Source organism: Mesorhizobium sp. M0088 (assembly GCF_040322895.1).
In the GTDB taxonomy this organism is placed as follows: Bacteria; Pseudomonadota; Alphaproteobacteria; order Rhizobiales; family Rhizobiaceae; genus Mesorhizobium.
In genome coordinates, this window is the sequence record NZ_JAMYUI010000036.1 from 1 (window position 1) to 54,649 (window position 54,649).

At 63.5% G+C, this 54,649-nt stretch carries 57 protein-coding genes and 1 other RNA gene (1 of these 58 cut by a window edge); 37 read left to right on the forward strand and 21 right to left on the reverse strand.

Annotated features, from left to right (window positions below):
• Positions 1-181: 181 nt before the first annotated feature.
• Together NKJ67_RS31765 and NKJ67_RS31770 are read left to right on the forward strand one after the other, a co-directional pair.
• Positions 182-979, forward strand: a complete 798-nt coding sequence (locus NKJ67_RS31765; protein WP_013530993.1) for an ATP-binding cassette domain-containing protein — start codon at positions 182-184, stop codon at positions 977-979.
• On the forward strand, positions 976-2,025 hold the full coding sequence (locus NKJ67_RS31770; protein ID WP_256747002.1) for an ABC transporter permease: 1,050 nt from the start codon (positions 976-978) through the stop codon (positions 2,023-2,025). The genes NKJ67_RS31765 and NKJ67_RS31770 overlap by 4 nt, the downstream gene beginning before the upstream one ends.
• Positions 2,026-2,295: 270 nt before the next feature.
• On the opposite strand, the gene NKJ67_RS31775 is transcribed toward NKJ67_RS31770, so the two are convergent.
• Positions 2,296-4,995, reverse strand: a complete 2,700-nt coding sequence (locus tag NKJ67_RS31775) for an ATP-dependent helicase (protein ID WP_352585265.1) — start codon at positions 4,993-4,995, stop codon at positions 2,296-2,298.
• A 251-nt stretch (positions 4,996-5,246) separates the two neighbouring features.
• Between NKJ67_RS31775 and NKJ67_RS31780 the strand changes: the two genes are divergently transcribed.
• Complete coding sequence (locus NKJ67_RS31780) at positions 5,247-7,562, forward strand: glucose/quinate/shikimate family membrane-bound PQQ-dependent dehydrogenase (protein WP_352585266.1); 2,316 nt, start codon at positions 5,247-5,249, stop codon at positions 7,560-7,562.
• 137 nt (positions 7,563-7,699) lie between these two features.
• Here NKJ67_RS31780 and NKJ67_RS31785 read toward each other — a convergent pair whose 3' ends face one another.
• Both NKJ67_RS31785 and NKJ67_RS31790 read right to left on the reverse strand, forming a co-directional pair.
• Positions 7,700-8,134, reverse strand: coding sequence for a hypothetical protein (locus NKJ67_RS31785; protein ID WP_352585268.1), 435 nt, complete (start codon positions 8,132-8,134; stop codon positions 7,700-7,702).
• An 8-nt stretch (positions 8,135-8,142) separates the two neighbouring features.
• A complete protein-coding gene (locus tag NKJ67_RS31790) occupies positions 8,143-8,298 on the reverse strand; it encodes a hypothetical protein (protein ID WP_292337795.1) in 156 nt (51 codons plus the stop codon).
• A 269-nt stretch (positions 8,299-8,567) separates the two neighbouring features.
• Here NKJ67_RS31790 and NKJ67_RS31795 point away from each other — a divergent pair, with 269 nt between their 5' ends.
• A complete protein-coding gene (locus NKJ67_RS31795; protein ID WP_352585270.1) occupies positions 8,568-9,455 on the forward strand; it encodes a dienelactone hydrolase family protein in 888 nt (295 codons plus the stop codon).
• Positions 9,456-9,465: 10 nt separating this feature from the next.
• On the opposite strand, the gene NKJ67_RS31800 is transcribed toward NKJ67_RS31795, so the two are convergent.
• On the reverse strand, positions 9,466-10,374 hold the full coding sequence (locus NKJ67_RS31800) for an EamA family transporter (protein ID WP_352585272.1): 909 nt from the start codon (positions 10,372-10,374) through the stop codon (positions 9,466-9,468).
• 89 nt (positions 10,375-10,463) lie between these two features.
• Here NKJ67_RS31800 and NKJ67_RS31805 point away from each other — a divergent pair, with 89 nt between their 5' ends.
• Entirely contained in the window at positions 10,464-10,943 is a 480-nt protein-coding gene (locus NKJ67_RS31805; protein WP_292656297.1) for an Lrp/AsnC family transcriptional regulator, read from the forward strand.
• 27 nt (positions 10,944-10,970) lie between these two features.
• Here NKJ67_RS31805 and NKJ67_RS31810 read toward each other — a convergent pair whose 3' ends face one another.
• Positions 10,971-11,168: a hypothetical protein gene (locus NKJ67_RS31810; RefSeq protein WP_013531006.1), complete on the reverse strand. Its 198-nt coding sequence runs from the start codon at positions 11,166-11,168 to the stop codon at positions 10,971-10,973.
• 236 nt (positions 11,169-11,404) lie between these two features.
• Complete coding sequence (locus tag NKJ67_RS31815; protein WP_292656300.1) at positions 11,405-11,884, reverse strand: thioesterase family protein; 480 nt, start codon at positions 11,882-11,884, stop codon at positions 11,405-11,407.
• A 102-nt stretch (positions 11,885-11,986) separates the two neighbouring features.
• On the opposite strand from NKJ67_RS31815, the gene NKJ67_RS31820 reads away from it, so the two are divergent.
• The 3 genes from NKJ67_RS31820 (at position 11,987) to NKJ67_RS31830 (ending at position 14,582) form a co-directional block, all read left to right on the forward strand.
• Positions 11,987-13,405, forward strand: a complete 1,419-nt coding sequence (locus tag NKJ67_RS31820) for an FAD-binding oxidoreductase (protein WP_256747008.1) — start codon at positions 11,987-11,989, stop codon at positions 13,403-13,405.
• Positions 13,406-13,960 (forward strand): hypothetical protein, encoded by a 555-nt coding sequence (locus tag NKJ67_RS31825; RefSeq protein ID WP_032900277.1) that lies wholly within the window; start codon positions 13,406-13,408, stop codon positions 13,958-13,960. It begins immediately after the preceding gene.
• 100 nt (positions 13,961-14,060) lie between these two features.
• Complete coding sequence (locus tag NKJ67_RS31830) at positions 14,061-14,582, forward strand: hypothetical protein (RefSeq protein WP_027034895.1); 522 nt, start codon at positions 14,061-14,063, stop codon at positions 14,580-14,582.
• Positions 14,583-14,647: 65 nt separating this feature from the next.
• Here NKJ67_RS31830 and NKJ67_RS31835 read toward each other — a convergent pair whose 3' ends face one another.
• Complete coding sequence (locus tag NKJ67_RS31835) at positions 14,648-15,610, reverse strand: Dyp-type peroxidase (RefSeq protein ID WP_352585276.1); 963 nt, start codon at positions 15,608-15,610, stop codon at positions 14,648-14,650.
• Between the two features lie 132 nt (positions 15,611-15,742).
• Here NKJ67_RS31835 and NKJ67_RS31840 point away from each other — a divergent pair, with 132 nt between their 5' ends.
• Complete coding sequence (locus NKJ67_RS31840) at positions 15,743-19,708, forward strand: AsmA family protein (RefSeq protein ID WP_352585278.1); 3,966 nt, start codon at positions 15,743-15,745, stop codon at positions 19,706-19,708.
• Positions 19,709-19,718: 10 nt separating this feature from the next.
• Here the strand turns inward: NKJ67_RS31840 and NKJ67_RS31845 are convergent, their stop codons facing one another.
• Complete coding sequence (locus NKJ67_RS31845; protein WP_352585280.1) at positions 19,719-20,156, reverse strand: MarR family winged helix-turn-helix transcriptional regulator; 438 nt, start codon at positions 20,154-20,156, stop codon at positions 19,719-19,721.
• Positions 20,157-20,313: 157 nt separating this feature from the next.
• Between NKJ67_RS31845 and NKJ67_RS31850 the strand changes: the two genes are divergently transcribed.
• Positions 20,314-22,116, forward strand: coding sequence for a chloride channel protein (locus NKJ67_RS31850; protein WP_352585282.1), 1,803 nt, complete (start codon positions 20,314-20,316; stop codon positions 22,114-22,116).
• On the opposite strand, the gene NKJ67_RS31855 is transcribed toward NKJ67_RS31850, so the two are convergent.
• The 4 genes from NKJ67_RS31855 to NKJ67_RS31870 form a co-directional block, all read right to left on the reverse strand.
• Positions 22,113-22,337 carry a ribbon-helix-helix domain-containing protein gene (locus tag NKJ67_RS31855; RefSeq protein WP_127328907.1) on the reverse strand — a complete coding sequence of 75 codons (225 nt, stop codon included), beginning with the start codon at positions 22,335-22,337 and terminating at the stop codon, positions 22,113-22,115. The two genes, NKJ67_RS31850 and NKJ67_RS31855, sit on opposite strands and share 4 nt — an antisense overlap.
• Positions 22,334-22,531, reverse strand: coding sequence for a DUF4169 family protein (locus NKJ67_RS31860; protein WP_352585284.1), 198 nt, complete (start codon positions 22,529-22,531; stop codon positions 22,334-22,336). The genes NKJ67_RS31855 and NKJ67_RS31860 overlap by 4 nt, the downstream gene beginning before the upstream one ends.
• Before the next feature lie 16 nt (positions 22,532-22,547).
• Complete coding sequence (locus NKJ67_RS31865) at positions 22,548-23,084, reverse strand: SspB family protein (protein WP_027160604.1); 537 nt, start codon at positions 23,082-23,084, stop codon at positions 22,548-22,550.
• 118 nt (positions 23,085-23,202) lie between these two features.
• Positions 23,203-23,895 carry a TetR/AcrR family transcriptional regulator gene (locus NKJ67_RS31870; RefSeq protein WP_352585286.1) on the reverse strand — a complete coding sequence of 231 codons (693 nt, stop codon included), beginning with the start codon at positions 23,893-23,895 and terminating at the stop codon, positions 23,203-23,205.
• 188 nt (positions 23,896-24,083) lie between these two features.
• Between NKJ67_RS31870 and NKJ67_RS31875 the strand changes: the two genes are divergently transcribed.
• On the forward strand, positions 24,084-25,289 hold the full coding sequence (locus NKJ67_RS31875) for a multidrug effflux MFS transporter (protein ID WP_127396237.1): 1,206 nt from the start codon (positions 24,084-24,086) through the stop codon (positions 25,287-25,289).
• 41 nt (positions 25,290-25,330) lie between these two features.
• Here NKJ67_RS31875 and NKJ67_RS31880 read toward each other — a convergent pair whose 3' ends face one another.
• The gene (locus NKJ67_RS31880; RefSeq protein WP_352585289.1) at positions 25,331-25,885 is read right to left on the reverse strand and encodes an AAA family ATPase; all 555 of its coding nucleotides are present in this window, start codon (positions 25,883-25,885) and stop codon (positions 25,331-25,333) included.
• Positions 25,886-25,999: 114 nt separating this feature from the next.
• Positions 26,000-26,359: a transfer-messenger RNA gene (gene ssrA, locus NKJ67_RS31885) on the reverse strand.
• Positions 26,360-26,529: 170 nt separating this feature from the next.
• Here ssrA and NKJ67_RS31890 point away from each other — a divergent pair.
• Both NKJ67_RS31890 and NKJ67_RS31895 read left to right on the forward strand, forming a co-directional pair.
• On the forward strand, positions 26,530-26,841 hold the full coding sequence (locus NKJ67_RS31890; protein ID WP_127271793.1) for a DUF2853 family protein: 312 nt from the start codon (positions 26,530-26,532) through the stop codon (positions 26,839-26,841).
• Between the two features lie 158 nt (positions 26,842-26,999).
• The gene (locus NKJ67_RS31895; protein WP_352585291.1) at positions 27,000-27,794 is read left to right on the forward strand and encodes a thymidylate synthase; all 795 of its coding nucleotides are present in this window, start codon (positions 27,000-27,002) and stop codon (positions 27,792-27,794) included.
• 11 nt (positions 27,795-27,805) lie between these two features.
• Here NKJ67_RS31895 and NKJ67_RS31900 read toward each other — a convergent pair whose 3' ends face one another.
• Positions 27,806-28,015 carry a TOBE domain-containing protein gene (locus tag NKJ67_RS31900; RefSeq protein WP_256747017.1) on the reverse strand — a complete coding sequence of 70 codons (210 nt, stop codon included), beginning with the start codon at positions 28,013-28,015 and terminating at the stop codon, positions 27,806-27,808.
• A gap of 161 nt (positions 28,016-28,176) precedes the next feature.
• Between NKJ67_RS31900 and modA the strand changes: the two genes are divergently transcribed.
• The 4 genes from modA (at position 28,177) to NKJ67_RS31920 (ending at position 31,222) form a co-directional block, all read left to right on the forward strand.
• The gene (modA, locus tag NKJ67_RS31905; protein WP_352585293.1) at positions 28,177-28,971 is read left to right on the forward strand and encodes a molybdate ABC transporter substrate-binding protein; all 795 of its coding nucleotides are present in this window, start codon (positions 28,177-28,179) and stop codon (positions 28,969-28,971) included.
• 15 nt (positions 28,972-28,986) lie between these two features.
• Positions 28,987-29,691: a molybdate ABC transporter permease subunit gene (gene modB / locus NKJ67_RS31910; protein WP_352585295.1), complete on the forward strand. Its 705-nt coding sequence runs from the start codon at positions 28,987-28,989 to the stop codon at positions 29,689-29,691.
• Positions 29,688-30,800, forward strand: coding sequence for a molybdenum ABC transporter ATP-binding protein (gene modC / locus NKJ67_RS31915; protein WP_127322543.1), 1,113 nt, complete (start codon positions 29,688-29,690; stop codon positions 30,798-30,800). Before modB ends, modC begins: the two co-directional genes overlap by 4 nt.
• Before the next feature lie 80 nt (positions 30,801-30,880).
• Positions 30,881-31,222, forward strand: a complete 342-nt coding sequence (locus tag NKJ67_RS31920) for a winged helix-turn-helix domain-containing protein (protein WP_127271788.1) — start codon at positions 30,881-30,883, stop codon at positions 31,220-31,222.
• A gap of 143 nt (positions 31,223-31,365) precedes the next feature.
• Here NKJ67_RS31920 and cobF read toward each other — a convergent pair whose 3' ends face one another.
• The gene (gene cobF / locus NKJ67_RS31925) at positions 31,366-32,142 is read right to left on the reverse strand and encodes a precorrin-6A synthase (deacetylating) (protein ID WP_352585298.1); all 777 of its coding nucleotides are present in this window, start codon (positions 32,140-32,142) and stop codon (positions 31,366-31,368) included.
• 161 nt (positions 32,143-32,303) lie between these two features.
• Between cobF and NKJ67_RS31930 the strand changes: the two genes are divergently transcribed.
• The 9 genes from NKJ67_RS31930 (at position 32,304) to NKJ67_RS31970 (ending at position 38,661) form a co-directional block, all read left to right on the forward strand.
• Positions 32,304-33,305, forward strand: coding sequence for a DUF4424 domain-containing protein (locus tag NKJ67_RS31930; RefSeq protein WP_127271786.1), 1,002 nt, complete (start codon positions 32,304-32,306; stop codon positions 33,303-33,305).
• Positions 33,305-33,823 carry a dihydrofolate reductase gene (locus NKJ67_RS31935; protein ID WP_127271784.1) on the forward strand — a complete coding sequence of 173 codons (519 nt, stop codon included), beginning with the start codon at positions 33,305-33,307 and terminating at the stop codon, positions 33,821-33,823. The genes NKJ67_RS31930 and NKJ67_RS31935 overlap by 1 nt, the downstream gene beginning before the upstream one ends.
• A 168-nt stretch (positions 33,824-33,991) precedes the next feature.
• Positions 33,992-35,116, forward strand: a complete 1,125-nt coding sequence (gene hflK / locus NKJ67_RS31940) for an FtsH protease activity modulator HflK (protein ID WP_023813074.1) — start codon at positions 33,992-33,994, stop codon at positions 35,114-35,116.
• Positions 35,116-36,084, forward strand: coding sequence for a protease modulator HflC (hflC, locus tag NKJ67_RS31945; protein ID WP_352585301.1), 969 nt, complete (start codon positions 35,116-35,118; stop codon positions 36,082-36,084). Before hflK ends, hflC begins: the two co-directional genes overlap by 1 nt.
• A gap of 6 nt (positions 36,085-36,090) precedes the next feature.
• Positions 36,091-36,279, forward strand: coding sequence for a DUF2065 domain-containing protein (locus NKJ67_RS31950; RefSeq protein WP_023813072.1), 189 nt, complete (start codon positions 36,091-36,093; stop codon positions 36,277-36,279).
• Positions 36,280-36,406: 127 nt separating this feature from the next.
• Positions 36,407-37,924 carry a DegQ family serine endoprotease gene (locus tag NKJ67_RS31955; RefSeq protein ID WP_127271780.1) on the forward strand — a complete coding sequence of 506 codons (1,518 nt, stop codon included), beginning with the start codon at positions 36,407-36,409 and terminating at the stop codon, positions 37,922-37,924.
• A gap of 56 nt (positions 37,925-37,980) precedes the next feature.
• A complete protein-coding gene (locus NKJ67_RS31960; RefSeq protein WP_281062043.1) occupies positions 37,981-38,250 on the forward strand; it encodes a PIN domain-containing protein in 270 nt (89 codons plus the stop codon).
• Positions 38,247-38,369 carry a PIN domain-containing protein gene (locus NKJ67_RS31965; protein ID WP_352585304.1) on the forward strand — a complete coding sequence of 41 codons (123 nt, stop codon included), beginning with the start codon at positions 38,247-38,249 and terminating at the stop codon, positions 38,367-38,369. Before NKJ67_RS31960 ends, NKJ67_RS31965 begins: the two co-directional genes overlap by 4 nt.
• 31 nt (positions 38,370-38,400) lie before the next feature.
• The gene (locus NKJ67_RS31970) at positions 38,401-38,661 is read left to right on the forward strand and encodes a pilus assembly protein HicB (protein WP_352585306.1); all 261 of its coding nucleotides are present in this window, start codon (positions 38,401-38,403) and stop codon (positions 38,659-38,661) included.
• Here the strand turns inward: NKJ67_RS31970 and NKJ67_RS31975 are convergent, their stop codons facing one another.
• Positions 38,662-39,225: a GNAT family N-acetyltransferase gene (locus tag NKJ67_RS31975; RefSeq protein ID WP_292562139.1), complete on the reverse strand. Its 564-nt coding sequence runs from the start codon at positions 39,223-39,225 to the stop codon at positions 38,662-38,664.
• Positions 39,222-40,109: a phosphoserine phosphatase SerB gene (gene serB / locus NKJ67_RS31980; RefSeq protein WP_128364485.1), complete on the reverse strand. Its 888-nt coding sequence runs from the start codon at positions 40,107-40,109 to the stop codon at positions 39,222-39,224. Before serB ends, NKJ67_RS31975 begins: the two co-directional genes overlap by 4 nt.
• Between serB and miaA the strand changes: the two genes are divergently transcribed.
• Together miaA and NKJ67_RS31990 are read left to right on the forward strand one after the other, a co-directional pair.
• Entirely contained in the window at positions 40,099-41,067 is a 969-nt protein-coding gene (gene miaA / locus NKJ67_RS31985) for a tRNA (adenosine(37)-N6)-dimethylallyltransferase MiaA (RefSeq protein ID WP_352585309.1), read from the forward strand. The genes serB and miaA overlap by 11 nt on opposite strands.
• Before the next feature lie 104 nt (positions 41,068-41,171).
• The gene (locus tag NKJ67_RS31990; RefSeq protein WP_127271965.1) at positions 41,172-41,963 is read left to right on the forward strand and encodes a GGDEF domain-containing protein; all 792 of its coding nucleotides are present in this window, start codon (positions 41,172-41,174) and stop codon (positions 41,961-41,963) included.
• A 218-nt stretch (positions 41,964-42,181) separates the two neighbouring features.
• On the opposite strand, the gene NKJ67_RS31995 is transcribed toward NKJ67_RS31990, so the two are convergent.
• Positions 42,182-44,011 (reverse strand): ATP-binding protein, encoded by a 1,830-nt coding sequence (locus NKJ67_RS31995; protein ID WP_127328926.1) that lies wholly within the window; start codon positions 44,009-44,011, stop codon positions 42,182-42,184.
• Positions 44,012-44,165: 154 nt separating this feature from the next.
• On the opposite strand from NKJ67_RS31995, the gene NKJ67_RS32000 reads away from it, so the two are divergent.
• Genes NKJ67_RS32000 through NKJ67_RS32010 form a run of 3 tightly spaced genes read left to right on the forward strand, consistent with a single transcriptional unit; the run spans position 44,166 to position 45,614 of the window.
• The gene (locus NKJ67_RS32000; protein WP_127322651.1) at positions 44,166-44,729 is read left to right on the forward strand and encodes an XRE family transcriptional regulator; all 564 of its coding nucleotides are present in this window, start codon (positions 44,166-44,168) and stop codon (positions 44,727-44,729) included.
• A gap of 4 nt (positions 44,730-44,733) precedes the next feature.
• Positions 44,734-45,042 carry a hypothetical protein gene (locus NKJ67_RS32005; protein WP_352585311.1) on the forward strand — a complete coding sequence of 103 codons (309 nt, stop codon included), beginning with the start codon at positions 44,734-44,736 and terminating at the stop codon, positions 45,040-45,042.
• Between the two features lie 44 nt (positions 45,043-45,086).
• Complete coding sequence (locus NKJ67_RS32010) at positions 45,087-45,614, forward strand: GNAT family N-acetyltransferase (protein WP_352585313.1); 528 nt, start codon at positions 45,087-45,089, stop codon at positions 45,612-45,614.
• Between the two features lie 4 nt (positions 45,615-45,618).
• On the opposite strand, the gene NKJ67_RS32015 is transcribed toward NKJ67_RS32010, so the two are convergent.
• Positions 45,619-46,497, reverse strand: coding sequence for a LysR family transcriptional regulator (locus NKJ67_RS32015; protein WP_352585315.1), 879 nt, complete (start codon positions 46,495-46,497; stop codon positions 45,619-45,621).
• A 122-nt stretch (positions 46,498-46,619) separates the two neighbouring features.
• Here NKJ67_RS32015 and tmpA point away from each other — a divergent pair, with 122 nt between their 5' ends.
• On the forward strand, positions 46,620-47,771 hold the full coding sequence (tmpA, locus tag NKJ67_RS32020) for a 2-trimethylaminoethylphosphonate dioxygenase (protein WP_352585317.1): 1,152 nt from the start codon (positions 46,620-46,622) through the stop codon (positions 47,769-47,771).
• Positions 47,768-48,358 (forward strand): (R)-1-hydroxy-2-trimethylaminoethylphosphonate oxygenase, encoded by a 591-nt coding sequence (tmpB, locus tag NKJ67_RS32025; protein WP_127395420.1) that lies wholly within the window; start codon positions 47,768-47,770, stop codon positions 48,356-48,358. Before tmpA ends, tmpB begins: the two co-directional genes overlap by 4 nt.
• A 72-nt stretch (positions 48,359-48,430) precedes the next feature.
• Here tmpB and NKJ67_RS32030 read toward each other — a convergent pair whose 3' ends face one another.
• Positions 48,431-50,251 carry an NAD(P)-binding domain-containing protein gene (locus tag NKJ67_RS32030; RefSeq protein ID WP_352585320.1) on the reverse strand — a complete coding sequence of 607 codons (1,821 nt, stop codon included), beginning with the start codon at positions 50,249-50,251 and terminating at the stop codon, positions 48,431-48,433.
• A 420-nt stretch (positions 50,252-50,671) separates the two neighbouring features.
• Between NKJ67_RS32030 and NKJ67_RS32035 the strand changes: the two genes are divergently transcribed.
• The 4 genes from NKJ67_RS32035 to NKJ67_RS32050 all read left to right on the forward strand — a co-directional run.
• Positions 50,672-51,847, forward strand: coding sequence for a DUF6600 domain-containing protein (locus NKJ67_RS32035; protein WP_292458427.1), 1,176 nt, complete (start codon positions 50,672-50,674; stop codon positions 51,845-51,847).
• A 257-nt stretch (positions 51,848-52,104) separates the two neighbouring features.
• The gene (locus NKJ67_RS32040; RefSeq protein ID WP_127272402.1) at positions 52,105-53,886 is read left to right on the forward strand and encodes an acetolactate synthase 3 large subunit; all 1,782 of its coding nucleotides are present in this window, start codon (positions 52,105-52,107) and stop codon (positions 53,884-53,886) included.
• 85 nt (positions 53,887-53,971) lie between these two features.
• Positions 53,972-54,544 carry an acetolactate synthase small subunit gene (gene ilvN / locus NKJ67_RS32045; RefSeq protein WP_352585323.1) on the forward strand — a complete coding sequence of 191 codons (573 nt, stop codon included), beginning with the start codon at positions 53,972-53,974 and terminating at the stop codon, positions 54,542-54,544.
• Positions 54,545-54,626: 82 nt separating this feature from the next.
• On the forward strand, positions 54,627-54,649 hold the 5' portion of the coding sequence (locus NKJ67_RS32050; RefSeq protein WP_352585325.1) for a LysE family translocator. The gene runs 574 nt beyond the window's last position; only the first 23 of its 597 coding nucleotides appear in the window; the start codon lies at positions 54,627-54,629; its stop codon lies off the right edge, out of view.

A 54,649-nucleotide genomic window follows, 5' to 3' on the forward strand; every position in this document is an offset into this window, starting at 1 on the left:
CCCCCTTTTCTACTTCTACTCTCGCCTCCCCCCCCCTCCGGGTTTGTTTCCTTCTCGGCGCGTGCGCCCGCGCCCCCCCCCGGGCGGGGGGGGGGGGGGGGGGCGGGGCGCCCCCCCCCCCCCCCCCCCCCCCGGGACCGCTGGCGACAAAGCCGGCAACAGACAATCAAGCGAGGATCCGATGGCAGAACGCCTCATCGAACTGCGCGACATCAGCAAGTCCTATGGCCAGGTCTATGCGCTGGGCGGGGTCAATCTCAGCGTCGACCGCGGCGAGGTCGTCGGCCTGCTCGGCGACAATGGCGCCGGCAAGTCGACGCTGATCAAGATCCTCTCCGGCGTGGTCAAGCCGACCAGCGGCGAAATCCTCGTGCGCGGCAAGCCGGTGACCGGGTGGAGTGCGGCGCGTTCGCGCGAGGCCGGCATCGAGACGGTGTTCCAGGACCGGGCGCTGGCCGTGCAGCAGACCATCGTTCGCAACATCTTCATGGGCCGCGAACTGACCGGCTTCATGGGCTTTCTCAGGGTCAACAAGGAGATCGAGGAAGCGAGCCGGCTGATGCGCGAGATCGGCTTCACCTCGAAAGTGTTCACGCCGCAGTCGATCGTCGGCCAGCTTTCGGGCGGCGAACGCCAGGGCGTGGCGATCGCCCGCGCCATCTACAAGCAGGCCGAGCTGATCGTCCTCGACGAGCCGACGACGGCGCTGTCGCTGACCGAAACCGCCAAGGTGTTCCATTTCGTGCGCCAGGTGCGGGCGAGCGGCCGCTCGATCCTGTTCATCGGCCACAACATCCATCATGTCTTCGACATCGCCGATCGCTTCGTCGTGCTGGATCGCGGCAAGGTCGCACTGACGACCGACCGCAGCGAGGTCAAGTCGGCCGAAGATCTCATCAACTTCATGGAAGAGGTCGCGCATCCCGGCGGATTGGCCGGACTGCACGATGCCGGCGACGCGGAGCAGAGAGCACGATGAGCAAGACCATGGAGCCAGATCTGCACGAGCCGTCCGCCGGCATTGCCCGCCCCAGTGCCCAGAAAGAGTGGAAACACCCTTCCGATCACTGGATGCGCGGCTTCATCCTCGACAACCGTGCCGCGCTCGGCACGCTCGCCGTGTTCATCGTCATGATGACGGTGTTCATGATCGCCAACCCGACCGTCTTCACCACCTGGTATCTCTACCGCTCGGTGCTGACCACGCTCCCCGTTGCGCTGTTCGTGGTGGTGCCGCTGGTCTTCGTCGTCACCTGCGGTGAGATCGACCTGTCGTTTCCGGCGACGATGGGTTTTGCCTCATGGGTCTTCGCGCTGGTCGTGCAGGCCGGCTACGATCCGTTCCTCGGCATCGCCGCGGCACTCGTCACCGGCATGCTGCTCGGCTTCCTGGTAGGCTCGCTGGTCGTCTATGGCGGGCTGTCGTCGCTGATCGCCACGCTCGGCATGAATTTCCTGCTGCGCGGCCTGATCCAGATCATCAACGAAGGCAAGTCGATGGCGCTGACCAGCCTCAGCGACAGCTGGGCCTACACGATCTTCTCAAGCCAGCTCCTCGGCATTCCGGTGCAGATATTCTGGGCCATCGGCTTCGTCGTGCTGTCGGCGATGCTCTACAACCGCCATCGCTTCGGCGCGCAGGTGAGGGTGGTGGGCGACAACCCCGACAGCGCCCAGCAGATGGGCATCGACGTCAAGCGCGTGCGGGTGAAAGTGTTCGTCTTCGTCGGCATCGGAGCGGCGCTCGCCGGCACCTTCTCGGTGATGATCAACTTCACCTGGTGGCCGACGGCCGGCGACGGCTATCTCCTCCCGGTGCTGGCCTCGGTATTCGTCGGCGGCACGCCGACCTGGGGCGGCATCGGCACCGTGGTCGGTGGAGCGATCGGCGCCGTCACCGTGTCCTTCATCCAGACCGGCGTCGTCGCGGCAGGCCTGAGCGGCTTCTACGTGCAGTTCTTCAACGGCCTGATCATCATCCTGTCGCTGCTGGGGCATAAGTGGAACCAGGCAAGGTATCGGTGAGGGTTTCGTTGGCGGATCGCATGCCTTGACGATTGGCGCCGGCGCTCATCGTTTTCGTCATCCACGGGCGAAGCAAGGAGCGTAGCGACGCAGCGCAGACCCGAGGATCCATGCCGCGACTTCAACGCGTCACTACGGTGCAGAATTCTGCTCCGCTGCACTCCACGGCCAAGGTCACGGCATGGATCCTCGGGTCTCCGCGACGTCGCTTCGCTCCTGCTCCGCCCGTGGATGACGAAGGTGGGAGCTGTCCGCGGGAAAACGCCATCTTCACACCGCCGCGACGAACCCGTCCAGCACGCGTTTTTGGCCGGCCTTGTCGAAGTCGATGGTCAGCTTGTTGCCCTCGATGGCTGATATGTTGCCGTTGCCGAATTTCTGGTGGAAGACGCGGTCGCCGACGTTGAAGGGCGATGGCTTGTCGGCGACGGATTTGGCGACCAGTTCGCCGTCGATGGTGCGGCCCTTGACCGAGGTGCGGCCGGCGCCGTAGCCGCTGTCCGTCTCGCCATAACCGATGCGCTCGACCTGGTGGCCGGAGCGCGAGCCCCAATTGCGGTCGGTCGCCTCGGTGCGGTTGGCCTGCGCGCGCTGCCAGCCCGGCGTTGCATAGGTGTTTGAGAAGGCGCCGGATTTTTCGCTCTCGGCGCCGACATTGTCGAAGCGCGAGGCGCCATAGGGGTTTTGCCGTCCCGCGCCCTGGCCGCCGCGACCGGAGGCAAAAGAACCGCCGCCATAGGAATTGCCGTAGCCGCCATAGGAGTTACCGGTTTCGGCGACCTCGACATGAGCTTCCGGCAATTCTTCGAGGAAACGCGACGGGATGGTCGACTGCCACAGGCCATGGATGCGGCGGTTGGAGACGAACCACAGATGCAGGTTCTTCTTGGCGCGGGTCAGGCCGACATAGGCGAGGCGGCGCTCTTCCTCCAGCCCGGAGCGGCCGCCTTCATCCAGCGCACGCTGGTGCGGGAACAGGCCTTCCTCCCAGCCGGGCAGGAAGACGGTCTCGAATTCGAGGCCCTTGGCCGAATGCAGCGTCATGATCGAGACGGCGTCGAGCCCGGCATTCTGCTCGGCGTCCATGACGAGTGCGACATGCTCAAGGAAGGAGCGCAGCGATTCGTACTCCTCCATCGAACGGATCAGCTCTTTCAAATTCTCCAGCCGGCCGGGGGCTTCGACCGAGCGGTCGTTTTTCCACATGTCGGTGTAGCCGCTCTCTTCCAAGATGGTCTCGGCGAGCTCGGTGTGCGGCGTGGTTTCCAGCGCCTTTTGCCAGCGCTCGAAATTGGCGGCCACTTCGCGCAAGGCCGCGCGCGGCTTCGGCTTCAACTCGTCGCTTTCGGCCAGCTTGGCGGCGGCCTCCAGCATCGGGATGCGCAGCGCACGCGCGGTGTCGTGGATCTGGCGGATGGTGGCTTCGCCCAGGCCGCGCTTGGGCACATTGACGATGCGCTCGAAAGCGAGGTCGTCGGCGCCTTGGGCGACGACGCGGAAGAAGGCCAACGCATCGCGGATTTCCATGCGTTCGTAGAAACGCGGGCCGCCGATGACGCGGTAGTTGAGACCGAGCGTGACGAAACGATCCTCGAATTCGCGCATCTGGAAGGACGCGCGGACCAGGATCGCCATGTCGTTGAGATTGTGCTTTTGCCGCTGGTAGGTCTCGATGGTCTCGCCGACGGCGCGCGCTTCTTCCTCGGAATCCCAGGCGGCGTGGACATGCACCTTGCCGTCTTCGGGATCGTTGCGGTCGGTGAACAGCGTCTTGCCGAAGCGGCCCTCATTGTGGGCGATGAGGTGGGAGGCAGCACCAAGGATGTGCGCAGTCGAGCGGTAGTTGCGCTCCAGCCGGATGATGGTGGCGCCGGGAAAATCCTTGTCGAAGCGCAGGATGTTGTCGATCTCGGCACCGCGCCAGCCATAGATCGACTGATCGTCGTCGCCGACGCAGCAGATGTTTACGGTGGCGCGGGTGTCAGTCGAAGAGCGCCCGATCTCCCCCCTAGAGGGGGAGATGTCGCCGGAGGCGACAGAGGGGGGCGCTGTCCCTCCAGCCTGTCGGCGCGAGGCGCCCCCCTCTGTCCTGCCGGACATCTCCCCCTCAAGGGGGGAGATCGGCTTGCCTTGCGGCCTTTGCGCCAGGAGGCGCAGCCACATATACTGGGCGGTGTTGGTGTCCTGGTACTCGTCGACGAGGATGTATTTGAAGCGCTTGTGGTATTCCTTGAGCACGTCCGGATTGGCGCGGAAGATGCGGATCGGGTGGCACAGCAGGTCGCCGAAATCGCAGGCGTTCAGCGTCTTCAGCCGCTCCTGATAGGCCTTGTAGAGTTCGCGGCCCTTGCCGTTGGCGAAGGCGCGGGCGTCGCCCTCGGCGATGTCGGACGGGCCTTGCCCCTTGTTCTTCCAGCCGTCGATCATCTGGGCGAACTGCTTGGCCGGCCAGCGCTTGTCGTCCAGACCTTCGGCCTGGATCAGCTGCTTGATCAGCCGCACGACGTCGTCGGTGTCGAGGATGGTGAAGTCGGAGCGCAAACCGGCGAGTTCGGCATGTCTGCGAAGCAGCTTCACGCCAATCGAGTGGAAGGTGCCGAGCCATGGCATGCCCTCGACATTGCCTTCGCCGATCAGCACGCCAATGCGGATCTTCATCTCGCGCGCGGCTTTGTTGGTGAAGGTCACCGCGAGGATCTGCGACGGGAACGCCTTGCCGGTGGCGAGGATGTGAGCGATGCGGGTGGTGAGCACGCGGGTCTTGCCGGTGCCGGCTCCGGCCAGCACCAGAACCGGGCCTTCGGTGGTTTCCACCGCTAGCCGCTGCTCCGGGTTGAGGCCCTTCAGGTAGTCGGGTGCGTTGTTGTGTCCGCTGCGGGCAGCCATGGCGCGCGCGGCGATGCCCGACGGGGCCGGGGGCCGCGCGTTGGGTTCGTCGAAAAAGGGCATGTCTTCGGAAAAGCCGGACATTGCCCCGAATGTAGTGATTCGGTGGGGAAAGACCAGAACTGTCTACGTTTTGTTCCGCTAAAGTGCCCGATTGCTGCCCACGCTCCCAGTGCGGTCGATGTTATCCCAATTGCGATGGACCATTACCGCCTGCGCTTGAGGCCCATGCTTGACAGGCGGGACCGTCGGGAGAAAGTTGTGCTTCGGGCAGCGACGCAATGCCGGGTTGCCATGGCAGCGCCGCGAAGTGCAACAGTCGAAGGAGTATCATCTTGGCTGTCACCATCACCTCCCTCATTCTTTTCCTCATCGGCCTGGCACTCGGCGGCGGCGGCATCCGCCTGGCGATGCTGGGCGGCAGCTGGTACTATGTCGTTGCCGGCCTTGCCTTCCTGATCGCCGCCTGGCTGCTTTACCGGCGCAGGTCGACTGCTTTGTGGCTCTACGCGGTGATCGTGCTCGGCACGTTGGCCTGGGCGGTCTGGGAAACCGGCTTCGACTGGTGGGAACTCGGGCCTCGCGGCGGCATCATCGTGCTTCTCGCTTTTTGGCTGCTGACGCCGTGGGCGAGGCGGGGTCTCGTCGGCCCTGACGGGCGCGCGCCGCTGATCCTTGCCGTGCTGGCATCATTAGCCGTCGCCGGTTATTCGATGACTTCGGATCCGAAGGATATTGCCGGCGAACTCGGCACCGACAAGGTGGTCGCCAACGCCAATCTCGGCAATGATGTGCCGGCCGGCGAATGGCACTATTACGGCCGCACGCAGTTCGGCCAGCGCTATTCGCCGCTCGACCAGATCACACCGGACAATGTCGCCAAGCTGCAGCCTGCCTGGACCTACCAGACCGGCGATGTGAAGGGTCCCGACGATGTCGGCGAGACCACCTACCAGGTGACGCCGCTTAAAATCGGCGACACGCTCTACATCTGCACGCCGCATAATTTCGCCATCGCCATCGATGCCGCGAGCGGCAAGGAGAAATGGCGCTTCGATCCCAAGGTCAAGCTCGACAAGGACCGCCAGCACCAGACCTGCCGCGGCGTGGCCTATTACGCCGATGCCGCCGGCGCCGCCGGGCAGCCCTGTGCGACCCGTGTCTATCTGCCGACCTCGGATGCGCGGCTGATCGCGCTCGATGCCGCCAACGGGCAGATCTGCCCGGCTTTCGCCGAGGGCGGCACGCTGAACCTTCTGACCAACATGCCCTATCCGAAGTCGGGCTATTATTACTCGACCTCGGCCCCGCTGATCTCAGGCGGCAAGATCATCGTCGGCGGCGCGGTCAACGACAATTATTCGACGCAGGAGCCGTCCGGCGTCATCCGCGCCTACGACGCTGCCACCGGCGCGCTGGTGTGGAACTGGGATTCCGGCAATCCGGACCAGACGACGCCGCTGCCGGCCGGCCAGACCTATACCGCCAACTCGCCCAACATGTGGTCGACGCCGAGCGCCGACGAGAAGCTCGGCCTGCTCTACGTGCCGCTCGGCAACCAGACGCCGGACCAGCTCGGCGCCGGGCGCAGCGCCAATGTCGAGAAGTTCTCGTCGTCGATCACCGCGCTCGACCTCAACACCGGGCAGGTGCGCTGGGTGCGGCAGACCGTGCACCACGATCTCTGGGACATGGACGTGCCGGCGCAGCCGAGCCTGATCGACATCACCAAACCCGACGGCACGGTGGTGCCGGCGCTGGTCGGGCCGACCAAGCAGGGCGACCTCTATGTGCTCGACCGCCGCACCGGCGAGCCGGTCATTGCGGTCAACGAAGTGCCGGCGCCCGGCGGCGCGATAGAAGGTGACCACACATCGCCAACGCAGCCGGTCTCCGATCTCACCTTCATGCCGAAGCCGCTCACCGGCGCCGACATGTGGGGCCTAACCATGTTCGACCAGTTGGCCTGCCGGATCGAATTCCAGGGCCTGCGCTATGAGGGTCGCTATACGCCGCCTTCCGTCCAGGGCTCGCTGATCTACCCCGGCAACTTCGGCACCTTCAACTGGGGTGGCGTCGCCGTCGACCCGGTCCGGCAGGTGCTGTTCGGCATGCCGACCTATCTGGCGTTCAAGTCGGAGCTCATTCCGCGCGATCAGGTGCCGCCACCGGACGAAGGGCGCGGCAGCGAGCAGGGGCTGAACCGCAACGAGGGCGCGCCCTATGCGGTGGTGATGGGACCGTTCCTGTCGCCGCTCGGCATTCCTTGCCAGGCGCCGCCCTGGGGCTATGTCGCCGGCGCCGATCTCAGGACCGGCAAGATCGCCTACATGCATCGCAACGGCACTGTCTACGATATGACGCCGCTGCCGCTGCCGCTGAAGGTCGGGGTGCCGGGCATTGGCGGGCCGATGATCACCGCTGGCGGCGTCGCCTTCCTGGGGGCGGCGGTCGACGACTATCTGCGCGCCTACGACCTGACATCGGGCAAGCAGCTGTGGCAGGCGCGGCTGCCGGCCGGCGGGCAATCGACGCCGATGACCTATACGGTGGCCGACGGCCGCCAGTTCGTGGTCATCGTCGCCGGCGGCCACGGTTCGGTCGGCACCAAGCCCGGGGACTATGTGATCGCCTACGCGCTGCCGAAGTAGGGGCGCAGGGGGCGCGATCTCTCAGAGGTCGCGCCGCCCATCATCTGTGCCGGTATCTTTTCCCCGTATATTGACGGGGAAAAGTGCCCGACTGGGCGATGAGGGGCGGCAAATCTTCCGATCGGCCCGATTGTCGATCAGCCAATCCCCAGATGGCCTTTCAGGCTGGGCACCGAGCCGAGCACCTTGTTGGTCAGGTCGGGGCCGGCGGCGGCTTCGGCCTGCTGGATCAGCGTCGCGCCGGCCTTCTGGACCTGCGCCATGTCGAGCCCGGATGCCTTGAGCGCGGCGACGCCGTTGATCAGCGCGCCGGCCTTCTCGCCGAGAACGCCGCCAAGCGCGCCCTGCAACGACGACAGAAAACCGCCACCGCCGGCCGGAGCGGCAGCCATGACGTCATATTGATGGGCGAGGTCGTCGGCGCCGGGGATCCTGGCGAAGAACGCCGAGGCGCTTGTGCCTTCCGCCTCGTGTTCGAGCACCGAGAAGATGGTGCCGACGACTTTCTCCGTCGTCGCCTGGTCGAGGCCCGCCTTCTGCGAAACGGTGTTGACGATGTCCTGGACGTTCATGGCGTCACTCAGCCCTGGGTTTTCGTGTTGCGGTTCCGCTCAGTGCGGACCCTGATCAACGATCGTCTGCCTGCGTTCAGAACCATCGAGCACAGGGCCAAAGCGGCGGTCGCCGAAAGGACGAGCGCGCTGGCGAGGATCGGGGAAGGCATGGTCATGGTCATCGCTTCCTTCTGGGTCTGACGTGTGGGCACACGGCCAGGATACTGGTCGATAGCCACCTTCCCTCACGATTGTGGCAGCGCCAGCAGGATTTATCGCCAATGACCAAAAAGTGATGACATGGCCGCGCATGGCGCTGGCTTTACTGCTCGGGCGCGGCCGGCGCCCTGCGCCTGAGGCAATCGGCGGCCGCCATGAGTGCTCGACTGGACCATGCCGGCTTGGTCCCTATGTAGCTGGGAACTAAAGCCCGAAGCAGAGGACCCCATCCATGACGAAACCCGACGCCAAGCCCGCCATCACCCAGGCGATGATCGACGCCTATGACGAATATACGCATCTGACGCTCGATCGCCGCCGGTTCATGGAGCAGTTGACCCGGCTTGCCGGATCAGGTGCGGCGGCGGCCGCGATCGCGCCGCTTCTGGCGGCAAATTCGGCGCAAGCGGCTGTTGTCGCCGACAACGATCCGCGGGTGAATGGCGAGGACATCAGCTATCCCGGCAGCAGCGGCGAGATGAAGGGCTACCTGGTCAAGCCCGCGGACAAGGCGGGCAAGCTTGGGACGGTGATCGTCGTGCATGAGAACAGGGGGCTCAACCCGCATATCCGCGATGTGACGCGACGCGTGGCGCTGGAGGGGTTCGTGGCGCTGGCGCCGGATTTCCTGTCGCCGCTCGGCGGAACGCCAACCGATGAAGACAAGGCGCGCGACATGTTCGCCAAGCTCGATCCGGCGCAGACCATCGCCAACGGTGTCGCGACCGTCGCTTTCCTCAAGAGCGACAAGGACGGCAACGGCAAGGTCGGCGCCATCGGCTTCTGCTGGGGTGGCGGCACGGTCAACATGCTGGCCATCAACGCGCCCGATCTCAGTGCCGGCGTTGCCTATTACGGCATGCAGCCGAAGGCCGCCGATGTATCCAGGATCAAGGCGGCCTTGCTGCTGCACTATGGCGGACTGGACGAGCGCATCAATGCCGGCATCGACGCCTTCAAGAAGGAACTCGACGCGGCGCATGTCGAATACACGGTCTATGTCTATGAAGGCGCCAACCACGCCTTCAACAATGACACGTCGGCAGCGCGCTACGACAAGAAGGCGGCGGACCTCGCCTGGGGCAGAACGATCGCCTTCCTCAAGCAGAAACTGGCATAGGGGCGTTCGTCTAATCCGTGTTCGCCGGCTTGTGGAAGGCGACGCCGGCGACCACCAGCGCAATGCCGAGGCAATCGGTAAAACTTGGCATCTGGCGCAGCACGACGACGCCGATCAGCGTCGCGGTGACGGGCAGCAGCGACAGCATCAGCGCGAAGCTGGCGCGTGGCAGCCGCGACATGGCGAGCTGGTCGCAGATGTAAGGAATGACAGAGGAGCAGATGCCGACGCCGATGGCGGCGAGCAGCAGCGGCAGTGAGAAAAAGGCTGGCAGCGCATCGGTGAAGCCGATCGGCAGCACGACCACGAAAGCGATCGCCATGGCGGCACCCAGGCCGGCGATGCCGCTGCCGGCGCCTGACGCGGCGACGCGGTGGCCGAGCACGATGTAGCCGACAAACAGCGCGCCGTTGAGGAAGGCCCAGAACAGCCCGATGGGATCGTCGGACCATCTGACGTCGATGAGCAGCAAGGTGCCGGCGACGGCGACGGCAAGGGCGGCAAGATTGCGCGGGCTTCTGAGGCCGATCGCCGCGACGCCGATGGTGCCGACGAATTCGATCGCCGCCACCAGCGAGATCGGCAGGCGGTCGAGCGCAAGGTAGAACGAACAGTTCATCACCGCCAGGCAGGCCCCGAAGGCCAGCAACAGCACCCGCGTCGAGCGATCGGCGCGGGCGAAGCTTCGCCATGGGCGGGTCAGCGGCGCGAAGATGAGTGCTGCCGTGGCGATGCGCAGCCATGCCATGCCGAGCACGCCGACATGCGGGAAAAGCAGCACGGCGAAGGCCGGCCCGAGATAGTGGAAGACGGCGCTGACGCCGAACCAGACATGCGGCGGCAATTTTTCCGTCAGCCTGCCCAGGGTGGGGTTGCCGAGGGCAGGGCTCGCCGCGAGAGCTTGCGTTTGATCATCCATTCGGATCAGTATCGCAGGCGGATATATCTGTTTATATGGATGATGATCAGCTTTTCGGCGGTCTTTCTCCCTGAAGCAAGGAATTTTTCATGAAACGCCTTCGAACTGAAAAAGCCGATCTCGATGCCGCTGACATGAAGATCCTGCGTCTGCTGGAAAAGGACGCGCGCACCAGCACGGCGGAACTGGCACGCTCGGTCGACCTGTCGGCGCCGAGCGTGGCAGAGCGCATCAAGCGGCTGCAGGAAAGCGGCGTCATCGAGGCCTATTCGGTCAGGATCAACCCGGCGACACTCGGCCTGCCGCTGTCGGCATGGCTGCGCATCCGGCCGGTGCCGGGGCAACTGGCCGTCGTGGCCGAGATCATCCGCGAACTGCCGGAGATCGTGCAATGCGACCGGGTGACCGGCGAGGACTGTTTCATCGCGCTGGCGCATGTCGGCTCGGTAGCCGAACTCGAGCGGGTGATCGACCGCATCATTCCTTATGCGATGACCAATACGGCGATCATCCAGTCGTCGCCGGTGGTGGCGCGCTCGGCGCTGGGAGCGTTGAGGCGCCAGGCTTGACCTAGGGGGATTGTTCCGTTCGAAGACCTATGCGTGGCCGCGCTTCATGCGCGCCTGCTTCAGAATGGCGCGCCAGCGGATCATGTCGAACGGGATCGGCTCGTTGTTGTTGGCGATGTGGAAGATCTCGTTGTTGACGTTCTTGAGCGAGCGCCAGAAATCGTAGTCGGTGATGCGCGGATCGGCAGCCAGCCTGTCCACCTCGACCTTGATGTCGGTTTTCATGCACTTTCCTCGAACCGGCGCCGCGCCGCCCGTGTCGCTACCTCGATGCGGATCGTTTTCGACCGACCCGCTGAGTCGCGCAACGGCTCAAATGGCTTGTTCCCGTTAAAACCTTGGTAAGGTTAACGAGGGCGCCGCGCCGCTTCAAGCACTGCTGCCGGCCGACGGCAGGGTTCTGCGATTTTAGATTGCGGGTGTGGCTTTGAAGCCGGGAACGAAAAGGTGTCGGCTTCGCCCTATTTGCGTTTGATGCCGATCGAACGGCCGGCCCGTTCCGGCATCGGCAGTGCCGAATGGGCGGCGCGCATGGCTTCGACCCTGGCCAGCACATCGGCGGGGAAGGGTGAGACCTTCGGCCCGGACATGTCGACATGCAGCGACAGCGATTCGGAAGTCGCGGCCAGCCAGCCGTCGACATGGCGGATTTCCTGATAGGCCCGCAGCCGCTTGTCGTCGTGGTCGATGAGCTGGAAGGAGACCGTGACCTGGTGCTCGAGGTGCAGTTCCTGCACGTAGCAGACATGGACTTCGGCCGTGTAGATGGTCAGGCGACGATCCCTGGCATAGTTCGGTCCCATGCCCATTGCCTCGAAGGCATCGTCCGAGCAGCGGTCGAACAGCACGTTGTAATAGGCCATGTTGAGATGGCCGTTATAGTCGATCCAGTCCTTCTCGATGTCCATGGGTTTTGAGACGAAGGGAGTGGGGATGGGCATCGAAACTTCCTTGTTCTGGCGCTGGACAGAGCGTGGCGGGTAAGACTACGCATCCATAGACGCATAACAAGCGTGGACGCTGGTCCATTCGCGGAGGAATTCATGGCTCTGAGCGACCTCAACCCGGTCGAACGCAACGAGGAAGGCATCGCGGCGGTGCTCGGCATCCTCAAGCAGCAGCTCGGCGAGCGATTCCAGACCGGCCAGGCGATCCGCTCGCAGCATGCGCACACCACCACCTATATTCCGACGCAGGCGCCTGACGGCGTCGCCTTTCCCGAGACGACGGCCGAGGTGCAGGAGATCGTGCGGGCCTGTGCCGCGCATCGTGTGCCGGTGATCGCCTTCGGCGTCGGCTCTTCGCTGGAAGGCCATACCAACGCGCCGGGCGGCGGCATATCCGTCGACACGTCGCGCATGAATCGTATCCTGGCGATCAATCCGCAAGATCTCGACTGCACGGTGGAACCCGGTGTCACCCGCGAGGATTTGAACCGGCACCTGCGCGACACCGGACTGTTCTTTCCGATCGACCCCGGCGCCAATGCCTCGCTGGGCGGCATGGCCGCGACGCGGGCCTCCGGCACCAACGCGGTGCGCTACGGCACGATGCGCGAGAACGTACTGTCGCTGACCGCCGTCATGGCTGACGGCGAAACCGTGACGACCGGCAAGCGGGCGAAAAAGAGCTCGGCCGGTTATGATCTGACGCGGCTGCTGGTCGGCTCGGAAGGCACGCTCGGCATCATCACTTCGCTGACCTTGAAGCTGCAAGGCATCCCGCAGGCGATTTCGGGCGGCGTCTGCCCGTTTCCGAGCGTCGAGGCGGCCTGCAACGCGGTTATCGCGACGATCCAGATGGGCATCCCGGTGGCGCGTATCGAACTGGTCAACGCGCTGCAGATGCGGGCGATGAAGAACTATTCGAAGCTCGACTATCCCGAAAGCCCGTGCCTGTTCGTCGAGTTTCACGGCAGCGATGCCGGGGTTGCCGAACAGGCCGAGACTTTTGGCATGATCGCCGAGGAGAATGGCGGCGGGCCGTTCCTGTGGACCAGCGTTGCCGAGGAGCGCACCAAACTGTGGAAGGCCAGGCATGACGCCTACTGGTCGTCGCTGACGCTGCGGCCTGGCGCCAAGGGCCTGTCGACCGATGTCTGCGTGCCGATCTCGCGCTTTGCCGAGTGCGTCATGGAAACCGAAGCCGATATCGCCGAGATGGGTCTGATCGCGCCGATCGTCGGCCACGCCGGCGACGGCAATTTCCACGTGCTGGTGCTGATGGACGTCGATGACCCCAAGGAGATCGCGCTGTCGGAAAAGTTCGTCGCGCGGCTCAACATGCGGGCGATCGCCATGGATGGCACCTGCACCGGCGAGCACGGCATCGGCCAGGGCAAGATCGGCTTCCTGCGCCACGAACTCGGCCACGGCGTCGACATCATGCGCACCATCAAGCAGGCGCTCGATCCGCTCGATATCATGAACCCGGGCAAGATATTGCCCGGCGAAGGCCATTAGATGTCGACTGACGAGAGGTTGCTGCCGATCGAGGTGCCACCGTCGTCCGCTGGCGCGCCACTTCCGCACGTGTTTGCGGATGGAGGCAAGTTGCTTATTGCCTATATCGTCAACACTCCGGATCCATCATTTGATGGCACGAATCCGCGCTCGATTTCGCCTACAACGGGCAATCAGTCAGTCGCGATCCTGACAGTAGACCCATATCTGGCACTTCAATTCGGCCCACCGAATGACGAAGCCATCAGCGGGCATCGGCTATATGGACTGGGTTTACAGCCCTATTCCTCATTCGAAGTTCTCAACTCGTTGTGGACCGCTTCCCTGGAACGAGCAAATCGGGTTCATTCGTCTCACACGCCGGACCTGTTTTCAGGCTATAGGCATTTCATCCTGACGTTCCACGATTCGACGCTGGAATTCATTGCCGAGAGTTTCTCGGCCAGCCTCCATGAGGGGGCGGTTTTAACCGTGTTGATGGAGACTGCCGGACACCGGGCGCTTGTGCGCGACGTCAAACCGGTTCGTTTTCTCGATAGGCTTTGGCGACGTTGATCATTCAGGGATTTCCCGTGCCTTGATCGCACCACCATTTGGTTCGAAGCTTCGGCAGCGAGCCTGGAACATTCAGGCGTGCCAGCGGAGGAGGAATGCCATGGCGATTTCACGCAAGGAAGCGGCGCGTGCGCTGAGCGCTGACGAACAGGAACTGGTGGAGAAGTCGCACCATCCGGCGGTGCAGGAGCTTTCCGACGGCGATCTTGCCGGTCTGGTCAAGCTGTTGCGGGAGCGGCGCGACAAGGCGCAGACCCAAGCACACCGCCGCCGGCGTGAAATACGCGGCAAGGGCGCGTCGAAAGGCGCTGCACCCTCAAAGTCCGATGGCGGTTCGCAGACAAAGCTTGCGGTGCTGGCCATGGCCATGCGGCGGCTGAATGGCGAGGCCGAGCGGCGCCGGCAACTGGCGGCCAGCGTTTCGCTGATCGAAAACGCGCGCAAGGCATTTGTCATGAAGCAAGGGGCGACGCCGGAAGGTCCTGCTTTCAATTCGCGCACCGCGCGCAAGGGGATGCGGTCGGTGGCAAACCAGAGGGCGCAAGACCTCGTTCGACCGATGGAGCTTGGCCGGCAGCGCAAGGCGGCCAAGGTGGCGCAAGCAAAGCGCGACGCACGCTGAGGGTTCTGACAATCGCCGGGTGAAATCGTGGGGGCGCCGGCCTGCCGTGCGGTCGCAGGCGTCTTCTATGCGCCCTCAACAAGGGTTTGCAGCATGGGGCGGGTTGGCGCGAAGAATGTCGTGCCGGTGTGCGGCGTGGAGAAATCGAGCAGCCGGTCGTAAGCACCCGGCGGCTCGCCGATATACATGCGCTGCAGCATCTTCTCGATCACCCAGAGATACCTGCTATAGCCGATGAAGTAGGTGCCGAATTCGTTCTGTCCGGGCCTGCCGAACGGCATGTTGTCGCGCAAAATGTCGTACTCGTTGCCATCGGCATCCTCGATGGTGGCCAGCGACTTGTGCGATTTGCGCGGCGCGTCGTCATCGTCGATTTCGATGTTGTCGATCTTGGTGCGGCCGATGATTTCTTCCTGGAGAGGCGTCGGCGTCCGCCCCCATGCCTGGAGATCGTGCAGGTACTTCTGGACGACGACATAGCTGCCGCCGGCGAAGTCGGCGTCTTCATCGCCGACGAGTGCCGACGCGGGCAAATCGAGGCCGGTCGGGTTGGCCGTGCCGTCGACAAAGCCGAGCAGGTCGCGCGCATCGAAGTACCGAAAGCCGGAAACCTCGTCGACGACGTTCACGGCATCACCGAGATTGTCGAGCAGGATGCGCTCGAACTCGAAGCACATGTCGGGGCGTTCGGAGCGGATGTGGAAGAGGAGATCGCCAGCGGTCGAAGGCGCCGAGTGAACGGCGCCCTTGATCGGCGCGAACGGTTTCAGTTCCAGCGGCCGCCGATCTGGAGAAAGACGATTCCAGAGATCGCGGCCGATGCCGGCAATGCACGAAAGCCGCCCGGAAAGATCGCGGAACCCGACGGTTTTGACGAGATCGTCGAGCCCGCCGAGCACGGAGGCAACCCTGGCGAGCGCGCTCTGCTCGCCGGCGACGGTGACGACAAGAAAGACCGCCGAAAGCGACAGCGGGGCGTCGACACTTTGCGCATCGATCGGCACGCGATCCCAGTTCTTGCCCGACATCCGAATTCTCCGCTTTTGCGAGGATTTGTTTCAGATCATCCGGGATCGCGCAACACTGGATGAATTGCCTCTTTATCGACACGCGGATGCGGGTAGAGTGCGGCAGAATTTCAATCAACCCATTCGGAGCTGATGCTCGCTCGCCTGTTCGTGATCTTCGGTGGCCTTTTTGTGCTGGTGCTGTGCGCGGCGCTGGTGGTGCCGTATTTTGTCGACTGGACCGGCTACCGCGCCCAATTCGAGCGCGAGGCCAGCGCCATTCTCGGCCGCAAGGTGACCGTGCAGGGCGACGCCACGGCAAGGCTGTTGCCGTTCCCCTCGGTGACCTTCTCGAACGTCGCCGTCGCCGGCGGCCCCAATGGCCAGCCGGCCATGACCGTCGAGACGTTTTCGATGGATGCCGAACTGGCGCCCTTCCTGCGCGGCGAGGTGCTGATCTTCGACATGCGGCTGGTGCGGCCGAAGGCGACCATCGACATCGCCGATGACGGCACCGTCGACTGGGCGATGCGGCCGTCCTCGCCCTTCGACCTCAACCAGATCTCGATCGAGAAGCTGACGGTGACGGAAGGGCAGATCGAACTGCGCCATGCCGCCGGCGGGCGCAGCCACCTGTTTTCCGAGATCAATTCGACCATCTCGGCCAAGTCCCTGGCCGGGCCATGGCGCATGGACGGCACGCTGCGGCTGGACGGACTGCGCACCGCGGTCACCGCGTCCACCGGCAAGGCCGAAGGCAACGGGCAGATGCGGCTGCGGCTGAAGGCCGATCCGGACGCCTATCCGCTGGTCATCGAAACTGACGGCAATGCCGGTATCGTCAATGGCGCTGCCGTCTATTCCGGCCAATTCAAAATCTCCGGGGCGGACAAGAACAGCGCCGAGTTGCGCGGCACCGATGGCGAGACGGTGAAGGTCTCAGCCGGCAAGCCCGATCCGGGCTTTCGGCTGAATGGCAAGTTTTCGCTCGACCACCAGAAGCTCGGCGTCGACGAATTCCGCTTCGAGACCGGGCCGCTCGACAACCCCTACACCGCCGATGGCAAGGCTTCTGTCGATCTCGGGCTGAAACCGAGTTTCGCCATCGAGGCCAATGGCGCGCAGGTGCAGTTCGACGAGGCGGTAGGCGCCGAAGCTGGCGCCGGCCTGACGCTGGACCAGCGCATCGCGGCGTTTGAGCAGGCGCTGCTCGACATGCCGAAGCCGACCATCCCCGGCACTGTCGAGGTCAAGCTGCCGGCGGTGGTGGTCGGCGACACCACGGTGCGCGACGTGCATCTTTCCGCCGAGCCGGTCGATGGCGGCTGGTCGGTGAAATCGCTTGCCGCGACCTTGCCCGGTCGCACCACGCTGGAAGCCGATGGCATGCTGGTGCTCAATTTGGAGGGTCACTTCGGCTTCAACGGTTCGCTGCTGGTGGCCGTGGCGCAACCTTCCGGCTTTGCCGCCTGGCTGTCGAAGGATGTCGACGAGGCGATCCGCCGTCTGCCGGCCGCCGGCTTCAAGGCCAAGGTCGACCTCTCGCAGAAGCGCCAGGCCTTCAGCGATCTTGAACTGATCCTGGGCAAGGCGAGGTTTTCCGGCCGCATCGATTCCAGCCAGCCCGACGATGCCAAGCCGTCTGTGCTGATGCGGCTCGAAGGCGATGATCTCGATGTCGACGGGCTGGCGGCCTTCGCCTCGATCTTCGTCAGCGACAAGGGGGCCAATCGCTTTGCCGACCGCGACCTCGATTTCCAGATCAAGGCCGGGCCGGTCAATGCCGGAGGGTTGACCGCCGATACGATCGACACGGCGCTCAGGCTGCGCGATGGGCTGCTCGAAATCGACCGGCTGTCGGTGGGCGGACTGGCCGGCGCCTCGATCAGCGCCACCGGCCGGATCAAGGATTTCCCGGCGAGCCCGACCGGCAAGCTCGATGCGTCGGTGATTGCCGTCGATCTGAAGCCACTGATCGACGTCGCCGCCCGGCACTATCCCGACAGTGCCGTGCTGAAAGGGCTGGCGAGCCGCGCCGCTGCCTATCCCGAGCTGTTCCAGGATGCGCGCATCGACCTGGTGGCGAGTGCGGCCGACAATGGCGACGGCACCACGGGCCTGGCGGTGAGCGGGCAAGGCAAGGCGGGCGGCTCGGCCTTTTCGGCGTCGCTGTCGGGGAAGGGGGCGGTGGACAAGCTTCTCGAAGCGCCGGTGGCGCTGACCTTCAACGCCAAAAACCCTGATGCCACCACGCTGCTGGCGCTCTACGGCCTGCCGGCGCTGCCGCTCGGCATGCTGGGCGAGGCAAGCACCGACATTCAGGCCAAGGGAACGCTGGGTGGCGGCCTGGCGACGAATTTCAGCCTTGCAGGCAATGACTTCAAGGCGGGTTTCGAAGGCACGATCGCCGACACGCCGCAAGGCCTCGCCGCCAAGGGCAAGCTCAGCCTCGACGCCGCCGATATCGAGCCATGGCTGATGACGACTGGCATCGGCCTGCCCGGCATGGGAGCGGGCATGTCGACGTCGCTCGCCGCGCAGGGTGACTATGGCAACGGCCTGCTGGTGCTGGACGAACTCAGCGGCGCCATCAACGAGGCGGCGGTGTCCGGCGACGTCAATATCGATGTAAAGGAGGGGGTCGACGGCAAGGCCGGCGTGCCGCATCTGGCCGGCGCGCTGATGCTCGACGAACTCGACCTCGATCCGATGGCGGTGGCGCTGTTCGGCGATTCCGCCTTTCTTGCCGACAAGGAAGAAACCAACAAGGGTGGCGTGTGGCCGGCGACCCCGTTCAGCCAGAAATCCAACCTGCCGTTCACCGCCGACCTGGACCTGACGACGGCAGCGCTCGCCGCCGGTCGGTTCGCCACCGCCTATGATGCCGCCTTTTCGCTCAAGCTCGACCAGGAAGGCATCCGCGTTTCGGATCTGAAGGCGAAATTGCTGGGCGGGGCGCTCACCGGCCTGTTCGAACTGAAGAACAATGACGGCACCGGCCTGTTCTCTGGCCAGATGAAACTGGCGGGCGCCGATCTGGCGACCGTGCTGCCGGATGCCGGCATCAGCGGCATCGGCGATTTCTCGACGGCACTGTCAAGCAGCGGCAAATCGGTCGAAGGGATGGTGGCCGCCTTGTCGGGCTCCGGCACGGCGGCGTTGAAGGGCGTGAAAGTTGCTGGTGTCAATCCAGATGCGTTCAGTGCGTTCCTCGCAAAGGCGGATGCGATCGGGCGCGACATCGACGCGGCCAAGACCGCCGGCTTTGCGCCTGACATCGCCGCTGATGGCAGCTTCGCCGCTGGCGATGCCGACATAGCCTTCACGGTTGCCGGCGGCACGCTGCGGGCGCCACCGGTCAGCCTGGAAAATCCGGCGGCGACCTTGTCCGCCGACGTCACGGCGGATCTCAACGCGGCCACGGTGTCGGCCAAGGGTGCGATCACCTATCGGCCTGGCGACGAGGCACTGGTCGGCTCCGAGCCGGTGGTGAATTTCACCGCCGAGGGGCCGTTCGGCGCGGTCAAACGAGCATTCGACAGTGAGCCGCTGGCGCAGTTCCTGACCCAGCGCGCGCTGGAGAAAGAGCAGCAGCGCGTCGAGGCGATGCAGGCCGCGCTGCTCGAAAAGCAGCGGCTGCGGCGCGAGGTGCGCTACTACGCGGCGCTGCAGACCGAACGGGATAAGGCCGCCGAGGAATTGCGCAGGCAAGAGGAGGCGGCGCGGCTGAAAGCCGAGGCTGATGCCAAAGCCAAGGCCGAAGCGGATGCCCAGGCGAAAGCCGATGCCGACGCCAAAGCTCAGGCGGAAGCGGACGCGAAAGCCAAGGCGGACGCCGATGCCAAAGCCAAGGCGGACGCCGACGCCAAGGCCGCTGCCGAACGGCAAGCGGCCGACGAGGCGGCCAAAGCGCAGGCCGAGCAGGAGCGACAGAAGGCGGAAGAGGCGATGCGCATCGCCTCGCAGGAAAAGGCAAAGCTCGAGGCTGAACGCAGGGCCGCGCAGCAGGCTCCGAAGGTGGAGCGGGCACCGCTGCCGCAGGCCAATGACAATCCGCCGCCGGCCAAGCCGAAGTCCAATCCGTTCACCATCGACAATCTGCTGAAGTCGCTGCAGTAGTCGACGGCAGTTACCCGCCACCCCGATCGAGCAGACGCCGCAGCATCGGTTCGATACGCGACAGTTCGTCGAGATGCACCGCCGACAGTTCGGCCAGGCAATCGTCGGCGCGCTCGGTCAGCTGCAGCAGCACGCGGCGGTGGTCGTCCTTATCCTGATCCCTTGTAACCAGCCCCGCCTCGCCGAGGCGGTTGACCAGCTCGACGGCGCTGTGGTGGCGGATGCGCAGGCGCTCGGCGAGGTCGCCAACCGTCACCGGGCCGCCGCCGGGGAATCCCTTGATCGCCAGCAGCGCCTGATGCTGGCGCGGGGTCAGGCCGGCGTCTTCCGCCTGGACCTGGCTGAATTCGAGGAAGCGGCGGATCAGATAGCGAAACTCCGACAGTCGCTGGTAATCGGCCTGGCTGATGGCGGGGCGTGGTTTTTGTGGCTGCGACATATCAGACATGTGTTCGTTTTCCGGCGAAAGCTCAAACGGATTTCGGGCGAAACCGACTTGAATATTTATATCGTGTTACGATACATAGCCACCGACAAGCCCGGCTGGCCGCTTCGACCGTGCCGCATATCCACATTCGGCCCGCCGCCAGGAAGCAAAGCCCGCCATGAAGACCCCTCACTCGAACCCGGAGCATCTGCGTGATTTCACCACGGACGCCAGGGTGCTGCTCGTCGCCGCCATTGCCGTGGTGGTGGCGACAGCCGGACTGGTTGCCGGCATCGCGCTTTTGAAGCTGATCCGGCTGGCCACCAACATCGCCTATTTCGGCCAGTTCTCGCTTGCCGACCTGAAGCTTGAGGACACACCGCTTGGGCTTGCCGCCGTCATCGTCCCGGTGATCGGTGCGCTGATCATCGGCCTGATGGCGCGCTTCGGCAGCGAGAAGATCCGCGGCCATGGCATTCCCGAGGCCATCGAGGCGATCCTGCTCGGGCGCTCAAAACTCGACGCCAAGGTGGCGATCCTGAAGCCGCTGTCGTCGGCGATCTCGATCGGCTCCGGCGGACCGTTCGGCGCCGAAGGCCCGATCATCATGACAGGCGGCGCGATCGGCTCGCTGATCGCGCAGATGCTGCCGGTCAGCGACAACGAACGCAAGACGCTGTTGGTGGCTGGTGCGGCAGCAGGCATGACCACGGTGTTCGGAACACCGATCGCCGCCATCATGCTTGCGGTCGAACTGCTGCTTTTCGAATGGACCCCGCGCAGCTTCATCCCTGTGGCGGTGGCAGCTGTTATCGCCGAGGTCGAGCGCACCATGCTGCATCTGCCTGGACCGATCTTTCCGTTTCAGGGCGGCATGGAGGTGTCCTTTGTCGGCCTTGCCGGCTGGGTGGCGATCGGCGTTTGTGCGGGACTTTTGTCGGGGCTGCTGACGCAGATGGTCTATGCCTGCGAGGACGGTTTTCAGAAACTGCCGATCCACTGGATGTGGTGGCCGATGCTCGGCGGCCTGGTGGTCGGCATCGGCGGGCTGATCGAGCCGCACGCGCTCGGCGTCGGCTATGACAACATCACCGACATGCTGGACGGCCGCACCGTCGCGACGGCGGCCCTTCTGCTGCTGGTGGTCAAGGCGATCATCTGGTCGGTTGCGCTCGGCTCGGGAACGTCGGGAGGTGTGCTGGCGCCGCTGTTGATCATGGGCGGGGCCATGGGCGCTGTGCTCGCCGGCGTTCTGCCTGCCGCGGATCCGGGTTTCTGGGCGCTGCTGGCAATGGCCGCCACGATGGGCGGCACGATGCGTGCGCCGCTGACCGCCACGTTCTTCGCCGTCGAATTGACCGGCAACACACATATGCTGGTGCCGCTGATTGCTGCCTGCGCCGCGGCGCACGCCGTCACCGTGCTTCTGATGAAGCGGTCGATCCTGACCGAAAAGATCGCCAGAAGGGGACATCATCTGGTTCGCGAATACCGCGTCGACCCTTTCGCCCTGACCAGGGTGCGCGAGGTGATGACCTCACAGGTCGAAAGCGTGCCGGCGACGATGACACTGCATGGCGCGGCAGCGTTCCTGACCGCGCCGGAGACGCGGCATCCGAGTTTCCCGGTGGTCGATGAGCACGGCCATGTGCTGGGCCTCATCGATCCGCCGGCGATATTGCGCTGGAGACGTGCCGGCACGCACCGCACGACGACGCTTGGCGAACTGCTGGCCGGCAGCAAGGTGACGCTGGCCTATCCGGATGAATATCTCGAAGGCCTCTCCGACAAGCTGCTGACGGCCAACGTCTCTCATCTGCCCGTCGTCACTCGCGAAGGCTCGCAACTGGTCGGCTATGTCGGCTGGAAGGATCTGATGCGCGTGCGGTCGAGGAAGCAGGCCGAGGAGCGCGAGCGTTCGACCTTGCTTGGCTTCGGCACCAGACGCAGGAAGAAGGAAGCGGCGGTCGAGGGCCTCTAGAAATCCGTTCCGCGCTTCGCCCACTCCAGGACATGGAGCCTCAACGCAGAGGACAGGTTGGTGTCGCGGGGCCTTGTCTCGTCGACTTCGGCGACAAGCGCGGCGAGCGTCAGCTTTCTGGTCGCCGCGATCGCGACGAGGTCGTCATAGAAGGGTTTTTCGAGCGAGTAGCTGGTGCGGTGGCCGCGAATGGTCACCGAACGCTTTTCGACCGGGCTCATAGGTCGTCAGGGTCGCCGGGCTTTTCACGACGATGCCCGGCAACGAATTTTTCACTCTTGTCGGCGGCGATGCGGTCGCGTTCTTTTTCGGCCTTGGAGCGGCCGTGCAGCGCGCGATTCTGTTCGGCGGCGCGCAGCTTTTCGTCCCGCGCCTTTTGCTTGCGGGCCTGGCGGAGATTGACGATTTCGGCCACGGCGTAAGTCGCCGGCCTATTTCTTGCGGAAGGCGTCGAGCGAGACCACTTCGGCGCCCTTGGTGGCGGCGTCCGCGGCCGCAGGCTTCTTCTCCGCCTCGGCGGCGGCCTTCTTCTCGGCCTTCGGCTTTTTCTCGGAGACGATGGTCAGCGGCTCCGGAGTTGGCGCAGCCGGTTCCTCGGCTGCCGCGCCATCCGTCTTGACGTCGAATTCGAGCTCGAAATTGACCGAGGGATCATAGAAGCCGCGCACGGCCGAGAACGGGATTTCGAGTTTTTCCGGAACATCGGAGAAGGACAGGCCAACCTCGAAGCCGGTATCGGTCACCTTCAGGTCCCAATACTGGAACTGGATGACGATGGTCATCTGCTCGGGATAGCGCTCGCGCAGCCGCGAAGACACGCGTACGCCCGGCGCGCCGGTCAGGAAGGTGATGAAGAAGTGGTGGTTGCCGGGGAGGCCGGTGCGCGCGACCTCGGCCAGGACCTTGCGCATGACGCCGCGCAACGCCTCCTGGGCCAGAATGTCGTAGCGGATGTGGTCGTCGGCCATGTGGCGGTCGGGTTCCGTTGAATCGTCCGCATAGCTGTAATCAAGCTTGAGGGCGGCGTAAACCGCATATAGATCACCCTCGCGCGGAAGCGAAGACTATTGCCAGCGATTTGATCGCTCAGGCGGCGCTGGTGAGCGCGCTTTGCTTTTCGGACGAGGCCGCGGACCGGCGCTTGCCGAAGGCGCGCAGGAAGGTGCGCACGCCATTGGTCGCGGATTGCAGCACCTCGTCCTCGCGCGGCGAGCCGCCAAGCATGAAGGTGGTCTGCAGTTCGGCATTGACGAGGCCAAGGAACTGGCGTGCCGCCACGTCGGGATCCTCGATCGTGAGATGGCCGCCATAGGCGAGGCGGGCGAAGCGGGCGGCGATTGCTGGCCATGTCCTGCCCGGACCCTGTTCGCGCCATTCGGCAAACAGTTCGGGATAGCGCTCGCCTTCGGTCTGGATCAGCTTGCGCAGGAATTTTCCGTCGCGGTTGCAGATGCAGTTCTGGTTCAGGCGCACGGCAAAGCCGATCAGGTCGGCTTCGAGATCCCCCGGCTGGTCGGGGAAGGTGGCAATGGTGGCGAAGATGCCGGCATTGCAGCGTTCGGTGAGGTCGCGGACCACAGCGACGAACAGTCTCTCCTTGTCGCCATGATGGTTGTAGATGGTCTGACGCGAAACGCCGGCTTCGGCGGCGATCAGATCGATGTTGGCGCCGGCGAAACCTTCGCGGCAAAACACGGTGGCGGCGGAGTCGACGATCGAGAGGCGCTTGGCCTCATGGCCGCGTGGCGGGAAAATGTCAGGAGAAACGTGCAGCTTCATAAAAAACTATATAGAGGTGATTGACGATTTAGACAAGAGTGTCTAAATTTGTGGACACAAGATAAAGAGATTTCGCGTGAGAGAGACGAATAGGATTCGCTCTTGAGGTGTCGGAATCTCACGGGATGGAACGTCCTAGGTTAGACGTCGCCTGGCGGCGGCAACCAGATTTGAAAGAAGCCTTTATCATGAGTCCCAAATTCCTCCGCATCGCGGTCGTGCTCGGCTTGTTGTCCGCCATCGGCCCGTTCGCCATCGACATGTATCTGCCCGCGTTGCCGTCGATCGGCGCGGATCTGCATGCCAGCACCGCTGCCGTGCAGATGAGCCTGTTGATCTTCTTCCTGTCGATGGGTTTTGGCCAGATCGTCGTCGGGCCGATCTCCGACATGGTCGGCCGCAAGCTGCCGCTTTATGGCGGCCTTGCGCTGTTCATGGTTGGCGGCATCGGTTCGGCAATGGCGCCGACCATCGAATGGCTGATCGCTTTCCGTTTCCTGCAAGGGCTTGGCGCCAGCGCCGGCATGGCCGTTCCGCGCGCCATTGTGCGCGACCTGCACACCGGCAATGAGGCCGCCAAGCTGATGTCCTTGCTGATGCTGGTGTTCTCGGTGTCGCCTATCCTGGCGCCGCTGACCGGCAGCGTGATCATCGAGAGTTTCGGCTGGCGCGCCGTGTTCTGGACGGTGACGGGCGCGGCCGCCCTTGCCACGGTGCTGCTCGCAACCTCGCTCAAGGAGACGCGGCCGGCTGAAGAACGCGTCGGTTCCTCCTTCGGAACCGCGCTTGCCGGCTATCGCTTCCTGATGGGCGACCGCAATTTCCTTGGCCTGGTGGCGATCGCCGGCTTCGGCATTGCGAGCTTCTTCGTCTATCTGTCGAGCTCGTCCTTCATTCTGATCGACCATTACGGGCTGTCGCCTTCGGTCTACAGCGTGTTCTTCTCGATCAATGCGGTGGCTTTCATCGGCATGTCGCAGCTGACCGGGCTGCTGGCCGAGCGTTTTGGGCTGCGCCGCGTGGTGCGTGTCGCGGTGACCGGCTATGCCTCGACGATGGTGGTGCTGTTGGCGATCATGGCGACGGGCGTCGACCGGCTCGACGTGATGGCGGCCCTGCTGTTCGTCGGCTACGGCTTCCTCGGCCTGGTCATTCCGACCACCTCGGTGCTGGCCATGGAAGAGCATGGCGAGATCGCCGGCACGGCGTCGGCGCTGATGGGCACGCTGCACTTCGCCATCGGTGCGCTCGCCATGGGCGTTGCCGGCGTGTTCTTCGATGGCACGCCGCTGCCGATGGTGGCCGGCATCACGCTCTGTGCGGTGATTTCCTTCACGCTGGCCAAGGTCACGCTCGGCCGCTCGCGCGAGGTTGCCGAGGCACCGGCGGAATAACCAAAACAAATGAAAAAGGCCGGGGTTCATCCCGGCCTTTTTCACGCCAATCCTGTCTCGGCCAGCACGAAGCGCAGCCGCGCCTCGACGGGTGCCAGCGGCAACGGAATCATCTCATAGCCCAGTTCCGTGTAGATGCCGACCAGCGCATGGTGGGTACGCTCGGCCTCGTCGAGCGTCTGCTTGCGCTCTTCATCCTGCGCGAAGATCTCCGGCCAAAGCGGGGCGACGAAGATGCGGGGGTTGTAGCGGAAACGCTTGGCGGCGGCGTCGATGTGTTCGGGTAGCGGCAGGCCGCTCAGCCTGAGGTAGCCAAGCGTGTCCGGAACGCCCCGATCGAAGAAAACAGGACGCCCGGTCTGTTCTTGCGCGATTTGATACGAGCGCATCTCCCATGACAGCATCAACTCGGCGAACAGCGCGCGATCATGCCAGGGCAAAGCGGGTCCGCCAATGGCGGACTGGTCGCGGATAATACCGCGCCCGGCTTCCACCGAGGTGGAAAAGCCTGCGTGGCGCAGCGCTTCGATCAGGGTGGTCTTGCCGGAGCCGGGACCGCCGGTCAGCACGAAGAATCGATCGGAATCGTTTTGCATGTTTTGTCCGTGGAGAGGTGGCACGCGGCAGGGCGGCTTCGCGGCCCGAGGGCGTGCGAAGTTGGCCGGCGGGAGCTGCCGTTGTGCGTAACGCATGTTGAGGAGGAGGGGAGAAGTGGAGGTTTCTGTTGCCAGGTACCTCCGAACCCCGCCTAGAAGTGCGAACCTCTAGGGCTTGATTTGAAGCTATCGCACCGCTTACGCGGCGAGACGTGCTTCCGCATAGTTGTCATTTGCAACTACAGGTTTAGCCCGATGACGGTGGTACCATGCCGGGCAAAAGTACGATCTTTACACCTTCGTCGATCCTATTTCGCCCCCAGCAAAAACCGCTCTGTCATCAGCAGCGGCTTTTGGTGGAGGCGCCGGGTACCGCCCCCGGGTCCGAACGGCTTATTTCATCGCCCATTTATCGCCATAGTCGGTCAAGCCGACAAACCGAATATAGGGGGCCATCGCAAGAAATGGAAGGCCGCAATGGCACTTTGTCCCCCTGACAAAACCGCAAGTCCAAAGGGTTGACTTGGGCGCGGTCTCAACCGAAGCTTTGCCCCGGTGAGGAGTTACCGACCTAGCGCACATGTTGCAGCAGCGCGCCACAGCCCTCATCGATCGGATCCGTGGCGCCGACGAGGGGAATTTTGATGGCCGACTATCTTGCAGACGTGAAGAAATACGATGCCTCGGCGAGTGCCGACGTGGTCGACAAAATCGTGAAGCATCTTGGCATTGCGCTCCGGAACCGCGATTCCTCGCTGGTGTCCTGCACCGATCCGAAGGAGCTAGAGCGCGTCAAGGCTGGCTGGGTTGCGAAGAAGCTCGGCATATCGGACGACAACAAGGCCGACGCTTCGATCGAGAAGGTCTGCAAGGCGATGGCCGCCGACAGTACCAAGAACCGGGTTACCTTCTACTATCTGGTTGCCAAGGACCTGGGTAAACTCGGCTCCCTCTGACGACCGCACGTCAATTTGCAGGGGCTGGCGCGGTCCATGCGTCAGCCCTGATGTTGTTGGGGACTGGCAGCCTTCGGGCAGGGCTTGCGCTGCTTTGTGGTGTTCGATTGCCTGTCCGTCAGCTATGATGGCTGGACAACCGAATCGAGCCGGAACCGATGCGCCAGTATCTCGACCTCCTGCAGCACGTACTGGACAACGGCGCCGATCGCGGCGACCGCACCGGCACCGGAACGCGCTCCGTCTTCGGCTACCAGATGCGTTTCGACCTGGCGCGCGGCTTTCCCGTCACCACGACCAAGAAGCTGCATCTCAAGTCGATCATCCATGAGCTTCTGTGGTTCCTGGCCGGCGACACCAACATCAAATACCTCACCGATAACGGCGTTTCGATCTGGGACGAATGGGCCGACGAGAATGGCGATCTCGGCCCGGTCTACGGCAAGCAATGGCGCTCCTGGCCGGATGGCCATGGCGGCTCGATCGACCAGATCGCGAATCTTCTCAAGGAGATACGCAAAAATCCTCAATCGCGGCGGCTGATCGTTTCGGCGTGGAATCCGGCCGAAGTGGAAGCGATGGCGCTGCCGCCCTGCCACTGCCTTTTCCAGTTCTATGTTTCGGAAGGGCGGCTCTCCTGTCAGCTTTACCAGCGTTCGGCCGATATCTTTCTCGGCGTGCCGTTCAACATCGCGTCCTATGCCCTGCTGACCTTGATGGTGGCGCAGGTCACCGGGCTGAAACCCGGCGATTTCGTCCACACGCTCGGTGATGCGCATCTCTACTCGAACCATTTCGAGCAAGCACGCGAACAACTGCGGCGCACGCCGAAGGTGCTGCCGACGATGTGGATCAATCCGGAGGTGAAGGATCTGTTCGCCTTCCGCTTCGACGATTTCCGGCTGGAAAACTACGTCGCCGATGCGTCGATCAAGGCGCCGATCGCGGTCTAAGGCCGCAAATTTCAGTCGATGCCGACCATCACGTCCGAGGCCTTGACCACGGCATAGGCCTGCTTGCCCTTTTCGAGCTTGAGATCGGCGACGGCCTCGTTGGTGATCGAGGCGGTGACGATGGCGCCGCCACCGATGTCGATCCTGACATGCGAGGTGGTGGCTCCCTTGGCGATCTCGGCGATAGTTCCCTTGAGGATATTGCGGGCGCTGATCTTCATCGGAGTTTCCTTTCCAGGGTTTTCTTTGCCGGTCTCATCAGAACAATCGGTGTCGTACAGGCGCTTTCATGGGGCGCCGGGCCTTCCCTTGTTATATTCATACGGATATATCGGTTAGCGGGCTTCGAGCCGGCCGGATTTCAAACCAGGGAGAGTCTTCCATGACGCGCATAGGTTTTGCATCGAGGGCGATCACCATTGGGGGTTTTGCGGCGATGTTGATGGCGGCGGTGCCGGCAGCACATGCGGAAGACAAGGTGGTGGTGTTTGCCGCGGCCAGCCTCAAGGATGCGCTCGACGCCGTGAACAAGGCCTGCGAGGCCGATGTCGGCGAGGCGGCGACCGTCTCCTATGCCGCGAGCTCGGCGCTGGCCAAGCAGATCGAGGGCGGGGCGCCTGCCGACGTCTTCATCTCGGCCGACCTCGACTGGATGAAATATCTCTCCGACAAGAAGCTGAGCAAGCCGGACACCGAAGTGAAGCTGCTCGGCAATGAGATCGTGCTGGTGGCGCCGAAGGACTCGGCGGTCGAAACCAGGATCGAGAAGGGCTTCGACCTCGCCAAGCTGATCGGCGACGGCAAGCTCGCCATGGGCGATTTCAAGGCGGTGCCGGCCGGCAAATACGGCAAGGCCGCACTTGAATCGCTCGGCGTCTGGTCCTCGGTCGAGGGCAAGGTGGCGCAGGCCGAAAACGTGCGCGCGGCGCTGAAGCTGGTTTCGACGGGCGAAGCCGCCCTTGGCATTGTCTATGCCACCGACGCGCATGCCGAAAAGGGCGTCAAGGTGGTCGGCACCTTCCCGGAGGATTCGCACCCGCCGATCATCTATCCGGTTGCCCAGACCACCGATTCGAAGGACAAGGATACGCCGGCTTTCCTGAAATGCCTGCAGTCGGCCAAGGCGGCCGCGCTGTTCAAGGATCAGGGATTTACCGTGCTCGCGCCGAGCAACTGAGTTCCAAGGGGCACTATGAACTGGCTGCTGGACCTCACTCCTGACGAATGGAATGCGGTCCGGCTGTCCATCAAGGTGGCGACGGTGGCGATGCTCGCCAGCCTGCCGCCTGGCATCTTGATCGCACTGCTGCTTGCCCGGGGACAATTCTGGGGCAAGACGCTGCTCAACGGGCTGGTGCATCTGCCGCTGATCCTGCCGCCCGTGGTGACCGGTTATCTGCTGCTGCTCACCTTCGGCCGGCGTGGCCCCGCCGGCGCCTTCCTGGCCGAGCATTTCGGCATTGTCTTCTCCTTCCGCTGGACAGGTGCGGCGCTGGCCTGCGGCGTCATGGGCTTTCCCCTGATGGTGCGGGCGATCCGGCTGTCGATCGAGGCGGTGGACCGCAAGATGGAAGCGGCGGCGGGAACGCTCGGCGCCAATCCGCTCTGGGTGTTCGCCACCATCACGCTGCCCCTGATCCTGCCCGGGCTGATCGCCGGCGCCATCCTGGCCTTCGCCAAGGCGATGGGCGAGTTCGGCGCCACCATCACCTTCGTCTCCAACATTCCCAATGAGACGCAGACATTGCCGTCGGCGATCTACACCTTCACGCAGGTGCCGGGTGGCGATGAAGGGGCGCTCCGCCTGACGCTGATCTCCATCGTCATCTCCATGGCAGCACTTGTGGCTTCGGAGGTGCTGGCGCGGCGTGTCGGCCGGCGACTGGACATCGAATGAGCGTTCTCGTCGACATCAGTCATCGGCTGGGTGGTTTCGCCATCGACGCCCGCTTCGAAAGCGCCGGGCGGCTGACGGCGCTGTTCGGAGCGTCTGGTTCGGGCAAGACGACGCTGATCGACATGATTGCCGGGCTGATCCGGCCCGACAGGGGACGCATCGAGGTCGACGGCCGTGTGCTGGTCGATACCGATGCCGGCATTTTCGTGCCGAAGCACAAGCGCCGCATCGGCATGGTGTTCCAGGACGCACGGCTGTTTCCGCATTTGAGCGTTGCCGGCAATCTTCGCTACGGCCGCTGGTTCACGCCGCCGGCGGAGCGCTACGCCGATATCGATGCCGTCGTCGACCTGCTCGGCATCGGGCCGCTCATGAACAGGCGGCCGGCAAAGCTCTCGGGCGGCGAGAAACAGCGCGTGGCGATCGGCCGGGCATTGCTTGCCAGCCCCAGACTGCTGCTCATGGACGAACCGCTGGCCTCGCTCGACGAAGCGCGCAAGGCCGAAATCCTGCCCTATGTCGAAAGGCTGCGCGACGAGACGAAAATCCCGATCGTCTATGTCAGTCATTCGGTCGCCGAAGTGGCGAGGCTGGCCAGCGACGTGGTGATGCTGGCACAGGGCAATGTCGTTGCCAGCGGGCCGACCGAGGCGGTGATGCAAAGGCTCGACCTGTTGCCGGCGGAGGAGCGCGGCGAGGGGGGCGCCGTGCTGGACACCAGGGTGCTGCATCACGACGAGACTTTCGGCATGACCGTGCTCGGCTCGGCCGCGGGCGAGCTCCGGGTGCCACAGCTGGCGATGAAGGCAGGTACGCCGGTGCGCATCCGTATTCGCGCCCGCGATGTGATGATCGCCACCGAAAAGCCGACGGGCCTCAGCGCGCTCAACATCCTGCCGGGGACCATTACCGCGATGAGCCCGGGCGAAGGGCCCGCGGTCGAGGTCGGTATCGACTGCAATGGCGCAACCGTGCTTGCCCGCATCACCGAACAGTCGCGGCAGGCGCTGAAGCTTCATCTTGGCGGCAAGGTTTTCGCGGTGATCAAGACGGTGAGCTTCGATCGGGCGAACACCGGCGCCGGCCTGCCCGCCGAGGCGGATGGATGATCCCGCTATGTCTTTTTGGAATAGCGGCTTCACCAGGGAGCTTCTAGTATGGGGTTGGGTTGTGACCGCGGAGAGCAAAGATGCCGTCGCTGAGCTTGCGGATAAATCTCGATCCCGACGGGCGCGTCGGGCCGGGCAAGATCGAACTCCTGGAACAGATCGCCGCCTTCGGCTCCATCTCGGCCGCCGCTCGCGGCATGGAGATGTCCTATAAGCACGCCTGGGACCTGGTCGAGGACATGAACCGGGTGTTCGGCAAACCGCTGGTGGCGGCACAGACCGGCGGCCGCAAGGGCGGCGGCGCACAGTTGACGGCGGTCGGCCTGGCTGTGGTCAGCCGCTTCCGCGCCATCGAGCGCGCAGCCTCGGCCGCGGCGGCGGCGCATATGGAGGCATTGCAGGCGGAGATTGATGCTGGGTGAGGGCAGTAGGGCAGTAGGGCAGTAGGGCAGTAGGGCAGTAGGGCAGTAGGGCAGTAGGGCAGTAGGGCAGTAGGGAGGCATTCGCGTGCTGCCTTCCAACACAAAACGTCATTCACCTACTGCCTTACTCCCCTATTGCCTTCCTATTCGGGCTTGCGCAGCAAATAGCTGTCCATGATCCAGCCCTTCCGCCGACGGGCTTCCTCTCGAACCTTTTCGATCTTTGCGCCGATGTCACCGATCCTGCCGGAGAGAGTGATCTCGTCTTCCGTTCCGAGATAGGCGCCCCAATGGATGACGACATCCTTGTCGGCCAGCGTGTTGAAAGCGCATTTGCCGTCGAGCAGGACGACCGCGCTGCCGGCATTGTCCGGCATGCCTTCCTCGGTCAGGCGGCGGCCGGTGGTGATGAGGACGGAATCGCCGATGCGGTTCAGCGCCATCTTGTGGCTGGCGGCAAGCGCCTGGACGGCGGTAATGCCGGGGATCACCTCAAGTTCGAACGCCACATTGCCTCGCTGGCTCACGCGCTCGAGGATGCGCAACGCGCTGTCGTAGAGCGAAGGATCGCCCCAGATCAGGAAGGCGCCGCAGCCATCGCCTGCAATCTCGTCGCGGATCAGGCCTTCGTAAATGGCGGCGATGGCTTCGTGCCAGTCATCGACGGTCGCGCGGTAGGAGGGCTCCGGCCCATCTTCTACCGGCATGTCGCGCACCGGCACGTCGAATTCGACGCGGCGCGACTTCGGATTGGTGACGAAGCGGTCGCATATCCGGCGGCGCAGTTCGGCCAGTTCATTTTTTTTCGCACCCTTGTCGGGAATGAACAGCACATCCGCCTGGTTCAGGCCTGATATAGCCTGAACGGTCATGTGGTCGGGATTGCCGGCGCCGATGCCGATGACGAGAAGCTTGCGCATGGGCGATCTCCTGCCCGATCGGAACCTGTTAGTCCAGACCGCGCTGGCGCGTGTCCAGACCGTAGTCCAGCTCCCTATGGTGCGCTAGCGGATGCGGAAGGGCTTTGAACGCCACGTTGAAACCGCTAGGGTCCTGCAAGCATTCCAGCCGAGGGGCTTCCATGTTGCGATATATTCTGACCGCCGTGCTGGCCCTGTCGCCCGCGCCCGCCTTCGCCAATGATTCGGTTGCCGAACTCGGCACTGGCGGCCTGATCCTGTCGCGCAGCGATGCCGTGGCGATGCAAAGCGAGGACCTTTTCATCTCGCCGGAAAAGGTGACAGTCGACTATGTCTTCCATAACAACACCGACAGGGATGTCGAGGCCATTGTCGCCTTTCCGATGCCCGAAATATCGGGCAATCCCGAAGAAATCCCGGCGATCCCTGAAAACCAGAGCGACAATTTCCTCGGCTTCGAGGTGACGATCGACGGCGTTGCCGTCAAGCCGCAGTTGGAGCAGAAGGTGTTTGCGCTCGGCATCGACATCAGCGCCGAGTTGAAGGCGCAAAACGTGCCATTCTATCCATTCGGCGATGCGGCGAAGGCGGCGCTGGCCAAGCTGCCGCAAGCGGTTGTCGATGACTGGGTCAACCGCGGCATCATCATCGAGGACACCGGCAGCGACGGCACCGAGACGACCAAGGTCTACACGCCGTTCTGGCAACTGCGTTCGACCTACTGGTGGCGCTCGACCTTTCCGGCCAACAAGGACGTCCATGTTTCCCACCACTACAGACCGAGCGTCGGCGGCACGTCTTCAGTCAGCTTCTTCTACGACGGCAAATTCCAGGGACAGTATGCGGCCTACAAGGCCCGCTATTGCATGGATGGCACATTCGAAAATGCGGTGCGCAAGGCTGCCAAGGACGACCCTGACGGCTACCCCAAATATGTCGAGAACCGCATCGCCTATATCCTGACCACCGGCGGCAACTGGGCCACCGGCACGATCGGCAAGTTCAAGCTGACGATCGACAAGGGCAATCCGAAAGCCCTGGTCTCGTTCTGCGGCGACAATGTCAAAAAGACCGGACCGACGACATTCGAGATGACGGCGGATGATTTCTACCCCGAGCGCGACATCGACATCCTGATCCTCGAGCCAACGGACGGCAATTGATGCACGTCGCAATCTACGTTGCCATCGCCGAGAACGGCGTGATCGGGCGGGACGGCGGGCTCCCGTGGCGGCTCTCCACCGATCTCAAGCGCTTCAGAGCCGATACGATGGGCAAGCCCATCATCATGGGCCGCAAGACCTATGAGGGCATCGGCCGGCCGCTGCCGGGCAGGTTGAACATCGTCGTCACCCGCGACAAGACCTGGCGCGCCGAGGGCGTCGAGGCGGCACATTCGCTCGAGGCCGCGATCCAACTGGCGACGGAGCGCGGGCGCCGCATGGCCGATGTGGACGAGGTGTGCGTCATCGGCGGCGGCGAAATCTATGCCCAGGCCATGCTGCTGGCCGATCGCCTGCATGTCACCCATGTGCTGGCAGCGGTCGACGGCGACGCGCATTTCCCGCCGATCGATCCTGATTCCTGGCACATTGTCAGCTCGCACGACGTCCCAGCCGGGGAAAAGGACAGCCACCCGACGCGTTATTCGGTCTACGAGCGGCGTCGAGAGAGACATTGAATGAAAAAAGGGGCATTGAAGGAAGACAAAGGGTCGCGACCGGACAAATCGGACGAAGTCGGCAGCGCATCGCGTTGAAAGCGCCTCGTTGCGTCCCTATAGAAGAACAATACTGGATTTTGCGCCGTAATACCGGCGCTTGAGGGAATTCCAAGCGAAAGGACATTCATGCCCTGGAACGACAAAAGCGGCGGTGGCGGCGGCCCATGGGGTGGCGGCGGCAACAATCAAGGACCCTGGGGGCAGGGTCCAAAGGGACCCAGCGGGCCACAGGGCTCGCCTCCCGATCTCGAAGACATCATCCGCCGCGGCCAGGACCGGCTGCGGCGCGCGCTTCCGGGTGGCGGCGGCGCGAGCCCGGCTATCTTCGCGCTGATCGCGGCTGCACTTGTGGTGCTGTGGGCGTTCAAGGCGGTTTATACCGTGCAGCCCGACGAGGTCGCGGTCGAATTGCGCTTCGGCAAGCCGAAGACCGAACTGTCGCAGCCTGGCCTGCATTTCCATTGGTGGCCGCTCGAAACCGTCGAGACGGCCAAGATTTCCGAGCAGCTCGTCGATATCGGCGGCGGCGGCGCGACAAGTGGCAACACGTCCGGGCTGATGCTTACCGGCGACCAGAACATCGTCAACGTCCAGTTCTCGGTCGCCTATCAGGTCTCTGACCCGAGCGCGTATCTGTTCGATGTGTCCGATCCCGACGGTATGCTGCGGCAGGTAGCCGAAAGCGCCATGCGTGAAGCCGTCGGTCGCCGGCCGGCGCAGGACATCTTCCGCGACGACCGCCAGGGCATTGCCGCCTCGGTGCGTGAAATCATCCAGACGACGCTGGACGGCTACAAGGCCGGTCTCAACGTCAACGCCGTCTCGATCGAGGATGCGGCACCGCCACGCGAAGTGGCCGATGCGTTCGACGAAGTGCAGCGCGCCGAGCAGGACGAGGACAAGTTCGTCGAGCAGGCCAACCAGTACTCCAACCAGAAGCTCGGGCAGGCGCGCGGCGAGGCCGCACAGATCCGCGAAGACGCGGCCGCCTACAAGAACCGGGTCGTGCAGGAAGCCGAGGGTGAGGCGCAGCGCTTCATCTCGGTCTATGACGAATATGCCAAGGCGCCCGATGTAACGCGCAAGCGCCTCTACCTGGAAACCATGGAGAAGGTTCTGAAGGATTCGAGCAAGGTCATCGTCGAGCAGGGCAACGGTCAAGGGGTCGTTCCCTATCTGCCGCTGCCGGCACTGCAACCGAAAGCGCCGGCGCCCGCTGCGCCCAGTGGCGTTACGGGAGGTAACCAGTGATGGCCAACCGTCTTCCCATCATCGTCGTCGCAGCAGCGGTTATCCTGTTCCTGCTCTATTCGTCGGTCTTCGTGGTCAATGCGCGCCAGCAGGCGCTGGTGCTCAGGTTCGGCGAGATCGTCGACGTCAAGAGCGAACCCGGCATCTACTTCAAGGCGCCGTTCTCGTTCTTCGACGCCGACACCGTGCAACTGATCGAGAACCGGGTGCTGCGCTTCGACCTCGACAACATCCGCGTCCAGGTGTCAGGCGGCAAGTTCTATGAGGTCGATGCCTTCATCGCCTACCGCATCTCGGATCCGCGGGTCTTCCGCTCCACCGTGTCGGGTCAGATCGAACTGGCAGAAGCCCGGCTCAGGACGCGTCTCGACGCTGCCTTGCGCCGTGTCTACGGTCTGCGTGATTTCGAGGCCGCACTTTCCGAACAGCGCACCGTGATGATGCGCGAAGTCCGCGACCAGCTCAGGCCCGACGCCACCTCGCTCGGCCTGCAGATCGAGGATGTCCGTATCCGCCGCACGGATCTCACGGCCGAAGTCTCGCAGCAGACCTTCGACCGCATGAAGGCGGAACGCCTGGCGGAAGCTGCGCGGCTGAGGGCGCGCGGCAATGAAGCGGCACAGCGCATCACCGCCCGCGCCGATCGCGAAGTGGTCGAGATCGTCGCCGAAGCGCAGAAAGAGTCGGAAATCCTGCGCGGCGAGGGCGAAGCCCAGCGCAGCGCCACCTTCGCGGGAGCCTATCAGCGCGATCCGGCCTTCTTCGACTTCTACCGGTCGATGAATGCCTATGGCACGGCGCTGGACAACACCGGAACGACGATGGTGCTGTCGCCGAACTCGGAGTTCTTCCGCTTCTTCCGCAATCCTGACGGCAGCGAGGGGCCGACAAAGCCGGCTTCGCCTGCGCCAAACGCTCCGGCGACGGCACCCGCCGCGCCGGCGGCACAGCCCAGCACCGGCCAGTAGCGGCCGGTGCAGGATTTTCTTGCCGCCATGGGCCTGGTCCTTGTCATAGAGGGTCTGGTCTATGGCGGTTTTCCCGGCCTGGCCAGGAAACTTGCCACCGAAGTGCTGTCGCTGCCCGAGAACGCGCTGCGGATCGCCGGACTGGCGGCGATCGTGATCGGCGTCGGCATCGTCTGGCTGGTACGGGGCGCATGACGGCGGCGATGATTTATCCTCTGCCGATAGTCATAGCCGCAAACGTGCCGTATTTTTTGCCAACATGGCGTGACGCGGCGTTTTCGTCGAAGCGCTTTTCTTTTCAAGGATACCGGGAGGCTTCTCGATGACATCCAATACAATTCTGTGCGCGGCTCGGCGGACATTCATCGCCGGCGCGGCGGCACTTCTTGTCAGCGCCGTCGCTGTCCCGTCCTTCGTGACGCCGACATTTGCCGCCGATGGACCTGCTTCGGTCGCCGATCTGGCGCAAGGCCTGCTCGGCGCAGTGGTCAACATATCGACCTCGCAGACGGTCAAGGGCACCGAAGGCCCGGGCGCCGTGCCGATGCCGCAATTGCCCGAGGGGTCGCCCTTCCAGGATTTCTTCGACGATTTCTTCAAGAACCGCGGCGGTGACAAGGACAACGGCTCGCAGAAGGTGCAGTCGCTGGGCTCCGGCTTCGTCATCGATGCCGAGCAAGGCATCGTCGTCACCAACAACCATGTCATTGCCGATGCCGACGACATCGAGGTCAATTTCTCCGATGGTGTCACCTTGAAGGCGACGCTGGTCGGCACCGACACCAAGACCGATGTCGCCGTGCTCAAGGTCGATCCGAAAGGCCACAAGCTGACGGCGGTGAAGTTCGGCGATTCCACCAAGATGCGCGTCGGCGACTGGGTGATGGCGATCGGCAATCCGTTCGGCCTCGGCGGCACGGTCACGGTCGGCATCGTCTCTGCCCGCAACCGCGACATCAATTCCGGCCCCTATGATGACTTCATCCAGACCGATGCCGCGATCAACCGTGGCAATTCCGGCGGACCGCTGTTCAACAGCGCCGGCGAAGTCATCGGCATCAACACGGCGATCATTTCGCCTTCCGGCGGTTCGATCGGCATCGGCTTCTCCATCCCCGCCCAGCTCGCGTCCGGCGTCGTCGACCAGTTGCGCCAGTTCGGCGAGACGCGGCGCGGCTGGCTGGGCGTGCGCATCCAGCCGGTGACCGACGACATCGCCGAAAGCCTCGGCATGGCGACCGCCAGGGGCGCGCTGGTCGCCGGCGTGATCAAGGGCGGCCCGGTCGACAATGGCACCATCCAGGCGGGCGATGTCGTCATCAAGTTCGACGGCAAGGACATCCATGAGATGCGCGATCTGCCGCGCGTCGTCGCCGAAAGCCCGGTTGGCAAGGCGGTCGATGTGCTCATCGTGCGCAAGGGTGTCGAGCAGACCGTGAAAGTGACGCTCGGCCGGCTCGAGGATGGCGAGAAGCTCGCCAGCAGCGAGGAGGGCAGCAACACCGATCAGGACAAGGGCGACAAGGCTCCGGCCGTTTCCACTGCTTCGGTGCTCGGCATGACGGTCGGCGAACTGAACGACGAGACACGCAAGAAGTTCAGCATTGCGGCCGATGTTTCGGGCGTCGTCATCACCGACGTCACCAAGGACTCGGCAGCCGCCGAACGCGGCATCCAGCCCGGCGAGGTGATCACCGAGATCGCACAGGAATCGGTTGCCACCCCCAAGGATGTCATGGACCGCATCGGCGCCTTGAAGGAACAGGGGCGCAAGAATGCACTCTTGATGCTGGCCTCGAAGACCGGCGAGCTCAGGTTCGTGACGATCCGGATGGACTGAGATCCGCCAGCTGACAGGTATATTGTAGCATCCCATGGGATGTACTATTTTAGCTTGTGAGACGGATCGTACTGGACACAAACGTTCTGACGGCAGGTTTGCGAAGCAGGAATGGTGCGTCGTTTGCCGTCTTGCAACGAATCGCGGATCGGCACATCCGCCCATTGGTGACGACAGCGCTGTTTCTTGAATATGAAACCGTGTTGACCCGACCCGAGCAAATGGCGGTTCACGGATTGTCGAATGCGGATCTGGATCGTTTGCTTGCCGGTTTTGCTACCTTGGCAGAACGGTTGAACTGCACTTTCTCTGGCGCCCGCAATTGAGCGATCCGAAGGATGAAATGGTGCTTGAAGCCGCGATCAACGGCCGGGCAGATGCCTTGGTGACCTACAATCGCCGGGATTTTGCGGCTGCGGCAGGCGTTTCGACGTCCAAGTCGTAAGCCCGGCTGAATTCCTGGAAGGACTTCGAACATGAGCAAAGCGACTTATCCTTTGAAGCTCCCGCTGTCGGTAAAGGAGGCGGCCGCGCGTTTGGCTAAGGCGGATGGCGTGTCGCTCAATCAGTGGATCGCTTCGGCTGTGGCGCAGAAGGTTGGAGCAATGGAAACGGCGGCGGATTTCCTGCGTCGTCGGGCGGGCGATGCGTCCGCCGGCGATCTTGGAAAAATGCTTGAGCGGGTTGCTGGCGGACCTCCGCAAGCTGGCGATGAGCTTCCGCCTGATCGACATTGATCAGCGACGGTTCTTTCGCCAGTTCTGGGCAGTCAGCCGGTAGAATACATGGCGCTTGAGCGCGGGATGGCTGTCGGGAATGCCGGGATGATCGAAGTCGGCCGATGGATCGGCTCTCATGCCGAGGCGCTCCATGACGGCGGTGGAGCGGCGGTTTTCCGCGACGGCGAAGGAGACGATTTCGTCAAGGCCGAGTGTTTCGAAGCCGTAGGCAAGCCATGCCTGAGCCGCCTCGGTGACGTAACCTCTGCCCCAGAATTCAGGCGCCAATCGCCAGCCGATCTCGATCATGCTGGCTGGCAGGAAGTCCATGTGATCGGTTCCGGTTATACCGACAAAACCGATACATTCGCCCGATGCGGCGATTTCTGCGGCCGCAAAGCCAATGCCGTCGCGATCGATGGCGGCGCGGAACTGATCCATCTTGGCATCCGCCTCGGCGCGGTCGCGGCGGAACGGAAAGAACTCCATCACCCGGTCGTCGGAGTTTATGCGGTGGAACAGGTCGCGGTCGCGATCCTCCCAGTTGCGCAGGATCAGGCGCTCGGTGCGCATTGGTTTCATTGCACAAACTCCTCCTGCCTGTAGCCTTGCACATAAAGCAGCGCGGTCAGGTCGCCATGATCGATGCGGACCTTGGCCTGTGCCGCCACCGTCGGTTTGGCGTGGAGCGCGACACCGGTACCGGCCAGGCGGATCATGTCGAGATCATTGGCGCCGTCGCCGACGGCGATGGCGTCGGCGGGCGTCAGGCCGAGGCGCGCTGAAATTTCGATCAGCGCGTCGGCCTTAGCGGCGCGGCCGAGGATCGGTTCGCCGACCAGCCCGGTGAAGCGGCCGTCCTGCTCGAGCAGGCGATTGGCGCGGTTCTCCTGGAAACCGAGCATGGCGGCGATGCGCGTCGTGAAGACCTCGAACCCGCCAGACACGAGTGCCGTCCAGGCGCCATTGGCGCGCATGGTCCGGACCAGAACACGGCCGCCCGCTGCCAGCGTCAGGCGATTGGCGACGATGCGATCGACCACGGCGGCGTCGAGGCCCTTGAGCAACGCCACCCGTTCACGCAAAGCCGGTTCGAAGGCGATCTCACCATTCATGGATCGCGCGGTGATGGCCGCAACATGATCCTTGACGCCGATCTCGTCGGCCAGCTCGTCGATGCATTCCTGGTCGATCATGGTTGAATCCATGTCGGCGATCAGGATTTTCTTGCGGCGGGTTTCCGCCTGCTGGACGATCACGTCGACGGCCTCGCTGGCAAGTGCCGTGCGCAAGACGGCACTCGTGACGGCGTCGTCGGCTGCCTCAGGCAGGACGAGATCGCAGGCAATACCTTCGGCCAGCCAGACAACAGCGCTTGCGCCGACCGACCGTGAGGCCATATTCGCAAGCGACAGCGACAAAGCGCGCTCAGCGGGACGGGAAACAAGCGTGGCGATGAGCGGCATGGAACATTCCGGCGGGCAGGCGGGCAAGGGCCGCGTGAAGAACGCGATCCTGATAGCCGGGCCGACCGCCAGCGGCAAGTCGGCGCTTGCGCTCGATCTGGCCGAGCGCAGGGGTGGCGTGATCGTCAACACGGATTCCATGCAGGGTTATTCGGTGCTCGACGTGCTGACCGCCCGGCCGGAGGCGGCCGACCTCGCCCGCGCACCGCATTATCTTTATGGCCATGTCCACCCGGCCACCGCCTATTCCACCGGCGCCTGGCTGCGCGATGTGATGAAGCTGATCGAGGACGGCACATTCTCCGAACGGCCAGTGATTTTTGTCGGCGGCACCGGGCTCTATTTTCGCGCGCTGGCCGAGGGCATTTCGGAAATGCCCGACATTCCGCACCGGGTCCGCGACCGCTGGCGCTATGAGTTGAAGGAGCAGGGCGCCGTCAAGCTGCACAGCCTGCTGCTGCGCGAGGATTCGGCGGCGGCCATGATGCTCAAGCCAACCGACAGCCAGCGCATCGTGCGGGCATTGGAGGTTCTCGATGCGTCTGGCCGTTCGATCCTGGAATGGCAGGCAGAACGCGGCCAGCCGCTCATCGACAGGGAAAGCGCGCGTTTCCTGGTGATCGAGCCGGATCGGGCAGCATTGGTCGCTCGCATCGACAAACGCTTCGACCAGATGCTGGACAAGGGCGCGCTGGACGAGGTCAAGCGGCTTGCAGCACTTGGCCTCGATCCCGAATTGCCGGCGATGAAAGCGATCGGCGTTCGCGAACTGCAGGCAGCGATGGCCGGAGAGATTGGCTTTCCCGAGGCAATCGAACGCGCCAAGATCGCGACCAGGCAATATTCCAAGCGGCAAACCACCTGGTTCAGGCATCAATTGGGGCCGGAATGGCTGAGATTGCGCCCCGGTGATGATCTGGAAACCACGATCTCAGCGCTTGCTTCCGATACAACCTGAAAAGTTTACCTGCAAGGAACGGTTCCCGTGGTGGTTGTCCAAATTAACCCTCCGTAAGCCCGCCCATGCCATAAGATCAGTGGGCACTTTCCAACGGGGAGCAGATGCGTTTCCACAAGGCGGAATCAGCATTTTTCGTCTTTATATTCGTGATCCTGGCCGCCGGCCTGGTGACGCTGCATGCTTACGGACTTCTGCAATCCTTCGCCGACGAGTTGCATACGGCTTCGGGTCTGGACAAGGTCATCTATCTCAACAAGCTCTTGTTCGCGACCGGCGTGCTCCTGGCCACCGCGCTGTTCTTCGGCATCTTCTTCATCTATCCGCTGATCCGCAAACAGGCGATGGAGGAAGGCAAGCTGCGCGCCATGACGGTCTCGCTAAGCGCGCGCTCGGAAACATTCGAGCATGCGGCGCTGACCGATGGCCTGACCGGCATGCAGAACCGGCGCTATTTCGATGATGCGCTGAAGGAGTATCTCGAGGAATTCCGGCGCATCGAAAAGCCCGTCGGGCTGATGATCCTCGATCTCGACCATTTCAAGCAGGTCAACGACACCCACGGCCATGACGTCGGCGACGAAGTGCTCAAGGCCGTCGCGAACTGTCTCAAGGACATGACGCGCTACCACGATGTGGTGGCGCGATTGGGCGGCGAGGAGTTCGCCGTGGTCACGCCCAACATGGACGCCGAGCTTCTGGGCAAGTTTGCCGAGCGCATCCGCAAGGCGATCGCCAACATGTCGGTGCTGTCAGGCAATGTCCGCCTCAAGATCACCACCAGCGTCGGGCTCGCCGTCTGGGACCGCAAGGAAACAGCGGAAGAGTTCTATCGCCGCGCCGACCGCCAGCTTTACGAAGCGAAGAGGCAGGGCCGCAACCGCGTCTGCGCCTGAAATCGCATCACTGAATTCGTGAGGCTGGCCGTCTGGCGCCGTTTTCTGCGCTTCCGGTGCTCACGGACTCAAACGTCCGCTCCGCTTCGGTTCTCGAAAACAGCACCACCCGACTCAGCCTGACGAATTCCCTGACGGATTTATCCGAGCGGGCTGGGCAAGGGCGCAAGCTTGGCGCGGCTTCTCGGTCAGAAGGCAGAGGATTTGGCGCTGCTGACCTAATCGTTTTGCGGGCGCAGGCCGAAGGTTGCGGGCTTTAGGCCGTAGCGCATGTCGAAATCGTCGTCCGATGGCGCGCGTGCGGCGGGTGGCTTGCGGTAGTCGGGGTCGCCGGCCTGGCGGCCTGAATCGACGACCTCGGCGAAGGCCATCGCCTGCTGCGTTGATTTAGGCACATTGCGCAGTCGTTCCACGATCGCCACCAGATCGACATCGTCGCCTGGCTTCGACGTGGCCTCTTCGCGTTTTGCGGTGCCGGGGAGCAGGTCACTCGGCAGTTTTTCGAACTTCAGCCGCATGGTCGTCGCCACGCCTTCGCCGAAGGCGATGGCTTCGCGCTGGCCCATGGAGGACAGGAAGGCAAGCGTCGAGGCGGAAGAGTCGGCAATCGCCGAGCGGATGATCGCCTGGTCCTGCTCATTGGCAAGCCGCATGGCGAAGAAGGTCGAGCATTGCGAAAGGATGGTCGGGTCGAGCTCGCCCGGGCGCTGGGTGACGACGCCGAGATAGCAGCCATATTTGCGGCCTTCCTTGGCAATGCGCGACAGCGCGTGCCTTGTCGGCGCGAAGCCGAGGCGCGGGTCGGCCGGCATATAGCGGTGCGCCTCTTCGCATAAAAACAGGAGCTGCAGCTTGCCCTCGCTCCACAGAGCGAGGTCGAAGGCCAGGCGCGCCAGCACCGAGCAGACCGAATTGACCACTTCCGACGGCATGCCGGCCATCTCGAAGCAGGTTACCGGGCGGCCATGATGCGGTACGCGGAAGATGTTGCCGATCGTCTCGTGGATGGTGTCCTCGATCAGGCGCGAGTTGAACATGAAGCGATAACGTGGATCGGCCGCCGCCGATTCGATGCGCGTCTTCAACGATTTGAGTGTCGGGCGATCGGTCTTGCTTTCGAGCATGCCCATGCGCTCATCGATCTGCTTGAGCAGGTCGGCGATGCGGTAAGGCACCGGCGTATCGGCGGTCAACGCATCGCTGCCGCGCCTGATATAGGAGCCCGAATTCGGGTTGCGGTAGAGATTCTTGGCGGCCGGGATAAGGTCGCGCAAGGCGTCGATTTCTTCCGGCTCGGTCTCGCGGCCCCGGAACAGCACCTCGGCGAATTCCTCGAGCTTGAACATCCAGAACGGCAGATCCAAGGTTTTGGAATCGACCCTGACGCAGTATTCGGGCAGCGATGCAGCGAACTCGTTGTGCGGATCGAGGATCAGGATGCGCAGATCCGGCCGTGCCGCTATCGACTTGCGCAGCAGCAGCGAGACGGCGGTGGATTTGCCGACGCCGGTCGTGCCGACAATGGCGAAGTGACGCGCCAGCGTATCGTCGATGGCGATGTTGGCGGCGATCGTCTCGTCCTGCGCGAGCGTGCCGATCGTGATCGAGTGACGCCCGGCGAGGTCATATACCGCCTGCAGGTCGCGGGTGCGGATCCGATGCGCAACGGCGCCGATATGCGGATAGGTGGTGATGCCGCGATCGAAGACCGGTTTGGCGCCGGGCTCTGCTCCGTCACGGACTTCGCCGATCAGCTCGATGCTGACCTCGATGGCGTTCTGGCCCTCATTGCTCCAGGCGCGGTCCGACTTGCCGATTGCGTAGACCAGGCCGACGGTTCGCGTCGATCCGAGATTGATGGAAATCATCTTGCCGACCGTCCACAGGCCGGTCACCGCGCCGTCGGCGTCATTCGCATAGGCGCTGATGGTGGCGCGCGCGCCATCGCATTGCACGACATTGCCGAGGATGCGCTTGTCGTTCTGCTCTGCGTCGCGGCGCTCCTGCGATGTCGGTTCTCCAACGGAGGCTTCGCGTTCGACATACATGGACAGGCCAATCCCCATTTCCCTGGAGCATCGATCCTACCAGAATGGGGTTAAGGCCCGATGATGTCGGATGGTGTAGAGAGCATTAAAGGGCTCGTGAAAATTGTCGCCAGGCGGCTCTTCTCCGGCGTCTATTTTTCGCTATAATAGACATATGGATGATATAGCGAACGACATTTCCTCGACGATCGGCCGCAGGATACACGCCGAAAGGACCGTGCGCGACTGGTCCCTGGCCGAACTCGCGGAGCATTCCGGCGTCTCGAAGGCGATGCTCAGCACGATCGAGCGGGGCAAGACCAGCCCGACGGCGGCGCTTCTGGTGCGCATCGCGTCGGCCTTCGGCATGACGCTGTCGACCTTGATCGCGCGCGCGGAATTGCAGGGCGGCGGGATATTGCGCGAGGCCGACCAGCCGGTGTGGCGCGATCCCGACACCGGCTATGTCAGGCGGCATCTTTCGCCGGCTGGCGATATGCCGCTGGAACTGATCAAGGTGCATCTGCCGGCGGGCGCCAAGGTCAGTTTTCCGGCCGCTTCATACGCCTTCATCAAGCAACAGATATGGCTGATTTCCGGGCGGCTCGAATTCGTCGAAGGTGAGACAGTGCACAGGCTTGTATCAGGCGACTGCCTGGCGCTCGGGGCGCCGTCGGACTGCACCTTCCATGCCCTGGAGCCTGGCGCCGACTATCTCGTCGCGCTGGTCAGGGGCTGACACAATGGCAAGAAGACCAAAGCGCTCCCACAATGGGGGGCCGCCTCTCGATGAGTACAAGGGCCCGCCATGGGGCAAGGGCGATCCCTACATCTTCCTTGCCTGGCAGGCCGCCCATGCCAAGTCGTGGAAGGCGCCGAGCCACGAGGTGATGCTGCTGCGCATGGACAGAGCCGAGCGGCTTGGCCTGACCTATGAGGAGTACACGCTCGAGATACTCGAGCGCGGGCGGCATCTCGGGCACGAAGACGCCGACCGCATCAGCGCCATCAAGGCGGCGCGAAAGCGACGCCGCGCGCACCGTCTGGACTGACAGCAATGCGCCCGCTTCTATTGCAATCACAGGATATCCTGCACATGAACTCGATCGAGATCGCAACCCTGAACCCGGCTGCCGAGACGCAGGACATGCTGACCGAATTGCTGGTCGCAACGGTGGCGGCCGGCGGTTCGGTCAGCTTCATGCATCCGTTGGCGACGCAGGCGGCGAGGACGTTCTGGGAGAAGTCGCTGGCCGCGGCGGCAAGGGGCGAAAGATCGGTGCTTGGCGCCTGGGACGGCAAAAACCTCGTCGGCACCGTGACCTTGCTGCTCGATTGTCCGCCCAACCAGCCGCACCGGGCCGAGATCGCCAAGCTGATGACATCAGTCGATTACCGGGGCAGGGGTGTGGGAACGCGCCTGATGCGGGCCGCCGAGAGCCTCGCCGTGGAGAAGGGCCGCACGCTGCTGGTTCTGGACACGGCGACCGAGAAGGGCGCCTCAGGCCTCTATGAGCGGTTGGGCTTCACGCTGGCCGGTGAGATACCGGACTATGCCCTGAAGCCGCATGGCGGGCTGACCGGCACGTTGATCTACTGGAAGCGGATCGGGCCAATCTCATAACCATTCATGCCGGCGCGGCGAAGCGCAGGAGCAGCCACTGGCGGAAATCCTGTTCGGCTCCGGTCAGGCGTGCTGTCGACGCCTTGGTCAGGAAATGCCCCGATGTGCTGGAAAGTTCATAGTCGGAAAGCCTGACCAACGTCTTGCTGTCGAGCGCCGCATCGACCAGCGGCCGCGAGCCCAAAAGCACGCCGGCGCCGGCGCTCGCCGCCTCCATGGCGGTGACGAAACTGTCGAAGCGGTGTGATCGTCTGGGATGGCCAGCCAGTCCAGCGGCGGCGAACCATTCCGCCCACATCTCGCGCGCGCCGGCGACCAGAAGCAGCGGCAGGGAAGGCCAGTCGTCGTCGCCGGCGAGCGCAGGTGCGGCCACCGGCACGAGTCGCTCAGCGGTCAGCCTGTCGGCTTCGCGTCCTGGGAACGATCCGTTGCCGAAGCGGATGTCGAGCACCGAGCCCGGCAGATCGTAGTCAGCAGGGCGATGGATCGTCACCAGATCGAGCTGGATGCGCGGCAATGCCTTTGCCAGATCGGGCAGCGCCGGAACCAGCATCAGCAAGGCAAAGGAGATCGGCGCCCGGATGGTCACGGTCTGGACGGCACGCGGCTCGAACAGTTCCGCGGTGCTGTTGCCGATGGTGGCGAAGGCCGACTGGATGTGAGGCAGGTAGGCTGCCCCCTCCGGCGACAGTGCAACGCCCCGCGCCAGCCGCGAAAACAAACGTGTCTTGAGCCGCTCCTCGAGAAACCGGATGTGCTGGCTGACGGCTGCCTGGGTGAGACCGAGCTCGGCTGCCGCCGCGGTGAAATTCGACAGCCGCGCCGCCGCCTCGAAACTGCGCAGCCAGTCCAGAGGCGGCACGGGTGTATTTGTACGAGCCATTAGTATTCTGCGGTCATTGGCTAAAAAATGATAATTTGAGTTATGCCTGTCGCGCGATCAACATGCAATCGAAACCCTGCGGATCAGGCTGCGGGGGACGCAATGAACAGGAACGGATCTCCATGCTCACCCACGCGCTGATCGGCGACGAAGGCAGAACAATCGACCTTGGCTGGCAGGACGGGTCGCGCAGCCGTTTTCACGCCATGTGGCTGCGCGACAATGCGCTGGACGACAAGACGCGCAGCGCCGGCAATGGTCAACGGCTCATCACCATTCTCGACATTCCCGCCAACACCAGGATCGGCGCCGCGTCGATCAAAGGCGGCGCCCTGGAAGTCAGCTTCGTGCCCGAGCAGAAGACGGTCAGCTTTCCCGCGGCATGGCTGAGCGCCAATGCCTATGATCGTGACGCAGGCCGCCAGCCGGGCTGGACAGGCGAGGCCACCGTGCGATGGACCAAGGCCTCGATGCAGAATTCGGTACCGCGCGCCGGCTATGTTGCGGCCAGCCGCGATCGTGCTGTGCTGGGGCAATGGCTGTCGGCGGTGAAAACCTATGGCTTCGCGGTGATGGACGATCTGCCGACCGAATCCGGGGCGCTGTGCAAAGTGTCCGATCTGTTCGGCTACATCAGGGAGACCAATTACGGACGCTGGTTCGAAGTGCGCGCCGAGGTCAATCCGAACAATCTCGCCTACACGAATCTCGGCCTCCAGGCGCACACCGACAACCCCTATCGCGACCCTGTGCCGACGCTGCAGATTCTGTCCTGCATCGAGAATACGGTTGAGGGCGGCGAGTCCAGTGTCGTCGATGGGTTTGCCGTCGCGGCTGCGCTGCAGGCTGAGAACCCGGAAGGCTTCCGGCTGCTGAGTTCATGCCCGGCGCGCTTCGAATATGCCGGCTCTTCCGGCGTGCGGCTGCAGGCGAAGCGGCCGATGATCGAGCTCGGGCCCGATGGCGAGCTGATTTGCATCCGCTTCAACAACCGCTCCCTGGCGCCGACGGTCGACGTGCCGTTCGCCGATATGGAAGCGTACTACGCCGCCTATCGCCGGTTTGCGGAACTGATCGAGGATCCATCCTTCGAGGTGACGTTCAAGCTCGAAGCGGGGCAGGCGTTCATCGTCGACAACACCCGCGTCATGCATGCCCGCAAGGCGTTTTCCGGGACCGGTAAGCGCTGGCTGCAGGGCTGTTACGCCGACAAGGACGGCCTGCTGTCGACGCTGGCTGCAATCGAGCACGGGTTCAAGGAGGCGGCGGAATGAGTGGCCAGGATTTGAACGCGGACACCATCGTCGAGTTCATCGCCGACATCTTCGAGCGCCGGGGTGCCGAATCCTATCTCGGCGAACCCGTCACCATGTCGGAGCACATGCTGCAGGGCGCCTGGTTCGCCGAAAAGGACGGCGCGCCGGACGAGCTGGTGGCGGCGGCGCTGCTGCACGACATCGGCCACTACACCAGCGAGTTCGGCACCTATTCGCCCGAGGATGTCGAGGACAAGCATCATGACGAGGCCGGCGGCGAGGTGCTGGCGCCGTTCTTTCCGCCGGTCATCGTCGAATGCGTCAGGCTGCATGTCGCGGCCAAGCGCTATCTCTGCGCCACCGACCCGACCTATTTCGGCAGGCTGTCGCAAGCCTCGGTGCATACGCTGTCGCTGCAGGGCGGGCCGATGAGCGCCGATGAAGTGGCCGAGTTCCGCAAGAACCCGTTCCACGAGGAAGCGGTCCGGGTCCGCATCTGGGACGAGAGCGGCAAGATCGCCAACATGAAGACACGGGCGTTTCGCGATTACGTGCCGCTGCTGCAGCGGGTGGTGACACAGTTCGCCGCGGGTAAGCCGGCGTAATTCCCTCGAAGGAAGGAGGCAGGGTGCAAGCCATGCCTCCTTCCTTTTTTACTCCGCAGGAATGGCGCTCGCCTATCCCTTGTGGTGCACCTGCTGCAGGCCGTAGACCGGCGTCGCCAAGCCGGCCTGCCTGGCTTTCAACTGCAGCGCCAGGAACTGCGAATAGTGTCGTGACTGGTGCAGATTGCCGCCGTGGAACCACAGCGCCTCCTGTTGCGTCGGCTTCCACATGTTGCGCAACTCGCCTTCCCAGGGGCCGGGGTCCTTGGTGGTGTTCGAGCCGAGGCCCCAGCATTTGCCGACCTTGTCGGCGGTTTCGCGCGATATCAGATCGGCGGCCCAGCCGTTCATCGAGCCGTAGCCGGTGGCGTAGACGATGAGGTCCGCAGGCAGTTCCGACCCGTCGCCGAGCAGAACAGAGTGCTGCTTGATCTCTTCGACGTCGACGCCGCTCTTCAGCTTGATCGAACCATCGATAACCAGCTGCGAGGCGCCAACATCGATGTAATAGCCAGAGCCGCGCCTGAGGTACTTCATGAACAGGCCGGACTCGTCGTCGCCCCAGTCGAGCATGAAACCGGCCTTTTCCAGTCCCTTGTAGAACGCCGCATCGCGTTTCTTCATCTCGGCATAGGCCGGGATCTGGAACTCGTGCAGGATCTTGTAAGGCAGCGAAGCGAAGATGAGATCGGCCTTGGCGGTGGTGATGCCATTCTGCAGCGCCTGCTCCGAATAGAGCGAACCCAGTCCGATTTCCATCAATGTGTCGGACCTGGAGATATGGGTACTCGAGCGCTGCACCATGGTCACGTCGGCGCCGGCTTCCCAAAGTGCGGCAGCGATGTCATGGGCGGAATTGTTGGATCCGATGACAACGGCCTTTTTGCCGGCATAGGCGTCGGGACCCGGATGCTTCGACGAGTGGTGCTGGTCGCCCTTGAAGGTCTCCATGCCCTTGAATTTCGGCAGATTGGCCTTGCCGGACTGTCCGGTCGCCAGCACCAGCTGCTTGGGCTTCAGCGTGATGTCCTTGCCGTCGCGGTGGACGACGACGGTCCATTCCTTCGTCTTGTCGTCGTAGGACGCACTTTTGGCCTCGGTCGAGGACCAGTAATTCAGCTCCATCACCTTGGTGTACATTTCCAGCCAGTCGCCGATCTTGTCCTTGGGCGAGAAGACCGGCCAGTTCTTGGGGAAATCGATATAGGGCAGATGGTCGTACCAGACCGGGTCATGCAGACAGAGCGACTTGTAGCGCTTGCGCCAGCTGTCGCCGGCCCGCTCGTTTTTCTCGATGATGATCGTCGGCACGCCAAGCTGCCGCAGCCGCGCGCCGAGCGCGATGCCGCCCTGGCCGCCACCGATGATCACCGTATAGGGCTGCGTCTTGAAGCCGAGCTCGGCGGCTTCCCTCTCGCGTTCTTCTTTCCATGTCGGACGGTTCTTGCCCGAGCCGTGCCTGGCGCCCATCGGCCGCGCAAAGCCTGCCGGCTCCTCGTGGCCTTTCAGTTCGGCCATGGTGGTCAGCAGCGTCCAGATCTTGCCGTCCTTCAGCCTGATATGGCCGAAGCCGCGCGCCACTTCCGTCTCGAAGCTGATCCAGCCCTCGATCAACCCGTCGCTCTCCGTCGCGTCCTCGCCCTTGGCGATGGCGAAGTGCGACGGCCTGGTTTTCGACAATTGGTTTTTCAGCATGTCGCGGACCTGGTCGCGGCCTTCCATGGTCTTGATGTTCCAGGTGAAGGTAACGAGGTCGCGCCAGTAGCAATCATCTTGAAAGCAATCGACCGCCTTCTCGATGTCATTGGCAGCAAGCGCGGCGCCGAATTGATCGAGCAGGTCGGACAGTTTCTTGCTAGGGGCCGTGTTCTTGCTAGAGGGCTTGTCGAGCATCAGGTTTCCTCCCGTGAAATCCAGATCGTCATGGTGGTCGCTCCGCCGGGCTTGCCGCCGGACGATCAAGTATCGTCAGAGATGGTGGCCCTCGTCACGCCCCACCATAGTTTCCAGCGATTTCAATGGTCTATCCTAGAAATGAGATCGCCAGGCGGTTTCGGAATCGCCCGGGCGCCGGAAACGAACGTTCCATTTGTGAATGCCGCGCCGGTCGCGCAAAATTGATGGTCAAATGCCGCAATGCGGTCACCCGGGCCGATGACAACCGATCGGTGAGAAGCCGGGAAGCGGTGGCGGGCAACAGGGCGGTTCCCGGGGTTTTCTGGATGCGGAACTCTGGAGCCCGTTATGATCATCATACCTTTTATCCAAGCGTCTTCATGTCGCTCCCTTGGCCGGCGTGGACGCGCAGCAGCAATGGCCGCGGTCATGGCCTTGAGCGCGACCCTGACCGGCCCGCTGGTGCTGCCCGGAACGCAGGCGCATGCGGCGGAAATTGCCGTCACCGTCCGCGAAAGGCTTTCGAACTATGGCGGATGGCGAACCTCCAGCCGCTTCGGCGATGTGTGGGTTCCCTCGGTCCGTACCGAATGGCGGCCGTACACCGAAGGCAGGTGGGTCTGGACCGACGATGGCTGGTACTGGCAGTCCACCGAGCCATTCGGCGATGTCGTCTATCACTATGGCCGCTGGGCCTACGATCCCGATTTCGGCTGGGTGTGGATCGCCGGCGATCAATGGGCGCCAGCCTGGGTGGTGTGGCGTCAGGGCGGCAATGATGTCGGCTGGGCTCCAGCGCCGCCCGACGTCGGTGTCGCCTTCGACGACGCCTGGTGGTGTTTCGTGCCTGTGGCGGCGATCGGCGCGGTCGATCTGGTCAGGGTGGTGCGGCCGGTGCAGGAGAACGTCGTCATCATGCGCAACACGACGATCATCAACCAGACGGTCGTGGTCAACAATGCACCGCGCGTGCGACTTGGCAATCAGGTCGTTGCAATCAATGCCGGACCCCGGCTGCAGCAACTCCCGAAGCCCGTCATCGAATCGATCAAGGCGGCAAAACTGGTTCCGCCTCGCAAAGGCGTGTTTGCCAGTGCACGGCTCGATGTTTCCAGGGGCGCCGAGATCAAGAGGCTTGCCGGCAATACAAAGGGGAACGGGCAAATCCTGGCGGGTCCCAAGACTGCGACCGGCAACAAGGCCATTTCCCCCGGCGCGGTGACTGCCAGCAATCCGGTGGTCGTGAAGCCGGTGAGCAAGCGGATGGCCGCCGGCAACGGCGCGAAGGCCGATGCGCTTAAGCTGCATGCCGACAGGACCGCGGGCGACGGACGCATCGTTGTCAAATCGTCGCTCAACCGGGGTTCGCCCAAATTGGTTTCGCGCAAGCCGGTTTCGCCCAAGCCGGTTTCGGGGCAGCGTCTTGCACGCGGAGCCGGGCAACAAAAGCCGCATCAGCAAGCGTTGGCAATGCGCATGCCCCAGCACCATGCCCCGGCAAGGGTGGCACCCCACCATCCGCCAGCGAAGATGCAGGCCAGGAAGGCGTCCAAATGCGATCCACGCGTTTCCCGCTGCAAGGCGCCGGGCTGACACCGCAGTCGCGTCGGCACGCTGCGCGCGCCGGCGCGATTTTTCCCGTTGACAGGCCGCCTTTCCCGCCCTTAGTGTCCGCCACCATGAAAACGGCACTCATTCTCGTAGGAAAGCGCGTGGGCAAGGCGGTGTAACCGCCGGGCGAAACCCCCCCCATGCGCAAGACACAGGCTCCCTCGGGGGCCTTTTTTATTGCCTGAAACACGACTAAACGACCAGCAAACGCCCAATGGCGACAGTACGGGACCAGACCGATGAGCAACGGACAGAACGAGCGGCGCGAGATGACAGGTGCCGAAATGGTGGTGCAGGCGCTGAAGGACAATGGCGTCAAGCATGTCTTCGGCTATCCCGGCGGCGCTGTCCTTCCGATCTATGACGAGATCTTCCAGCAGGACGATGTCGAGCACATATTGGTGCGCCACGAGCAGGGCGCCGGCCATGCGGCCGAAGGCTATGCGCGCTCGACCGGCAAGGCCGGCGTCATGCTGGTGACCTCCGGCCCCGGCGCCACCAATGCGGTGACGCCGCTGCAGGACGCGCTGATGGATTCGATCCCGCTGGTCTGCCTGACGGGGCAGGTGCCGACCTCGCTGATCGGCTCCGACGCTTTTCAGGAATGCGATACGGTCGGCATCACGCGCCCCTGCACCAAGCACAATTGGCTGGTGAAGGACGTCAACGAGCTCGCCGCCACCATCCACGAGGCTTTCCATGTCGCGACCACCGGCCGCCCCGGTCCGGTCGTCGTCGATATTCCGAAGGACGTGCAGTTCGCCAGGGGATTCTACGTCCCGCCGCAGATCGCGCCGCGCACCAGCTACCAGCCCAAGGTCCAGGGCGACCTGGAAAAGGTCAAGGCGGCGGTCGAGCTGATGGCCAGCGCCAAGAAGCCGATCATCTATAGCGGCGGCGGCGTCATCAATTCCGGCCCGGAAGCGAGCCATCTGCTGCGCGAACTGGTCGATCTTACCGGTTTCCCGATTACCTCGACGCTGATGGGCCTCGGTGCCTATCCGGCATCGGGCAAGAACTGGATGGGCATGCTCGGCATGCACGGCACCTATGAAGCCAACATGGCCATGCATGATTGCGACGTGATGATCTGCATCGGCGCGCGTTTCGACGACCGCATCACCGGCCGGCTGACCGCCTTCTCGCCGAACTCGAAGAAGATCCACATCGACATCGATCCATCGTCGATCAACAAGAACGTCCACACCGAGGTGCCGATCATCGGCGATGTCGGCCGGGTGCTGGAGGATATGGTGCGGCTGTGGCGCGCGAGCGCCAAGGCTGACAAGAAGGCGCTCTACCCCTGGTGGGAGCAGATCGCCAAATGGCGTGCGCGCGACTCGCTCGCCTACAAGATGAACAACGACGTGATCATGCCGCAATACGCCATCGAGCGGCTCTACGAACTGACCAAGGGCATGGACACCTACATCACCACCGAGGTCGGCCAGCACCAGATGTGGGCGGCGCAGCACTATCATTTCGAGAAGCCGAACCGCTGGATGACGTCAGGCGGGCTGGGCACGATGGGTTACGGCCTGCCGGCGGCGCTCGGCGTGCAGATCGCGCATCCCGACGCGCTGGTCATCGACATCGCCGGCGACGCCTCCGTGCAGATGACGATGCAGGAGATGAGCGCTGCCGTGCAGCACGACGCGCCGATCAAGATCTTCATCCTGAACAACCAGTATATGGGCATGGTGCGGCAGTGGCAGCAGCTGCTGCACGGCAACCGGCTGTCGCATTCCTACACCGAGGCGATGCCCGACTTCGTCAAGCTCGCCGAGGCCTATGGCGGACACGGCATTCGCTGCGAGAAGCCGGACGAACTGGACGACGCGATCAAGGAGATGATCTCGGTCAGGAAGCCGGTGCTGTTCGACTGCCGCGTGGCGACGCTCGCCAACTGCTTCCCGATGATCCCATCGGGCAAGGCGCACAATGAGATGCTCTTGCCCGACGAGGCGACCGACGAGGCGGTGGCCAACGCCATCGACGCCAAGGGCAGGGAACTGGTGTAGCCGGCAGAACCAAGGCAGAGCTGTCGCCAGAAAGCCCTGCGCAAACAAAGAATTAGCTCAAGAGCTTGAAATCGAGATTCATGTCATGAACGCACAGCTACAACCGACCGGCTCCGCCTATTTCATCGCCAAGGAGACGGAAAAGCCGGAAAACCACACGCTTTCCGTGCTGGTCGACAATGAGCCGGGCGTGCTTGCCAGGGTCATCGGCCTGTTTTCCGGGCGTGGCTACAACATCGAGAGCCTGACCGTCTCCGAGACCGAGCATGAAAAGCATTTGTCGCGCATAACCATCGTGACGCGCGGCACGCCGCATGTGCTGGAGCAGATCAAGCACCAGCTCGAGCGCATCGTGCCGGTGCACCGCGTCGTCGACCTGACCGTGCGTTCGCATGAATCCGGGCAGGAGCGGCCGCTGGAGCGCGAACTGGCGCTGGTCAAAGTCGCCGGCACCGGCGAGGCCCGGGTCGAGGCGTTGCGGCTGGCCGATGCGTTCCGCGCCAGCGTCATCGACGCCAACACCGAGCATTTCATCTTCGAGATCACCGGCAAAGGCTCCAAGATCGACCAGTACATCGCCATCATGAAACCGCTCGGCCTGGTCGAAATCTGCCGCACCGGCGTGGCAGCGTTGAACCGCGGCCCGCAGGCGATGTAGGACTTCGGCGGGGCTGGCGCCGAACGCGTCAGCCAGCTTCCATAGTGAGGCTTCCGATGCTGACTTGTCAGGGAGGATATCCATGTCGCTCGACGCATTCCTTGC

Excerpts from the sequence above, each read along its gene's own strand:
- modC (WP_127322543.1), top strand. The coding sequence starts at position 29,688 with ATGAGCGTTCTCGTCGACATCAGTCATCGGCTGGGTGGTTTCGCCATC.
- NKJ67_RS31895 (WP_352585291.1), top strand. The coding sequence starts at position 27,000 with ATGCGCCAGTATCTCGACCTCCTGCAGCACGTACTGGACAACGGCGCC.
- NKJ67_RS31920 (WP_127271788.1), top strand. The coding sequence starts at position 30,881 with ATGCCGTCGCTGAGCTTGCGGATAAATCTCGATCCCGACGGGCGCGTC.
- NKJ67_RS32010 (WP_352585313.1), top strand. The coding sequence starts at position 45,087 with ATGAACTCGATCGAGATCGCAACCCTGAACCCGGCTGCCGAGACGCAG.
- NKJ67_RS31865 (WP_027160604.1), bottom strand. The coding sequence starts at position 23,084 with ATGGCCGACGACCACATCCGCTACGACATTCTGGCCCAGGAGGCGTTG.
- NKJ67_RS31975 (WP_292562139.1), bottom strand. The coding sequence starts at position 39,225 with ATGAAACCAATGCGCACCGAGCGCCTGATCCTGCGCAACTGGGAGGAT.
- cobF (WP_352585298.1), bottom strand. The coding sequence starts at position 32,142 with ATGCGCAAGCTTCTCGTCATCGGCATCGGCGCCGGCAATCCCGACCAC.
- NKJ67_RS31820 (WP_256747008.1), top strand. The coding sequence starts at position 11,987 with ATGGCTCTGAGCGACCTCAACCCGGTCGAACGCAACGAGGAAGGCATC.
- NKJ67_RS32040 (WP_127272402.1), top strand. The coding sequence starts at position 52,105 with ATGAGCAACGGACAGAACGAGCGGCGCGAGATGACAGGTGCCGAAATG.
- NKJ67_RS31775 (WP_352585265.1), bottom strand. The coding sequence starts at position 4,995 with ATGTCCGGCTTTTCCGAAGACATGCCCTTTTTCGACGAACCCAACGCG.
- NKJ67_RS31825 (WP_032900277.1), top strand. The coding sequence starts at position 13,406 with ATGTCGACTGACGAGAGGTTGCTGCCGATCGAGGTGCCACCGTCGTCC.
- NKJ67_RS31880 (WP_352585289.1), bottom strand. The coding sequence starts at position 25,885 with ATGCAAAACGATTCCGATCGATTCTTCGTGCTGACCGGCGGTCCCGGC.
- NKJ67_RS31810 (WP_013531006.1), bottom strand. The coding sequence starts at position 11,168 with ATGAAAACCGACATCAAGGTCGAGGTGGACAGGCTGGCTGCCGATCCG.
- NKJ67_RS31930 (WP_127271786.1), top strand. The coding sequence starts at position 32,304 with ATGTTGCGATATATTCTGACCGCCGTGCTGGCCCTGTCGCCCGCGCCC.
- hflC (WP_352585301.1), top strand. The coding sequence starts at position 35,116 with ATGGCCAACCGTCTTCCCATCATCGTCGTCGCAGCAGCGGTTATCCTG.
- NKJ67_RS32030 (WP_352585320.1), bottom strand. The coding sequence starts at position 50,251 with ATGCTCGACAAGCCCTCTAGCAAGAACACGGCCCCTAGCAAGAAACTG.
- NKJ67_RS31900 (WP_256747017.1), bottom strand. The coding sequence starts at position 28,015 with ATGAAGATCAGCGCCCGCAATATCCTCAAGGGAACTATCGCCGAGATC.
- NKJ67_RS32035 (WP_292458427.1), top strand. The coding sequence starts at position 50,672 with ATGGCCGCGGTCATGGCCTTGAGCGCGACCCTGACCGGCCCGCTGGTG.
- serB (WP_128364485.1), bottom strand. The coding sequence starts at position 40,109 with ATGCCGCTCATCGCCACGCTTGTTTCCCGTCCCGCTGAGCGCGCTTTG.
- miaA (WP_352585309.1), top strand. The coding sequence starts at position 40,099 with ATGAGCGGCATGGAACATTCCGGCGGGCAGGCGGGCAAGGGCCGCGTG.
- NKJ67_RS31990 (WP_127271965.1), top strand. The coding sequence starts at position 41,172 with ATGCGTTTCCACAAGGCGGAATCAGCATTTTTCGTCTTTATATTCGTG.
- NKJ67_RS31795 (WP_352585270.1), top strand. The coding sequence starts at position 8,568 with ATGACGAAACCCGACGCCAAGCCCGCCATCACCCAGGCGATGATCGAC.
- NKJ67_RS31970 (WP_352585306.1), top strand. The coding sequence starts at position 38,401 with ATGAGCAAAGCGACTTATCCTTTGAAGCTCCCGCTGTCGGTAAAGGAG.
- NKJ67_RS31870 (WP_352585286.1), bottom strand. The coding sequence starts at position 23,895 with ATGAAGCTGCACGTTTCTCCTGACATTTTCCCGCCACGCGGCCATGAG.
- NKJ67_RS31935 (WP_127271784.1), top strand. The coding sequence starts at position 33,305 with ATGCACGTCGCAATCTACGTTGCCATCGCCGAGAACGGCGTGATCGGG.
- NKJ67_RS31840 (WP_352585278.1), top strand. The coding sequence starts at position 15,743 with ATGCTCGCTCGCCTGTTCGTGATCTTCGGTGGCCTTTTTGTGCTGGTG.
- NKJ67_RS32000 (WP_127322651.1), top strand. The coding sequence starts at position 44,166 with ATGGATGATATAGCGAACGACATTTCCTCGACGATCGGCCGCAGGATA.
- NKJ67_RS31835 (WP_352585276.1), bottom strand. The coding sequence starts at position 15,610 with ATGTCGGGCAAGAACTGGGATCGCGTGCCGATCGATGCGCAAAGTGTC.
- hflK (WP_023813074.1), top strand. The coding sequence starts at position 33,992 with ATGCCCTGGAACGACAAAAGCGGCGGTGGCGGCGGCCCATGGGGTGGC.
- NKJ67_RS31815 (WP_292656300.1), bottom strand. The coding sequence starts at position 11,884 with ATGCCCATCCCCACTCCCTTCGTCTCAAAACCCATGGACATCGAGAAG.
- NKJ67_RS31765 (WP_013530993.1), top strand. The coding sequence starts at position 182 with ATGGCAGAACGCCTCATCGAACTGCGCGACATCAGCAAGTCCTATGGC.
- modB (WP_352585295.1), top strand. The coding sequence starts at position 28,987 with ATGAACTGGCTGCTGGACCTCACTCCTGACGAATGGAATGCGGTCCGG.
- NKJ67_RS31770 (WP_256747002.1), top strand. The coding sequence starts at position 976 with ATGAGCAAGACCATGGAGCCAGATCTGCACGAGCCGTCCGCCGGCATT.
- NKJ67_RS31800 (WP_352585272.1), bottom strand. The coding sequence starts at position 10,374 with ATGGATGATCAAACGCAAGCTCTCGCGGCGAGCCCTGCCCTCGGCAAC.
- NKJ67_RS31875 (WP_127396237.1), top strand. The coding sequence starts at position 24,084 with ATGAGTCCCAAATTCCTCCGCATCGCGGTCGTGCTCGGCTTGTTGTCC.
- NKJ67_RS31855 (WP_127328907.1), bottom strand. The coding sequence starts at position 22,337 with ATGAGCCCGGTCGAAAAGCGTTCGGTGACCATTCGCGGCCACCGCACC.
- tmpB (WP_127395420.1), top strand. The coding sequence starts at position 47,768 with ATGAGTGGCCAGGATTTGAACGCGGACACCATCGTCGAGTTCATCGCC.
- NKJ67_RS31830 (WP_027034895.1), top strand. The coding sequence starts at position 14,061 with ATGGCGATTTCACGCAAGGAAGCGGCGCGTGCGCTGAGCGCTGACGAA.
- NKJ67_RS31845 (WP_352585280.1), bottom strand. The coding sequence starts at position 20,156 with ATGTCTGATATGTCGCAGCCACAAAAACCACGCCCCGCCATCAGCCAG.
- modA (WP_352585293.1), top strand. The coding sequence starts at position 28,177 with ATGACGCGCATAGGTTTTGCATCGAGGGCGATCACCATTGGGGGTTTT.
- NKJ67_RS32015 (WP_352585315.1), bottom strand. The coding sequence starts at position 46,497 with ATGGCTCGTACAAATACACCCGTGCCGCCTCTGGACTGGCTGCGCAGT.
- tmpA (WP_352585317.1), top strand. The coding sequence starts at position 46,620 with ATGCTCACCCACGCGCTGATCGGCGACGAAGGCAGAACAATCGACCTT.
- NKJ67_RS31850 (WP_352585282.1), top strand. The coding sequence starts at position 20,314 with ATGAAGACCCCTCACTCGAACCCGGAGCATCTGCGTGATTTCACCACG.
- NKJ67_RS31790 (WP_292337795.1), bottom strand. The coding sequence starts at position 8,298 with ATGACCATGACCATGCCTTCCCCGATCCTCGCCAGCGCGCTCGTCCTT.
- NKJ67_RS31805 (WP_292656297.1), top strand. The coding sequence starts at position 10,464 with ATGAAACGCCTTCGAACTGAAAAAGCCGATCTCGATGCCGCTGACATG.
- NKJ67_RS31955 (WP_127271780.1), top strand. The coding sequence starts at position 36,407 with ATGACATCCAATACAATTCTGTGCGCGGCTCGGCGGACATTCATCGCC.
- NKJ67_RS31785 (WP_352585268.1), bottom strand. The coding sequence starts at position 8,134 with ATGAACGTCCAGGACATCGTCAACACCGTTTCGCAGAAGGCGGGCCTC.
- NKJ67_RS32005 (WP_352585311.1), top strand. The coding sequence starts at position 44,734 with ATGGCAAGAAGACCAAAGCGCTCCCACAATGGGGGGCCGCCTCTCGAT.
- ilvN (WP_352585323.1), top strand. The coding sequence starts at position 53,972 with ATGAACGCACAGCTACAACCGACCGGCTCCGCCTATTTCATCGCCAAG.
- NKJ67_RS31995 (WP_127328926.1), bottom strand. The coding sequence starts at position 44,011 with ATGTATGTCGAACGCGAAGCCTCCGTTGGAGAACCGACATCGCAGGAG.
- NKJ67_RS31890 (WP_127271793.1), top strand. The coding sequence starts at position 26,530 with ATGGCCGACTATCTTGCAGACGTGAAGAAATACGATGCCTCGGCGAGT.